37 protein-coding genes and 2 pseudogenes (1 of these 39 only partly in view) are annotated in these 40,769 nt (G+C 43.1%); 3 read left to right on the plus strand and 36 right to left on the minus strand.

Going from position 1 to position 40,769, the window contains the following annotated elements:
* Nucleotides 1–484, minus strand: the 5' portion of a protein-coding gene (locus UQ64_RS14630) for an NAD-dependent epimerase/dehydratase family protein (protein ID WP_245237993.1). It extends 455 nt beyond the left edge of the window; only the first 484 of its 939 coding nucleotides appear in the window; it begins with the start codon at nt 482–484; its stop codon lies beyond the left edge, outside the window.
* Between the two features lie 201 nt (nt 485–685).
* Between UQ64_RS14630 and UQ64_RS14635 the strand changes: the two genes are divergently transcribed.
* Nucleotides 686–2,332, plus strand: coding sequence for a glycosyl hydrolase family 28-related protein (locus tag UQ64_RS14635; RefSeq protein ID WP_060624199.1), 1,647 nt, complete (start codon nt 686–688; stop codon nt 2,330–2,332).
* A 4-nt stretch (nt 2,333–2,336) separates the two neighbouring features.
* On the opposite strand, the gene UQ64_RS14640 is transcribed toward UQ64_RS14635, so the two are convergent.
* From UQ64_RS14640 to UQ64_RS14710, 16 genes and pseudogenes are all read right to left on the minus strand, one after another.
* A complete protein-coding gene (locus UQ64_RS14640; RefSeq protein ID WP_060624200.1) occupies nt 2,337–3,503 on the minus strand; it encodes an aminotransferase class I/II-fold pyridoxal phosphate-dependent enzyme in 1,167 nt (388 codons plus the stop codon).
* A 59-nt stretch (nt 3,504–3,562) separates the two neighbouring features.
* Nucleotides 3,563–4,672 carry a GNAT family N-acetyltransferase gene (locus tag UQ64_RS14645; protein WP_060624201.1) on the minus strand — a complete coding sequence of 370 codons (1,110 nt, stop codon included), beginning with the start codon at nt 4,670–4,672 and terminating at the stop codon, nt 3,563–3,565.
* A 78-nt stretch (nt 4,673–4,750) separates the two neighbouring features.
* Nucleotides 4,751–5,560: a GNAT family N-acetyltransferase gene (locus UQ64_RS14650; RefSeq protein WP_060624202.1), complete on the minus strand. Its 810-nt coding sequence runs from the start codon at nt 5,558–5,560 to the stop codon at nt 4,751–4,753.
* A complete protein-coding gene (locus tag UQ64_RS14655) occupies nt 5,557–6,183 on the minus strand; it encodes a sugar transferase (protein WP_156417560.1) in 627 nt (208 codons plus the stop codon). Before UQ64_RS14655 ends, UQ64_RS14650 begins: the two co-directional genes overlap by 4 nt.
* A 24-nt stretch (nt 6,184–6,207) precedes the next feature.
* Nucleotides 6,208–7,242: an LCP family protein gene (locus UQ64_RS14660; protein ID WP_167348485.1), complete on the minus strand. Its 1,035-nt coding sequence runs from the start codon at nt 7,240–7,242 to the stop codon at nt 6,208–6,210.
* Between the two features lie 87 nt (nt 7,243–7,329).
* Nucleotides 7,330–9,240, minus strand: a complete 1,911-nt coding sequence (locus UQ64_RS14665; RefSeq protein ID WP_060624204.1) for a polysaccharide biosynthesis protein — start codon at nt 9,238–9,240, stop codon at nt 7,330–7,332.
* A gap of 35 nt (nt 9,241–9,275) precedes the next feature.
* On the minus strand, nt 9,276–10,574 hold the full coding sequence (locus tag UQ64_RS14670; RefSeq protein WP_060624205.1) for a glycosyltransferase family 4 protein: 1,299 nt from the start codon (nt 10,572–10,574) through the stop codon (nt 9,276–9,278).
* On the minus strand, nt 10,522–11,784 hold the full coding sequence (locus UQ64_RS14675; protein ID WP_060624206.1) for an O-antigen ligase family protein: 1,263 nt from the start codon (nt 11,782–11,784) through the stop codon (nt 10,522–10,524). Before UQ64_RS14675 ends, UQ64_RS14670 begins: the two co-directional genes overlap by 53 nt.
* Nucleotides 11,785–11,816: 32 nt before the next feature.
* Nucleotides 11,817–13,052, minus strand: a complete 1,236-nt coding sequence (locus UQ64_RS14680; RefSeq protein ID WP_156417561.1) for an oligosaccharide flippase family protein — start codon at nt 13,050–13,052, stop codon at nt 11,817–11,819.
* Nucleotides 13,053–13,057: 5 nt separating this feature from the next.
* Nucleotides 13,058–13,765: a CpsD/CapB family tyrosine-protein kinase gene (locus tag UQ64_RS14685; protein ID WP_060624208.1), complete on the minus strand. Its 708-nt coding sequence runs from the start codon at nt 13,763–13,765 to the stop codon at nt 13,058–13,060.
* Nucleotides 13,713–14,474: a YveK family protein gene (locus UQ64_RS14690; RefSeq protein ID WP_082651144.1), complete on the minus strand. Its 762-nt coding sequence runs from the start codon at nt 14,472–14,474 to the stop codon at nt 13,713–13,715. Before UQ64_RS14690 ends, UQ64_RS14685 begins: the two co-directional genes overlap by 53 nt.
* A 260-nt stretch (nt 14,475–14,734) precedes the next feature.
* Nucleotides 14,735–15,706: a permease prefix domain 1-containing protein gene (locus UQ64_RS14695; RefSeq protein ID WP_060624210.1), complete on the minus strand. Its 972-nt coding sequence runs from the start codon at nt 15,704–15,706 to the stop codon at nt 14,735–14,737.
* Nucleotides 15,707–15,712: 6 nt separating this feature from the next.
* Nucleotides 15,713–16,039, minus strand: a complete 327-nt coding sequence (locus UQ64_RS14700; RefSeq protein WP_060624211.1) for a PadR family transcriptional regulator — start codon at nt 16,037–16,039, stop codon at nt 15,713–15,715.
* Nucleotides 16,040–16,256: 217 nt separating this feature from the next.
* The gene (locus UQ64_RS14705) at nt 16,257–16,976 is read right to left on the minus strand and encodes an SDR family NAD(P)-dependent oxidoreductase (RefSeq protein WP_060624212.1); all 720 of its coding nucleotides are present in this window, start codon (nt 16,974–16,976) and stop codon (nt 16,257–16,259) included.
* A 153-nt stretch (nt 16,977–17,129) separates the two neighbouring features.
* A pseudogene (locus UQ64_RS32135) lies at nt 17,130–17,306 on the minus strand (ABC transporter permease); the annotation flags it as partial.
* Nucleotides 17,307–17,309: 3 nt separating this feature from the next.
* Nucleotides 17,310–18,095, minus strand: coding sequence for an SDR family NAD(P)-dependent oxidoreductase (locus UQ64_RS14710; protein ID WP_060624213.1), 786 nt, complete (start codon nt 18,093–18,095; stop codon nt 17,310–17,312).
* 198 nt (nt 18,096–18,293) lie between these two features.
* Here UQ64_RS14710 and UQ64_RS14715 point away from each other — a divergent pair, with 198 nt between their 5' ends.
* Nucleotides 18,294–18,947 (plus strand): TetR/AcrR family transcriptional regulator, encoded by a 654-nt coding sequence (locus tag UQ64_RS14715; RefSeq protein ID WP_060624214.1) that lies wholly within the window; start codon nt 18,294–18,296, stop codon nt 18,945–18,947.
* A gap of 65 nt (nt 18,948–19,012) precedes the next feature.
* On the opposite strand, the gene UQ64_RS14720 is transcribed toward UQ64_RS14715, so the two are convergent.
* From UQ64_RS14720 to UQ64_RS14785, 14 genes are all read right to left on the minus strand, one after another.
* On the minus strand, nt 19,013–19,834 hold the full coding sequence (locus tag UQ64_RS14720) for an ABC transporter permease (RefSeq protein WP_060624215.1): 822 nt from the start codon (nt 19,832–19,834) through the stop codon (nt 19,013–19,015).
* The gene (locus UQ64_RS14725; protein WP_060624216.1) at nt 19,831–20,865 is read right to left on the minus strand and encodes an ATP-binding cassette domain-containing protein; all 1,035 of its coding nucleotides are present in this window, start codon (nt 20,863–20,865) and stop codon (nt 19,831–19,833) included. The genes UQ64_RS14720 and UQ64_RS14725 overlap by 4 nt, the downstream gene beginning before the upstream one ends.
* 670 nt (nt 20,866–21,535) lie before the next feature.
* Nucleotides 21,536–21,868, minus strand: coding sequence for an ArsR/SmtB family transcription factor (locus UQ64_RS14730; RefSeq protein WP_060624217.1), 333 nt, complete (start codon nt 21,866–21,868; stop codon nt 21,536–21,538).
* Between the two features lies 1 nt (nt 21,869).
* Nucleotides 21,870–22,292: an SRPBCC family protein gene (locus tag UQ64_RS14735; protein WP_060624218.1), complete on the minus strand. Its 423-nt coding sequence runs from the start codon at nt 22,290–22,292 to the stop codon at nt 21,870–21,872.
* A gap of 184 nt (nt 22,293–22,476) precedes the next feature.
* On the minus strand, nt 22,477–22,842 hold the full coding sequence (locus UQ64_RS14740) for a cupin domain-containing protein (protein ID WP_060624277.1): 366 nt from the start codon (nt 22,840–22,842) through the stop codon (nt 22,477–22,479).
* Nucleotides 22,843–22,871: 29 nt separating this feature from the next.
* Nucleotides 22,872–23,855, minus strand: a complete 984-nt coding sequence (locus tag UQ64_RS14745; protein ID WP_060624219.1) for an ABC transporter substrate-binding protein — start codon at nt 23,853–23,855, stop codon at nt 22,872–22,874.
* Nucleotides 23,856–23,941: 86 nt separating this feature from the next.
* Complete coding sequence (locus UQ64_RS14750; RefSeq protein WP_060624220.1) at nt 23,942–24,769, minus strand: AraC family transcriptional regulator; 828 nt, start codon at nt 24,767–24,769, stop codon at nt 23,942–23,944.
* A gap of 711 nt (nt 24,770–25,480) precedes the next feature.
* Complete coding sequence (locus tag UQ64_RS14755; protein ID WP_060624221.1) at nt 25,481–26,389, minus strand: NAD(P)-dependent alcohol dehydrogenase; 909 nt, start codon at nt 26,387–26,389, stop codon at nt 25,481–25,483.
* An 80-nt stretch (nt 26,390–26,469) separates the two neighbouring features.
* Nucleotides 26,470–29,160, minus strand: coding sequence for a winged helix-turn-helix domain-containing protein (locus tag UQ64_RS14760; RefSeq protein ID WP_060624222.1), 2,691 nt, complete (start codon nt 29,158–29,160; stop codon nt 26,470–26,472).
* A 234-nt stretch (nt 29,161–29,394) separates the two neighbouring features.
* The gene (locus UQ64_RS14765) at nt 29,395–30,015 is read right to left on the minus strand and encodes a glycerol-3-phosphate acyltransferase (RefSeq protein WP_060624223.1); all 621 of its coding nucleotides are present in this window, start codon (nt 30,013–30,015) and stop codon (nt 29,395–29,397) included.
* Nucleotides 30,015–31,106 carry a glycosyltransferase family 2 protein gene (locus UQ64_RS14770; RefSeq protein WP_060624224.1) on the minus strand — a complete coding sequence of 364 codons (1,092 nt, stop codon included), beginning with the start codon at nt 31,104–31,106 and terminating at the stop codon, nt 30,015–30,017. The genes UQ64_RS14765 and UQ64_RS14770 overlap by 1 nt, the downstream gene beginning before the upstream one ends.
* Before the next feature lie 67 nt (nt 31,107–31,173).
* Nucleotides 31,174–32,376, minus strand: coding sequence for an MFS transporter (locus UQ64_RS14775; protein WP_060624225.1), 1,203 nt, complete (start codon nt 32,374–32,376; stop codon nt 31,174–31,176).
* Nucleotides 32,377–32,395: 19 nt separating this feature from the next.
* Entirely contained in the window at nt 32,396–33,424 is a 1,029-nt protein-coding gene (locus tag UQ64_RS14780) for an ROK family transcriptional regulator (protein WP_060624226.1), read from the minus strand.
* Nucleotides 33,425–33,645: 221 nt separating this feature from the next.
* Nucleotides 33,646–35,757 (minus strand): glycoside hydrolase family 52 protein, encoded by a 2,112-nt coding sequence (locus UQ64_RS14785; protein ID WP_060624278.1) that lies wholly within the window; start codon nt 35,755–35,757, stop codon nt 33,646–33,648.
* Nucleotides 35,758–35,930: 173 nt separating this feature from the next.
* On the opposite strand from UQ64_RS14785, the gene UQ64_RS14790 reads away from it, so the two are divergent.
* Complete coding sequence (locus UQ64_RS14790) at nt 35,931–36,845, plus strand: AraC family transcriptional regulator (RefSeq protein ID WP_060624227.1); 915 nt, start codon at nt 35,931–35,933, stop codon at nt 36,843–36,845.
* Nucleotides 36,846–36,944: 99 nt separating this feature from the next.
* Here UQ64_RS14790 and UQ64_RS14795 read toward each other — a convergent pair.
* From UQ64_RS14795 to UQ64_RS14815, 5 genes and pseudogenes are all read right to left on the minus strand, one after another.
* Nucleotides 36,945–37,178 (minus strand): annotated as a pseudogene (locus UQ64_RS14795) (carbohydrate ABC transporter permease); the annotation flags it as partial.
* Complete coding sequence (locus tag UQ64_RS14800) at nt 37,150–37,686, minus strand: response regulator (protein ID WP_060624229.1); 537 nt, start codon at nt 37,684–37,686, stop codon at nt 37,150–37,152. The pseudogene UQ64_RS14795 and the gene UQ64_RS14800, both read right to left, overlap by 29 nt.
* A gap of 350 nt (nt 37,687–38,036) precedes the next feature.
* Entirely contained in the window at nt 38,037–38,474 is a 438-nt protein-coding gene (locus tag UQ64_RS14805; RefSeq protein WP_156417562.1) for a contact-dependent growth inhibition system immunity protein, read from the minus strand.
* 160 nt (nt 38,475–38,634) lie between these two features.
* Entirely contained in the window at nt 38,635–38,940 is a 306-nt protein-coding gene (locus UQ64_RS14810) for a DUF3889 domain-containing protein (protein WP_060624230.1), read from the minus strand.
* 237 nt (nt 38,941–39,177) lie between these two features.
* Nucleotides 39,178–40,317 carry a YARHG domain-containing protein gene (locus UQ64_RS14815; protein WP_245237982.1) on the minus strand — a complete coding sequence of 380 codons (1,140 nt, stop codon included), beginning with the start codon at nt 40,315–40,317 and terminating at the stop codon, nt 39,178–39,180.
* Between the last annotated feature and the right edge of the window lie 452 nt (nt 40,318–40,769).

The following is a 40,769-nucleotide window of genomic DNA, read 5'->3' on the forward strand; positions in this document are numbered from 1 at the left end:
TGTACTTCAGCCCGTGCATGCTGGCAAACATACGAATATAGGACTCAGGAACGCTTTTGGATACCCCATAACAAGATTCAGGATTTAGGGGATGTTTCTCGTCAATGCTCAAATATTCAGGATTACCATATACGGCGGCCGATGAGGCGTACACGATCTTGTTAACCTGATGAGCCTCACACATCCGCAGGACATTTAGTGTGCCAACAATATTCACATTCGCATCAAACAATGGATTCCGCTGTGATTCTCTTACGTCGATCTGTGCAGCCAGATGAATGACCACATCCGGTTTCTCTCGGATAAAGACCTCACTGAGTGTCTCATCCCGAATATCGTACGGATATAGAAGAGCGGAAGGATTTCTATAGATTGAGCCGGAAGCGCCCGATAAATTATCTACAATTACAGTTTCAATCCCTTCTCTTATAAGCTGATCGACAACATGTGACCCAATAAAACCAAGTCCCCCAGTTACTAACACCTTCAAATAAAAAACTCCTTTCGCCCTTTAAGAGTGCTCTTTGTACCGTGCATCTGTAGAAAAGTTCACATAAAATACTTAAGAAGAAACGATGTTGCCATCCTTTATGGACAACAACCGTTACTCGTAGAAATATAGGGACGATATATAACCTGAAACTTAGCCTTATATTTCAAATCAAATAATAAAGGAGTGAAGTATATGGCAACTGCACCTATTCCAGATAATTCTGTAACAACGTCCGTTATTGTGGACGGCGCGGTCACTTCTATTAAATTAGACCCTGAAACTAACGGTTACGTGAATGTTCGATCCTATGGAGCTACAGGGAATGGTACTAAAGATGACACCGTCTCGATTCAGAATGCAATCAATGCCGGAAATGCCAAACGCAAGGTTGTTATTTTCCCGCCTGGTGTATATAAAGTATCTTCAGGTCGCATGCGTAATCCTTCCAGCCTTGAATGGTGGTGTCTTCGCATTCCAACCGGAACTAGCCTAAGCTTTGAATCAGGGTCTAAGCTGTTATTGGCTTCGAACCCACCATCAGATACTAGAGTACTTGTCATCTTAAATGCTTCTAATATCACGATAACGGGCGCTCTCGAAATTGATGGAAGTGCTTCGACTGTGAAATCAAACGTCAACGATCAGCTTCACGGCTTGTTCATTTCTTCTTCGCAAAATATATCCATCGAATCGGTGTACTCCCATGATTGCTACGGTGATAATATTTTTATTGGAGGTACGGAAGAAATTCCATCCGTTAATGTGCAGATCGGGTATGCGCGCTGTGAAACGGCTGGGCGTAAGAACTTCGTCATCCATTTTGTAGATCAACTTCATGTCAACAGAGCCGTCTTAAACAACAGTCGTGGTGGAGCGCCTAGCTTCACTGGAGCTAACTCTTTAGATTTGGAACCCGATGAGTTCAAAGGAACACGCAGCTTTTATCAACGCTTCGACTCCTTGACTACCACTGGTTTCGGTAATGATCTGTCGGCAGGACTTACAGATGAAATCGCTAGACTTTGGACGCTCGACATCGGTTCACTTGATATGCGTGTTGCTGGATCCGTAAGTCCAGCATTACTGTCTTATGGACTGACTATGAAAGTAAGTCATTTGTCTATTCGTTCCACAGATCATAAAGCCAGTTACGGTTTGCAGACGATATATTCGCAACTTATTGACATCGCTAGCGCAAAGTTCGATGGCATCGGCGGCCCTGCCATTTATGCTGCGTTTAATGCTGCTGGAGGTAAACCAAGATTGCATATCGGATCGTTAGGAGTATACGGCTCAGGCTCCACCTTAGCTAGCGGAGTCCGAATCGACGGAGGAGATCTTTATGTGGGGACAATGGATGTACAGGATCTAGTAGGGAGTACTTTATTCTTGTTCGCTACGCAATCAGACACGATGGTTACTGTTGACAATATGATCGTTCGTAACAGCGGGACTAATCAGGTAGTACTAGTCTCTTCTTATGGCTCATCTAAACCATTCTTGCATTTGAACAATGTAGCGGTGTTTGATACCCGTTCAGTAAAGGTAAAACGCATTCTAGAATTTGAAACGTTGGTTGCCATGCAAGGTACTTCCCTTGGCACCATGTATAATCCGTATGCTTTAACGGAATGGTTCTCTACCTACGGCAACTTTAAAAGGGCCGTCCGACTCGTTGGTGGAACATTACTTCCTGCAGTATTCATCGTGGAAGATTCGCCCGAGGGAACTATAACCGCTCCGATTGGCAGTCTGGCTATGCGAACAGATGGTGTAGCTAAAGCCACTTTTTATGTGAAAGAAAGCGGAAACGGTGCTAACGGTTGGGTTGCCAAGTAATCTTTCAGCGGTTCTGTATGCATGACTCTATCGCATCCATTACACGTGCTAGATCATCATCCGATAAGGAGCTTCCAGAGGGTAGACATACACCTTTTGTGAACAATTGATCAGATACACTATGACCCTCCATGTATGGATAATAGAAGGCGTTCTCGAACAGAGGTTGCAAATGTAGTGGTTTCCATACAGGTCTAGCTTCAATATTGTTAAAATCCAGGCACTTTAAGAGTTGATTAGCGGAGAATCCAGCAATCTCATCATCAATTGTTAGCGCACTTAACCAGCGTGTACTTCGACAATTAGGCGCTTCCGGCATAAAATGAAGACCAGGAATGGATCCCAGTCGCTCTGAGTACACTCGGGAAATATGTCTACGTCGCTTGACTCTTTCCTCTAGTAGCTCCAGTTGCCCCCGGCCTATAGCTGCCAACAGGTTACTGAGACGGTAGTTATAACCCATTTCGGAATGCTGATAATGTGGTGCAGTATCACGTGCTTGCGTAGACCAAAAACGGGCTTGTTCTAATGCATCGGTATCATCCGACACAAGCATACCTCCACCTGAGGTTGTAATAATTTTATTTCCGTTGAAAGAATAGATTCCGAAGCGCCCCCAAGTCCCACTTGCCTTTCCGTGATAAAAAGCACCTAGTGATTCAGCAGCATCCTCTATCAAAGTTATACCGTAACGATTCGCGATTTCTACAATGGGCTCCATGTCTGCGCTCTGCCCGTACAAATTGACAACAACGGCTGCTTTAGGGAGTAGCCCTCTGTCATTTAAATCCTGGCAGGCCCGCTGAAAGGCTAGTGGACACATATTCCATGTCTCTGGTTCTGAGTCTACAAATACAGGTGTAGCCCCCAAATATAGAATAGGATTGGCACTAGCTACGAACGTGAGCGTCGAACAAATCACGTAATCTCCTTGAGAAACGCCGGCTAGACGTAGTGCAAGATGAATTGCCGCGGTTCCAGAGCTTAACGCAAGTGCACCCTTTGAACCTGTATAGTCGGCCATCTCCCGCTCGAAAGCATCGACTTGTGGTCCAATGGGAGCGATCCAGCCAGAGTGAATCGCATCCTCCAAATAAGCCTGTTCACGTCCACTTACATGGGGTGGAGATAACAAGATTCGTGGTAGAATGCTTGGTTGAATAATACTCATGCCTTGCTCCTTTCTCCATTTGGATGCTTTAATCCAGATGGATTACATATCTTATTGACTTACTTCAGAGCGTGGTCCATGATATTTTGATTCAAAAAAAAGGGATGCCGGTAGAGTGGAAAGTAATTCCCCGCAATCTCAGTGTCACAGAGCGATATTATACGTTCATACACCTCAGGGAAAAATATTCGCTTACCTAAGTAATAGTCCAGTGGCTCTAGTTGAGTAGCGAATCTTAGTTTGAAGTGAAACAGTTCGTCATTACCCTTATATCCGCCACCGAGATGGAATTTTTCGTATCCATTCTCCATTCCCCACACGGCTGCTGAATGGATAAGAAATTTGGTGGGTGACCACTGCAGATAAGCACGATCCCAACCACATAAGTGATAGTGCATCCATGGTCGATCAAGGAGAACAATACTGGCCGCTACAGCCTTCTCCCCATCCATCGCCTCGAACAGCGCTACCCGTCCGTCTAGCAAAAGGCTTGTATCTTCTATAAATTTTTGAGGAAAATAATAAAAGGGATCTGCTTGTAAATCATGTAACGTACCGTAATATAATTCGGTGAAAGGCTCGATTCGATCCTTAAGATCCGACTTTCGAATAGTGAATGGCGCTGACTTTAACTTACGAATATTTCTTCTATGATTGCTGCCATAGTTCTGAATTAGCGCTGACTCTGAGCCAACTGTCAAATCCATATAAACTGTATTCCGATTCAACTCCGTAGTAAGCCCGTCTTGGAATTCGGTGGCATTGCCTATGAAAGGATGAAATCTTACAAACTCGGTCATTATCCTTTTCTCTCTGCAGTAATCTGTGAACGTCTCACTGAATTGTCTGTACAGCTCCGTTCGTTCCGCACCAACAGGCACATTAGATATCGGTCCCCCGTAGCCATAAGGTGTGCTAATGTCGTACCATTCTCCTTCAAGTCCCAGTTGAATGACTGCGGGAAGATGGCTTATGGAGCGAAGTAAGTAAGGATAAATGATGAGCTTCTCACCCTGCTTAAAAACAAACAACTCTGCCTGTTGATGATCATCATCCTCGAACAGCCGAAAAAAATCTGCTGCGAAATAGATATCCTTCTTATCCATCTGATTCAAATAAGTATCCCATTCTTCAGAATGCGAGCTATTAAGCACAATGAAATTACTCATACGTCGCCTCCTAAAAGTTATGTTAACGTATGCTTCCTTGAGGTACTTCGACAAAACTTACTTCGGAAGCATTCGCCGCTAATCCAATACCTTGATCATACGTATACTTTCAGTGCTTAAGCTTAGCGCCGGGTCTCTCTCACGTAAGAAAGCATCGGATGAAAGCAATAACAGCTTTCTCCCCCGGTCTAGATCGAATAACACATCGGTTAGTGGATACCCAACGTCCCACTCCCCACTCTGCAGTTGGATGCGGAAATACTGCTCGCCGAGCCGACCCACAACTGAAGTCTTCTGCTTTGTTCTAATTCTAAAAGAAGAAAATCCATACTTTAGATGATGTGCCTCTGCCATCGGGTAATCATCAATAATGTAAGCCACTTCTTCATAATCTATATCCGCTCCAGCAGCAATAACATCTGCACTAGTCGCGGATGAACGATCCAAATCCCTCACATACCAATAAGTACGTCCTTCTTCTGCAAAGCCAAGACGAAGATACCAAGCATGAGCCTGTTCATTCCATGAGAACACATCCAATACCAACTTCTTAATGTCGTCCCTCTTGGCTAATTTCTCTCCGTAGGCCATCAGCATTCCGCCAATGCCATCCTTGCGATACGTCGCATCCACGTTTAGATTATTCAGAACCAACATTTGTTCCATTCTTCGCCATTCCGCGAATCCAATGAGCACTTCTCCAATATAGGCTCCAATCAACAATGTGGCTGAATGGCCTCCACACTTACAAGCCGCCTGTAGATATGCTGGATAACCAGCACAAGCAAATATCGTTTGATTGTAAACATGCTCCGGTAAGTTGCTCTTCAAGAGCCGGCATGCATGATGTATATCGTCTTCATGCAGCGGTCTAAACTGCACACTCATGCCTGGCCCTCCTTTTTATTCAGCCTATACTCATCCAGAGGAAGGCTATGCCGACCTGGATTGGCTACAACATCATCTTGGCGAATCACCTTCAAGACGGTCTTACATAATATCAGCGCATCAAGTCTGAAACTTAAATTCTCGACATAGGTGACATCATACGAGAGTCGGTCTTTCCATGACGAAGTATTGCGTCCTGACACCTGTGCTAATCCCGTAATTCCTGGTCTTACTGAGAAACGCAGCCTCTCCTGTTCGGAGTAGTACGGGCTGTAACGCATGAGCAAGGGTCTTGGACCAATCAGGCTCATTTCTCCCTTCACAACGTTCACCAATTGCGGCAGCTCATCCAGACTTAACTTCCGGATGATTCCGCCAAACTTGATATATCGTCGCTCATCCGATAACGGCTGCCCCTGTGTGTCATACAGTTCAGCCATGGTCCGAAATTTGTAGATGAAGAAAGGTTTCTCTCCCCTTCCTGGTCGCTGCTGCTTGAACAAGATTGGGCTTCCAAGCTTGATTCGAATCAACAACGCTACCACAGCCATAACTGGACTAAATACACATAACATCACGATCGCTCCCACAAGATCGAAGCCTCGTTTCATATGGCGATACATGTTAGTACTCCTCCCGCCTTTCTCTTAATCCGTAAAAAGACGTTCCTTAAGTGAGTTCACCTGTTTTAAATCAGCACTCCAGTAGTACACCTTAGTTCCGACTAGCGGATCAACACCAGAACTGTTATTTCCTGGAATCTGTTCGTATTGAAAGTCCTCGGAAGCGATCCCCTTGAATAACCAAGCTAAGCTGAGCAAATCACTGTCACTGAAGCTTGTATCGATAATGTCCTTCTTTTCATGGAGTAATAATCCCGCCAAATCCGGAAGATGCTCAGGGCTCAAGAGCTTATTCGCCACAGCTCTAACGATATTGAATTGCTCCTCTTGACGACTAAAGTCACCGTTCGGAGTAGAATACCGTGCCCTTGCAAGGTAGAGTGCATGCACACCATCCAGATGCTGTTCGCCTTTTTTGATGGTAATCTCAGGGGTTATACTCACGTCCTGATTGATTACCATATCGATCCCACCGATCGAATCGATGAAATCACGAACACCGGAGAAGTTCGTCTTAATGTAATGATGAATGGGGATATTCATAAAGTCGCTCACCGCTTGAATAAGCGTCAGCGTTCCTTGCTCATTCCCACCTTTGGACTCCCCAACAATATGAGCATGATTAATTTTGGTATATCCAACATTTTGTACATAAACCTTTGTATCACGCGGTACAGAGACGATGTTCACCTTACGCTGTTCTGGTATCACATGCACAACCATGATCGTGTCAGCACGCGAGATTTCCCCACCCCAGGTGTCTGTTCCAATGAGTACAACATTAAAGGATGAAGTTTTTTTATCGGATGCAGATGGCGATGCTGTTGATTCAGTCGATGGAAGTACCGCGCCATCCGAATTTACTGGGCCATTCGAAGTCCCATCCGACTGCGTTTTCCCCACAGGTACCACAGAAACTTTAGAGCCAGGTATCGTCAATGGATTAAGGACTGCCTTTTGAAAGCGCTTCTCAGGGTTTAACACCCCTCTAATCCAGATCCCACCAACGATAATCACAATCAGAAAACCAATCAGGGCGAATCCTCCAATTCGCCTCATGACTATTTGCTTTCTTGTGAAACTCCTGTCACTCTTCCCCTGCAAACGCAATGTCTTTTTCCATTTACCCATAAACGGCTTCATCATTTAGATCCCCGCATGGACTTCGGATTTAATCCGTTCAAGCTCATGAGTAGCCAGCTGTGGTTCTTCCTGAAAGCCCGAATAGCTCGGAATAAGCTGCTTTAATAATTTCTTAATCTGATAACTGCTTGGTACAAATTCATACCGTTTGCACAAATTCTCCAGAACTCCAAGGACCAAATTCAGTTCGGATCTGGATACACTTTGAGGACGACTGATCATGATGCGATAGTTATTCGTAACCATCAATCCTTCCTCTTCCGTCAGGAGTTCCTCAAATAATTTTTCTCCAGGACGAATGCCCGTGACCACAATAGGGATATCTTTATCGGGTTCTAAACCCGACAGGCGTATTAAATCTCTCGCTAGATCGTATATCCGAACCGGCTTACCCATATCAAGCACGAACACCTCGCCACCTTGTGCCAGTACGCTCGCCTGGATAACCAATTGCACTGCTTCAGGGATCGTCATGAAATACCGCACCATATCCATATGGGTAACCGTAACCGGGCCGCCGCTCTCGATCTGTCTTTTGAATAACGGAATAACACTTCCCCGACTACCGAGTACATTACCGAAACGGACAGCGGCAAAAACCGTCTTGCTGGATGAATTCTGATCATTAATTATCATTTCTGCCGCTCGCTTCGTAGCTCCCATGACACTTGTTGGATTAACCGCTTTGTCCGAAGAGATCAGAATGAACCGCTTAGCACCATATTTGGCACTCGCTTCCGCCACATTCCTTGTTCCGATAACGTTGTTCTTTACCGCCTCCACCGGATTCATCTCCATAAGGGGAACATGTTTATGCGCGGCGGCGTGATACACGATCGTAGGTCGAAAATTCTGAAAAACACTATCGATCCGCGACACATCCTGAATATCAGCTATGATGGGTTGAATCTTCTGATCGGGATATAGCTGGCGTAGCTCTTGTTCAATCAGGTAAATGCTGTTCTCACCATGACCAAGCAGCAACATTTCCTTCGGACGATATGCAGCTAGCTGACGACACAGTTCTGAGCCAATGGAGCCTCCTGCACCCGTGATGAGGATACACTCACTCCCTAAATTCTCGCGAATCTCCTCAGTGTTAATCTCAACAGGTGTCCTACCCAACAAATCATTTACGGACACTTCGCGGATTCGATTGACTGCCATTTTCCCGTCCAAAATTTCAGTCATACTAGGCATTAGCTTAATCTGCGCTTTTGTTGATTTACAGATCTCGATGATCTCCATTAAGTCGTTATGTGGCGCTGTCGGAAGGGCAATAATAATGAATGCAATATCTAGCTGTTTCACGGCTTCGGGAATGAATTTTCGGTTACCCACAATGGGTAGCCCCATAACTTCCAGCTTTTGTTTGGATGTATCATCATCAATGAAGGCGACCGGATGCATAAATTTGAACCTTGAATGCTTGATATCTTTTGTAACGAGGATTCCTGCCTTACCAGCCCCTACGATTAGAAGATTTCCTTCGAAGGTATCCTTCGCACCCGTTGTCTCAAACCCATCATTTAGAAGACGTTTAATCATTCGTAACCCAACAATGCCGAGGAATACATAACCCGCTGCAAAATAAATGGAAATCGGCAGTCGATAGGAAGGAACCACTGCATGCATGGATAAGTTGACAACAATCACACCAACGAGTGTTAATGCACTCACTTTTAGCAGCTGTAGTAACTCTCTCATTCCCGTGTATCGCCAGATATTGTTATACACTTTGAATCCAAATGAGAAGGCCGCATACACCGCAATGTGAATCAATATTGCCCACGGAAGCATCCACACGTACATCTCAGGGATTTGAAAATCAAACCGAAGTAAAAACACAAGCCACACTGAAGCCGTAATAATCCCCGCATCCAACATGACCAAACGGACGATCCGCATTCTCATCACTTCTTTCTCCCTAATTAACTAAAAGTTCATGATCAATCTTCCGACAGGCTCGCATGCATTTCAGACGGAACCCGCTTTCTTTCCTCCTTATCCAATGCTTCTATATAGATCGAGTCCATTTCACGGAGTACCGCTGGCAATCCGTAGCGAATGATCCTCTCCTTGTTTGTATCTCCCATTGCCATGGTTAATGCTGAATCATCTCGTAGTTGAATAAATGCCTTAGCGGTAGCGGTAATATCATCCACGGGAACCAACATACCTGTTGACTCATGTTCGATCAAATCATGAATCCCCCGAATATGCGTACCGATAACAGGTTTCCCTACTGCCATCGCCTCCATTATCGCCCGAGGTAGTCCCTCCCGATAGGATACAAGTGCAGCAATATCACACGCTCTAAGTAGATCCGGAATATCTCTACGGTACCCAAGCATATGCACTCGATCGCTGACTCCTAGCCGTTTAGCAAGTTCCAATAATGTCTGCTCAAGCGGTCCGGTACCCGCAAAAGCCAGATGGATATTGCCTGCTTGAGCCCCCAACTGACCCAGCGCTTTAACCAACTGCTTCTGATTCTTGTTGGCGTTTAGTTCAGCAACGCATAGGATGACGAAGGGAGGTTCATCCTGATCACTCATCGGCAGATCAAATAGTTGGCGTCGCCTATCTACCTTCACCGTCTCAGCTTCAGGATGATCCTGTTCGCTACCGTAAACCTGGAGATCAAGCCCTACACCACTCACATAGGTCACTTTTTTCCGGACAGAAAATTTCTGGGCACGTTTGTAATCTTCACTGTTTATGGTGATCAGCACATCTGTCCAGCGAGCCATTAATCTCTCGAGCGGATAATAAAGCATCCAGTTCAGGAGAGGAGCTCCCTTAAAAAAATGAAAGCCGTGAGCTGTATACAATGTGCAAGGCACACCTGCTCTATGGGCCGCAATCCGTCCGAGAATCGAAGCGACTGGCGTATGTACATGGACGAACTGGAACCCCTCCTTCTTGAAGCTTTCCGTTAGTATCCCTAGTGCCGCCCAGTTCTGTATCTGTAAAGGGCTACGCTGGATGGGCACATCATGGCAGACGATCCCCTTCTCTTCTAACCGTAATCTCGCTTCCCCAGGCTGCGCGTAAGCATGCACTTCACAACCCTTTTGCTGCAATAACTCCATGTAAGGTAGATGGAAACTTTCAAAATGTCCAAAAATGGAGGCTACAAAAGCAACTCTTACCAGCCCACAGTCTTCAGCAGGTATGCTCCCGAACCCCTTGTTATTGCGCTTGTTCTGTTTCTTGTCGTAGCTTACGACCGGCAGATCTTTCAATGCCCTTGGTTCGATACCGCATCACCCCTTTCCACCCCGTATTCGTTAATCGGATGCAAGCTGCGTTCATAGCCATCATGAACCACCAGTAACGCTGGAATAAGGCTTCAATACCCATCGAAAGTCCAATCATCGCTGCGTGTGACAGCAGTAATGCCATAATGATCGGTCTATTCTCCTTATCTGCTGCGCGATAAGAACGGAGCCCGACGATGAAGAACCAGATCATAAACCCGCCATACACGATTAAGCCCAGTAAGCCAAATTCCGTCATAAACCAGATCGGAGTATTATGGATAATAATCCGCAGTTCATAGTTATAGCTACCGAGTCCAATCCCTAATAATGGACTTTGAGCGATCCACTCCACAGCCTTCCCAATGATGTCAAGGCGTGACTGAATCTGCGAAGGTCTACTGGCCATATTCCCAAGCACATCCAGATAAGCTGTACCTTTATAGAGCAGCAGTGCTCCAAACGCGACACTAAACCCCATGCCGATCTTGATTAGTCGAGAAGGATTCGTCAGCAGAAGTGTAAGTAGGACTAGGAACAAGCCAATCCATGACGACCGCGAAAAAGTCATTATTATGCCACCGGCTAGGGTTATCGTCGCTATCGTACTCACCCATCCCCTAAGTAGCTTCACCCCGTTCCCGCTCGTCATGATATGAATAGCAAAAGCTGTTACTAGTAATCCGCCGTATGCATTCGGATCAATTAACATCCCGGACAGGCGACCGTCTTGAACCATAAATGGAACCTTGACTCCGCTAAAAAAATCGAACAAAGCAACGCTATTGAAGATCAGCACACTGATCAGAAAAGCTCGTAGCATTTTATATAACCGATCCCAGCTGTCTACAGCCTGAACGAGCATAATATAAGTCAGCAGCAGGAGTATAAACCCAAAATCTTTTTGCAATAGAGCGTATTGTGTAATGAATCCATTGCGCCAAATGGATACAAATGAAGCGAGGACGAAAATAAACAACATCCCCCAATGCCATGAACTGAACTGCCTAGGGTCCAATTTGAGGTGAAAACCTGCTGCAAATAAACCGAGCATTAAGAAAAGGTCAGAGGGTGCAATTCGAAAGGCACCACCGAAGTCAATTTGTGCCGGAAGGCAGATGATGTAACCCATAACCGCAAACAGAAATAAATTACGCATGGTGTAGGGTTTCCCTACAACGGATACAGATGTCATACAAGCCCCTACTTTCCTATGAGAAATTGCCTCTATGCGGCCAATTCCTGTTGTACCTGTTTCCTTGCCTGACGGATTACCAAGAAAAGCACGATTACACTGCCAATCATCTGAATGAGTAAAGCCAAACTAGCCCCCATCGCAGCACCTATCACCCCGAAAATAGGTACGAATATTAAACAGGAAAGTCCATTAGTGAGCACTGAACACAGAAACAATGGAATCTGCGCTTTGTATTTCCCGGTGGCTGTTATGGCATACCACAGGTAGGACGACACAAATACCAACAAAGTAGAAACGAGCAACCAATGAAATAAGCCTATCTCCTCAGCCACATCTGCACTAAATAATAGGGTTAGTAGCTGATGCCCAAACATCCACCCGATCAAACAAGCAACCGCACTAATTCCAAGGCCCATTACAATCATCCGACTGAGTAAAGTGATAAACTCCTTATGTCGTCCAGCAGCGTGCCAACGGGCAAGACGTGGGGTTATCGCTTCACCGAGTGCAGTAACAACAACATTGCAGGCAACGATCATGTATGAGAGCGTAGCGTATACACCTAAGTCATGTTCCCCTCTAAAATAAGAGATCGCGTATAGTGGAATATTTGTATTTAGCGACATCAACGCGAGCACAATACCTAGAGGTGAACTAATGAACAGCAAGCCCCATAAACGTCTCTTGTTAAAAAGTGGCTTGAGCGACGTATACACTCTCGCTTTGCGGGCATCGTATGCAATCGTTATCGCTAACCATCCGGCGATCATGACTAATAACGCTAGAATGAGACTCTGAGTAGGGATAAATACGAGGGCGAACACAAGTATGGAGAACAATCCTTTAGCAGTTCTTGAGAAAGAAATTTGATCTAACCTCTCCTGCTTCTGAACGATACCCAACAAAATATCACTGACCGACTCAACAATTCTATACAATCCGATGAAAAATATGACTAAAGCTGTATTCCAATCAAAACCACTTACGATGCAACAACCGGCTGTAATTATGAACGCAGCAGCGGTTGTCACGATTCGAAGGCCAAAAAAATCTCCAAAAAGATATTTCCCCGAGGTATCAACAATCAAGATCGAACGCAGATGTAGATGCGACAACATAAAGATAGGAGCAGTCACCGCAAGCCCTAACGAATATTGCCCAACAATTTCAGATGATCCAAATTTATTAAGTAGAATTACAATCACGAATTGAGCACCCGCATAAGTGATATTCCCGAATAAATAACGAAGAGAAGCAAATGTCATAAACGTTAGACCATTCCGGAAGATGACGCCCAATCGGCAAAATCTTCACTGCGAATCTTGTAGCGCTTGCTACTCTTTCGATAATTCAAAACTGCTCCCACAATATGCGCCCCTTGCTGCTCAAGCATCTGTTTTGCAGAGTTCGTATGCTTCAAGAGCACTTTCCCGGATTTAACCACTAACAGTACCCCCTCAGTCATCTTTGCTAAGATAAGAGCATCCGAGAAGGGCATTAACACAGAAGAAGAATCGATGACAATCGTATCAAATCGCTCGCTGAGCTCTGCGAATAACCTCTTCATTCCTGTTGATCCTAGTAAGTCAGCCGGATTTGGGGAGATTGGACCAGAGGTCAGTACAGAAAGCCCCTCTGAATCCTCAATAGAAAAAATACAATCCTCCACACGGGTTTGATCCACTAGAATGCTACTTAATCCGACCCAATTAGGCAGATCAAAAGCCTTATGCACAGTTGGCGTGCGCAAATCTCCATCGATCAGAAGCACCGTTCTACCCGTCTCCGCCATGGCTATGGCCAAGTTCATTGCTACTGTCGACTTGCCTTCATTTGGAAGAGAGCTTGTAACTAATAAAGAACGGATTTCTCCACCTACTCGGGTATAGCGAATATTGGAACGTATCGTACGGAATTGATCTCCATTAGATGACTTCGGTTGTTCCAGGCAATACAATTTTGGCGTTTTCTTCTTCATGTTTGCTGACTCCTTCTACTGAATTGGATTTCGACTTCGCCCGCCGTTTCCGTGGCTTCAATTTCCCTACCGTTCCCAGAAGAGGAAGCTGTAAATCCAACTGAATGTTTTTGGCGCTTCTCACAGGTTTCTCTGCCAATTCCCGTAGAATGGAAAACGCGATCCCAGCAATCAATGCAAGTCCGAAAGCAACAACCATATTAAAAACAGGCTTGGGTGAGATCGCCTCAAAAGGAACCTTAGCTCGGTCGAGAAATACAACATTTTCTACCCCCATAATTGCTTGAATGTTCTCGTTGAATGCCTCCCCAAAGCCATTTGCGATATCCGTTGCCCGCTGAGCACTAGAATCCGTCACAATTACCGTCGTTACAAGTGACTCACTACTTGTTCTTGTCTTAACTTTTTCTAATAGTTTTTCAGGGGTCACGTTTAATTGCAGCCTTCTAACTACCTCATCAGCGATTCTGCTGCTTCGGATAATTTCCCCGTAAGTGGTCACTAGTTTTTGCCCAGCCATAATGTCATTGATTGCTTTCTGCTGCCTGTCCCCTTGAATAAGAATAGAAGCTGTCGCCTCGTATTTTGGCTTCAAAACGTAATAGCTTACGAAGCTAGCGAGACCGACCGCAACGATACATAACACAATGATGAACAGCAGCCTACGTTTCACTAGTTTCAAAATGCTGCCCAGTTCAAATTCCATCATTCATTTCTCCTAACAGTTGATGTATTTTCGTCTTCTTCAACAAGAAGTATTATTGTATATTCATATTCTCGTCCGCCCAATATATGTCCAATATAAGCTGAAAATTTATAAGTCTTCTTTTTAATAGATCCACTTGAGCTCTCTATTAAATCCCAACACAAATAGGCAGCCTTCCCAGCAAAATCATGCTGGTAGACTGCCTTAATTATTCAATGCATTGCTCTCTCAAATTTATTTAAACGATGAATTCTGAGAAACTCTTACGAGACATTTTTGCGTTTCAGAATATGATAGACATTGCTGAACATGCCCGACAGAATACCGGCAATCGGGAATACGGCCCAATTGACATCCCAACGCTGATAAACAAAACCTGTGAACAAGAAGATCACTGTTGCCAAAGGCCACAACACTGCCCCCATTGCTCCAATAAATCGGTCCTCTTCCTTCTTCTGTGCAGTGACTTTCGGCTCCTCCAGCAGCTTCGTATACGCGCCTTGAATGTTTCCATAATAGATAAACAGGAACACTGCCACTGCAGCGATCACTAAAAAGGCTACGACTCCATAAGGAGTAAAGTCATCGTTGACATATGAAGTTGCGAAGATAAAAACTGGTGATAACACGCACAGACAAACTCCAGTAATTAACGAAAGGCGGTAAGTCGGAGCGTAAAGGGCTTGGCTGCGCAGTAGTGATGCTTTGAGCGCATAAGGTAACTGAAAGCCTTGCTCCAAATTTTTGAAGCGCTCAAGCTTCATTCCGCTATAGATGAACATGCCCACCGCAACAGCTACAAGCATGAACATTCCGACAAGTCCTAACATCGAACCTTTATCAGCCACAATAGTATTTTTATTTTCAAACAGTGTATCAAGACCAATCAGAAGCGCCACCCCACATGCGCAGAGAAAAACTCCGATACCGGTCCATAACCCCCAGCTACGTCTGGCAGCCACATAAGTGTAAGCCTCTTCTTCTGTCAGAACAGGTACTTTTACAACCTGCTCCGATTCGACAGGATGGATACCGAGCTCAGCGGTCAACTCCTCAATATTACCGAATTCCGAAATGACGATGCCGATCGCTTCATTCTCCGACTTGCCATCACGCTTCAATTCGTGATACTTCTCCTCCATCCCAAACAGCAGCTCTTGCTTCAAATGCTCAAGTTCTGGTTTTTTTGGCAGACTAGCGAACATATTATCCAGATATACTACAATCGTCTCCATGCCCTATCACCACTCCCTGATAAATTGGTTAACAACTTCCTGTGTAACCTTCCATTCCTCACATTTCTCCTTGTAATAGGCGAGACCTAGCCGAGTAATCCGGTAATACGTGCGCCGCTTGCCGAGACTCTCATCCTGAAAAAAGGATTCAATGTAACCGTTCTTCTCTAACCGGGTAAAGGCGGAATACAATGTTGTCTCCTTCATAATGTACTTCTCCTGCGTCAGCTGCCTGATGTTTTTGGAAATTTCATACCCATAGGATTCTCCATCCAGCAGCATGTATAGGATCAGTGTATCATTGTAGCCACGTATAACATCACTGCTGATCAAAAATGGGATACCTCCTCGGTTACTTCATCTGTCGTAGTAGTTGCAGTATATCATAATTACTACGACAGATGAAGTAGTTTAGAGAAAAATAGGAAAAAAAATCCTAATCAGTGTTAGGATACGGATGACGGCTTTATTCCATAGCAAAAAGACGCTATCATCGGATAATCCATAAATAGCGTCTTTTTAAATTTATTTGCAGGACATATAAGTTTTATTATGCATTCAAATCCGTCATTGCTGGAATATGAATTTCTTTGACACAGGAAGCTCTAGAGAGGTTAACCACACATTTCACAATGGAGACAATGTCCTGAACAGGAATTCTTGTCCCGTTATATTCTGCAATTGCTTTTTCCACGCCATCCTCATAAGGAATTTCTGCTGCCAGCTCACCCGGATTCACACATGTAACTGCAATCCCATCCTTACGAACATGCTCTCGTAATGCATGAGTAATGCCACGCAGACCGAACTTGGAAGCTACAAAGGATACCTGGTCATTATTGGTATGGTCCAGACCTGCTGTGGAGCCAATTAGAATAATTTTCCCTGCTTCCGACTGTCGAAGATTGGGTAGTACAGCCTGTATGCAAGTAATTGTTGAAGTTATATTCACATTTATAATGTTAGCAATGTCACTGGCCTCATCTTTGTCAAACGTATAATGAGCCTCAAAGCCTTCTTTCTCCCAAATGCCTACGTTATAAACTAGAACATCAATCTTCTCCGATTGAACGCCCTTTGATAAGACTTGCGCGGCATCTGGCTGCGATAGATCTACTGCAATCCAGATTCGTTTAATGCCATCGTTAATATCCAGACTGCCCGGCTTGCTTCTGGAAACGATCCAGACTTGATCGCCAGGCTCAGGTAACCCTTTCACAAATGCATCTCCCAGACCTTTACTTGCTCCCAAAATTAGATAGTTTCTCATACTGTCGCCCTTTCCGTGTGCATTATTCTATTTTTTATATCATATTACCATCGAAGCACCTGAAGAAGTAGGATTAGAAGTCGAAATTAGGCAATTAACATTTAACAAAAGCCACTATCATGGATTAATCCATAGATAGTGGCTTTTGTTAAATTATATCCGGCGCAGATAAGCACGAACCGTGATTGGTGCAAAGATTGCGACGATGATCGCTGCTCCGATCAGAGAAATTACAGAGTCCTAACCTACGGTTCCATAGTTAGTAAGCTGTCGTACAGCAGAAAGGAAATGTGAGATTGGATTGACTTTGACAAACCATTGTAACCAGTTCTATTAATGTCGCGGACGGAGCATACGTCCAACAATATAAAGCATTTGTTTACGTGTAAAAAAACGTGACATTTGAGCAGAAATATAGTTTGTAAATCCTGGGACAGCAAATACCTTTTTAGCCTGAAGCGATCGAAGCGCCACTTGAACCACATTTTCTGGAGTATCCCGTTTCCCGACAGAAGCTTCATCGGCTCCAACAACATTAAAAAATTCCGTTTCCGTAGCCCCCGGACATAGCGCAAGAAATTGTACGCCTCGTTTTCTATTTTCCTCCCATAGAGCCTGTGTAAATGATAATACAAAAGCTTTTGTCGCTCCATATACAGCCATATTAGGAAGAGGTTGAAATCCTGCTGTTGAAGCAACGTTAATAATCACTCCGCTTTTTCTTTTTAACATATCTGGTAAAAATAAATGAGTAAGATCTAGAACCGCCAAAACATTGAGCATCACCTCTTCATGCTGTCTTGAGCCAGATAATTGTTCAAAAAGCCCATGGGTAGCAAATCCTGCATTATTAATAAGTATATCAACATTCAAACCACGTTCCATACATTGTTGATAGAGCTTGTTAGGAGAACCTTCTTGAGATAAATCAGCAACTAGAACCTCCGCTCGAATACGATGTACTTTTTGTAATTTTTCCGCTAAAGCAATCAATTTATCCTCTGAACGAGCGACTAATATCAAGTGACTTCCTTTGGCTGCAAATTCATGAGCAAACGCTTCACCTATTCCTGAAGAAGCACCTGTAATTAATGTCCATTTATTTTGAATCGGTATCATTGCTATCATCTCTCCCTTTAATGAGCATTCAGAAACACTGTTTCGATATGAATCATTGTATCTGAATGGAGTTATGATGTCAAATAAAGCAATCCATTTAAATATTGGCTATTTCTCTTCTATATCAGTAAAATAAGGATTAGAAATGATGGCTATTTGAAAAAAAGCTAAAGTAAAGTTCTAAGGGTGTGAAACTACATGCACAAATCGTCCAATTTATCTTCCATAGATGCTCATTCAGTTACAACCTACCCAAAAGCCAAACTTCAGCATGCTGAAATATTAAGACTGAACATTATTGAAGCTGCTGCAACCATTATGCAGGAATATGGTCCCGAAGCCGTAACCATTCGCAAGGTTGCTGAAAAAATGGAATGTCCCACAAAGATCATTTATAACTTGTTTGGAAACAAGGAAGGGTTAGCGAAAGAGCTTTTTCTGGAAGGATGTAAATTGTTAGCTACTGCATTTCAAGCGGTCCCACAACAAGACGATCAAAATTCATATCTTCGTGATCTTGGTCAAGCCTATTGGGAATTCTCTCGGAATTATACCAGCTACTATATGGTTATGTTTGGAGGAGCTTTTAGTGAATTCAAACCGGAAGAGGAAAGCTTAAATGCTATCTTTACCGCTTTACAACAAGTGATAGCCGTTATTACAAAAGCCATCGAGCAAGGGTTTATTGTTGAGAAAGACCCCCTCCTTGTTGTGAATCTGGTATGGGCATCGTTGCATGGTGTCATTCATCTGCATTTGGGCGGACATATTCAAAATGAGGAAACCGCGAAAACATTGTATGACAGATCGGTATCCAATTTAATTCAGACGTTCTTTAGAAACGATAATTAAATAAAGAAGCTTTTTTGCGGCTAATACAAAAAAACGGCATTTCTGCCGTTTTTTTTCATTTCATATTATGTCCTGCGCATATAAGCACGAACTGTAATTGGTGCAAAAATTGCAACGATGACCGCTGCTCCGATCAGAGAGATTACGAAATCCCAGCCTACGGTTCCATAGTTAGTAAGCTGCCGGACGGCGGACACCAAATGTGAGATCGGATTGATTTTAACAAACCATTGAAGCCAGCTAGGCATTGTATCCACGGGTACGAATGCGTTAGATAGAAACGTAAGCGGGAACAGCACAATCATCGAGATCCCTTGTACACTTGAGGCTGTTCTTGCAATGACACCAAAGAAGGCAAAGATCCAGCTAATCGACCAAGCACAGACAATAACAAGAAGTGCCGCGATAGCAACATTCCCCAGCCCTCCCTCAGGCCGTAATCCCATAATATAGCCCATGGTAAAAGTGAGCACAGTCGCTATGGTATACCGGATCGTATCTGCTAATAGAGCACCTGCTAACGGAGCTATCCTTGCAATTGGCAGTGATTTAAATCGGTCAAATACACCTTTATCCATATCCTCACGTAATTGAACTCCAGTAACGATCGAAGTAGTAATTACGGTCTGAACGAGAATACCGGGAATGATAACAGGCAAATAGCTAGCAATGTCACCAGAGATGGCTCCTCCAAAGATATAGGTGAACATTAGAGTAAAAATAATAGGCTGAAGCGTAACATCGAACAATTGCTCAGGTGTACGCCGTATTTTTAGTATACCTCTATACGCCATTGTCAATGAATTTCGTATACTCTGTCTGAGGCTCGTATGGTTTTTCAATTGTCTTGTAGTTCCTGAGTTTATTACAGAAGTTCTCGTACTCATACTCTTACTGCCTCCTTCTTGTTTGTCTGGCCAGACGCATTTGAAGCGTCATCTGTAGCACCTTGACCCGTGATTGTTAAGAATACTTCATCAAGTGTTGGTTTCTGCACACTCACCTCTGCGAGTGGAATGCCTGCTTCGCGAAGAGCAATAAGTAGGTCAGTCACTAGATCCGCGTTCGCCATCGGTGCAGAAATCTGCCCTTCCTCCAAGGAAGACACATTGGATTGGGCATGCAGAACATGTTCTACAAGCTGACGAGCTTGCTTGAAATCCTTTAGCTCTCGGACCTTCAATAGTAAGGATGTGGTACCCACGGATGATTTCAGCTCATCCACAGTGCCCTCGGCGACGACTTGCCCACGGTCAATAACTGCCACCCGGTCTGCTAGTTGATCTGCTTCTTCAAGGTACTGCGTCGTTAAAAGAACTGTTGACCCTGTATTCACCAATCGGCGAATCGTATCCCACATTTGTGAGCGTGTACGCGGGTCAAGCCCTGTAGTTGGTTCATCCAAGAAGATCAACGGGGGTTGAGCAATGAGGCTTGCTGCCAGGTCCAGACGACGACGCATACCACCAGAGAAATTTCTTAGTGGACGCTTAGCCGCCTCTGTCAACCCAAACTCTTCAAGCAGTTCAGCAGCTTTTTGTCGAGCCTCCGCGCGGCCTAGTCCTAACAAACGCGAGAAGATGACCAAATTTTCCGTAGCACTTAGTGACTCATCGACGGAGGCGTATTGTCCTGTCACACCAATTAATTGCCGGACAATCTGCGATTCCTTCACTACATCATGTCCGAAGATTCGCGCTGAACCTACATCAGGGCGAAGTAAGGTCGCCAGCATCCGAATGACGGTAGTTTTTCCGGCTCCGTTTGGACCAAGAACTCCATAGATCGTACCTGCTTTTACGTTTAAATTCACACCATCCACCGCGCGATTGTCACCAAATGTTTTGACCAATCCGTTTGCTTCGACTGCCCATTCATCTTGACCTGGTGAGATTATTTTTTTCTGCTCAAGTACCATTGTATTTCCTCCAACGTTTCAGTTTGTATTGTGATAGTAAACCCCATTTATAAACTGAATTTAAACGAAGGTTTAAACTGAGTTTATAAATGAGATAAGCTTTCCGTTGAAAGCAATCCTGTAAATGCAGAAATAACGGTGTTGCTCAATGCTACGTGTTATTTCTTTTAAAAGTGCTTCAAACACATAATATTGCCCCTGATTATGATGATTAACGTCTCTCGAGTCTGCGACTCGCCCCAAAAGCCTCAAAATGAGCAAATAGCTGCATCTGAGTCCGTTACACATGAGCTAGTGGTTCATATTTTTATGTTCTGGTAGGGTCGCTGTATTTTGTGCAACAGAATTTTCAAAAATCGTGCTGAATTGCAGTTCTGTTGTATTTTGTACAATCAATCTATGAAAAACCCCCTCTGATAGCACGTTTCCTGAAGTTTGATTGCACATAGTGCAATAGATGTTATTTTAAGAACGAAAAGGGCGCTATCTATTGTACAATCTGCAATGAAACGAAATGATCCGCCTCCAGATCAATGGTTTGCTTGGTCCGTACAATCCGAATTCGTACCTTTCTAATCCAATGGATTAGAATTTGTCCATCCACATCGTTCCACTTTTATACGACATAGCATAAAAAACCGAGAAGCGTGATCTCACGCCTCCCGGTTTATCATTCATTCTTATGATCTGCTTCAACATATTCTTTAAGCGCAAACAGTTTATTAGCCCAGTATTGTTCAAAAAAGGTAAGCCAATCTTGAAGCTCCAGTAGAGGCTCTGGCTGAAGCTTGTACCGAGTTTCCCGACCGACTTTCTGACTGCTAACAAGCTGCGCATCGGACAATACTTGTAAATGCTTGTTAACAGCGGTTCGGCTGATCGGATAGCATTCCGAGATGGATGCTATGGACATTTCCTTATTAGCAAGCAGCTTTAGCAGACTGCGGCGGGTAGGATCTGCTATCGCTTGAAATACATCATGTCCAGATTCAGCGACTGGCATCTTAAGCCTCGATATAAGCAGGAAGTTTTTCTTGGACGATTTTCTCCCAGCCGCCGTTCATAAAGCCACGAACGATAGGATGCGGTTGACCAAATTCAGTAACCTTTTCAGGGTCCCATCCAGAGTGGATCACGGTGAACTCCGTTTTTCCATCAATTTCTTTTAGTTCAAAAGCAAGATGCCAATCCTTCCCCCAATTAAAACCGACACGGTTAGGCTCATCAATCTCTGTAACTTTACAAGGGGAATCACCGAATTGTCCAGCATGTAGAATGAACTCATGACCTACCACTGGCTCGAATGTACTTGGCATCCACCAAGCAGCTATTCCTTCAGCAGTAGAAACAGCTTTCCATACTTTTTCAATTGGCGCATTGAGTGTAATCGTTTGACGAATGTCTTGTAGTGGTCCTCGAGTTTGCATAAATGGCCTCCAAAATTCATTTTAATGTAACACCTTTTGGTTTCGTTTTTTATTATAACACCATTTGGTGTTATGTCAATTTGAGAAACGTTAAGGGAATAGTGGAGGAAAGCCTTACATTTATAAATACAGTAGAACCTCGATATTGGGAAGTCGTTTGTTGATAGAGTACTAGTAACAAACACTAGATCCAAGTATCATTGGCTGCTGTTAATTCGGCCTCAGTACCGCCAGTGTTTACTACGCTTCTAGGTTCCAACAACATGATATGGCATTCCTTTTCGGCGGAAGGCTTCATCTCGATTCCCTTCGGGAGAATAAAAATCTCACCCTTGGGGATTTTAACCTGACCATCACGGAAATCAATGATCATCTCCCCTTCGAGCGTGAAAAATACCTTATCGGTATCTTGATGACTGTGCCATTCAAAATCCCCAGTGATCTTAAGAAGTTTAAATTGATAGTCATTCATTTCGCCAATGACTTTCGGAGACCAAAGGTCGTTAAATTTAGATAACTTATCTTTCAGATTAATAGCTTGATAATGGATAGTAATCACTCCTTATTTTCCTCAACTTATTAGAGCTTAAGCAAGGCGGATAATATATTTTGTAAAGCGTATTCAATAGCTAATGGTCCACCAGTAATGGCGGAATTATCCATTAAATAAACATTGCCTTTCTTTACGGCATTCATAGCATTCCATACATTACTTTGTTTTAAGTTATTCATTAATTCCTCCTTTTTTGTAATGTCACCTATAAGGAAAATATGGTCTGCTTGAACAGTTGATATTCCTTCAAACGAAGTAAATTCATTATTATTACCTGTATATGTATCATCCGGTGTAAGCCCCAATCCCTTTTCTTTTTCAAACGCAAGTTTATAGACCGGATTTCCTTCACCTAGAACATTAAAAGTTTTTCCATCCCAAGACAATATAAGCGCTACTGTCTCTCTTTCCATCGACTTTAATGCTTCACGCCCAGTTGTAATATCATTCATCATTTTATCAATTACTTTTTCCGCTTCGTCTTCTTTTCCAATAATCTTGGCTACTGTACGGAGTCCATATTGCCAATCTTCATAGATGTCCATGTATTTTAACGTAATAACTGGTGCAATTTTATCTAGTGAATCATACACTGCTTCATGATGCTCTGTTGCTAGAATATAATCAGGATTAATAGATAGAATTTTCTCAATGCTAGGAGACACTTTATCTCCTAATTCTTCAGCTGAATCCAGCTTTCCTTTTAAATAAGATAAAGAAGATAGATACTCTTTTTCAGTAGATGCAGCAGGTGGCTCACCTAATGCAACTAATATTTCTGGATAAAAATACCATAATGAGGCTATTTTTTCTGGTTTTTTCTCGATAACAATTTCTTTACCTAAGGCATCCTTAAATGTTCTTGGCCAATCAGTTGCATCTACATTAACTCCTGTTGAAGATGCGCCTTCTTTAGTTGATTCTTTATTTTCAGCAGGTGTTTCAGTACAACCCGCTAGTATACCTGTTAATAATAGTATTGCGACTAGCAGTCCTCTAATCTTTTGCATACGAAATTCCTCCAACTTAATGGTTTCTTTGCTTAACCATTATTATAGTAAAGTAATTTTTAGATTAGAATGGATGCAGGTTGAATTTACCATGGATTATTGATGAACTTCTCTCGATATTCGGTAGGAGAAATGCCACATTGTTTTTTGAACACTCTACTAAAATAAAAGGGGTCAGCCATTCCAACCGTTTGCGCAATTTGTTGTACAGGCGCATCACTTGTAAATAGCATTTCTTGCGCTATATTTATACGATATTTTAATAAATATTCTGCTGGTCCCATACCGGCATGTGTTCTAAATACGTAAGAAAGTCGATTTCGATTAACGTTATTTTGTTCTGCAAGCGAAGCTATTGTAAGACTTTGATCATAGTTTTGATGAATATAGTTAGATACCCGCTCGAATAAAGTATGTGATTCACAGCTATCTTCCCTATTAATAACACATAATAAGGTCTCATTCAGCACTTCGCGAAACAGCATTTCAGTCTGAAACATCGAAATGCCTCCACGCTGATTATATACATGCCAAAGGCGCATAATTAATTCAATAAGACGAGGAGATTGACCTGTTAATAATTCAAAATGCTGATGAGAAAAGCTTGACTCTTTTAGTTCTGAGTTACATATCCGATATTGAACAAGAATATATTCCCAATTGGTTCTACCAAACATTTTTTGATCTAGTTTCATTTTCGCACCCCCATGCACAACTTTTCCTGGCGAAAAAATATAAGGCGTGCCATTAAATTTAAATTTAATCTTTCCTGTAAGTGGAAACACAAATCCAGGAAAAGAATCTGTATAGTCAGCGTAAGGCACACCTGGATTTTCAGCATATCGATATACTCCTTCTACTTGGAAAGGAGTGTGTGCAAAATGCTCTGCTAACTGATGACCGTCTATCTTCACAATGCATACCTCATTTCAATAATAGTTTGTTCGGTAATTCTGAGATCAATCGTTGTACATACGATTCAATAAACAGCTGTTCCAGATGTCCGGTGAGGAGCACTTTCACATTGTCCGGCAGCTCCCCGTCCTTCTATGTATAAGCGCCAACAAAATTCAATCATAGCTCCCGTATACCATCTACTTAACCACCATAGTCCAGTTTTTCTCTTTTAACTGGGCTGTGTAACCTCGGAATCAATTAAAAATCTGCCGCTGGAATAAGGAAAGGTGGGCATAAGGATTCACGCCTGTTTACACATTAATAATAATGATTATCATTGTCAACCAATATAGACAATAAAAAGTCGCTCCTGGCTAATGTTCAAACCATCGGGTATCGGCATTAGAAATAGCGATCTAGTCCTCTATGTTTTGCCTAACGTCCATAAAGAAACCACGATATAATTTACAAAAAAACATAATAAATGCCTACTGTGGACAGACACGTGACCACAAACATCCTTCTGAATTTCTTTAATTGCCATAAAAAATACGCTTGGAATCCCAAGCGTGTCAGTTTGAAAGCCAATTTAAAAGTCAATCTAATGCTCTGAACTTCAAAAGGTAACCCGTAAAAAAATTATGTGGGCCTGCTTTTATGCATAAAATTGACCATTTAAGAATGTCATACTTTGAACAATCGTTCCTTTAAGAATAACCACTGTTTTTTCATAACGTTATAACTAAACTCCCCTTCTTCCTCCCTGTTTCTGCATATCGATGAGCCTCAGGAATTTGTTCCAGCGGATAACGTCTATCGATGACTGATTTTAACTTTCCTGCAGCCATAAGTTCTTGGAGAAAGAGAATATCCTCGTTACGTATCTTCGCGATCCCTTGACCATCAACTGTCACGTAGGCCCCCTTTGTAGTTAGAGCTTTCTTGCATTTTGATTTCGAGACTTTTCCAACGGCATCAAAGATAATATCATATCGTTCATTTCTAGTTGTAAAATCCTCTTTCGTGTAATCAATGACCTGATCGGCACCCAATGATTTCACTAATTCAAAATTGCCGGCGCTGCATATGGCTGTGACCTCAGCACCAAAGTACTTGGCAAGCTGTATCGCTATAGTCCCTACAGTTCCAGAAGCTCCGTAGATCAGAACCTTGTGTCCACTCTGGATATTTGCTTTTCTTAGAAAATAAAGTACGGTTGTTCCTCCGTAAAGTACGGAGGCAGCCTCTTCATAAGTCACGTTATCGGGTTTGATGGCCATCAAACCATCCTCAGGCAGTGCCACATATTCGGCATGAGCTCCGAAATTCATACCGGTTAAAGCAAAAACCTGATCCCCCTTCTTAAATCTTGTTACATCCTTCCCTATCGTTTCAATCTCCCCGGCTAATTCCACACCAAGGATTGGTTTTCTAGGTTTGGTAAGGCCTAATACTAATCGCATTGGAATCCACAATAAGAAAGGACTATTGAAAGCTCGAACCCGAAGATCCCCGGCAGTTACGGTTGTCGCGTGAACCTTTACTAATACTTCATTGCTCTTCGGCATAGATTTCTCCACTTCTTGAAGCTGAAGAACATCTGGTGATCCATATTTTGTACATACCATCGCTTTCATGGGCTTCCTCCTAACCTCATTATGCAAAAAGTATAGCTTCAGTACGGTATCAATGGATAGATACTTAAGTATTGTTTTATTTACAACAGCCCCAGCTTACGAGCAAGAGCAACGGCTTCCGTACGTCTTGAAACCTGTAATTTATCAAAAATTACCCGGTTATGCCCTTTAACTGTGCTGAGCGCAAGAAACAGCCGCTCGCTAATCTCACGATTCGAGAGTCCTTGGGCTATGAGTTTCAGCACTTCCAATTCTCTGACACTCAGTGGCTCAATTTGGGATTTAATCGACGGAGTCAGATGGTGGTGATCGGATTTAACTCCCCTTTTTAATTTCTCAGCTTCAAATCCATCTAGCAACTTAGCTAAATAACCCGGCATAAATTCATTGATTGCAGCTTCACTGAGTAACTTATAGATTGGAGCACCCTCGTCAACAAAAATTCGGATGAAACCGCCAGGCTCAGCCAATATAAGTACATCTTTTAAATGTTGTAACGCCTTCGCCTTTTCGCCATTCGCTTGCAGCGCGACAGCTTGGAGGATCATCACCTTAAGACACTCATCCTTCCAGCCCTTTAACTCCGCCTCTCTTCGTTGCGGCTCTAATACCGCTAGTGCTGCAGAAGGATTTCCTTGCGCTAGAATTACCCGAGCTCCACTAATAGGAAGCTCGTATTTCTGCGCTTCGAGTGCTGCAGCTTCCAGATCTCCCAATCGAAGCAACGAGTGCACATGTGCAGCTGCAAGATCAGGTAACTGAACTAAGAATTGATGTTGGTGGGCGAAATGCTCAGTCTTTGCCAAACAAATAGCCGTACAGTCTTCCTCACCCTGCTGCGTTAGCATCAGTCTTGCGAGAAGAATCTCACAAGCAACTACTCTATCTGTGTGATCAAACTGCTTCGCCAGTTGGAGGGCTCGTTCTGCATGTCGCTTAGCCGCTTCCAAGTCATTCCATTCATAATATATACGAGCTAAGCCGAGATACGCCTCGCACGCAATTGGCATGGGAGGATCCCCAGTCAGATTCAGAACATTTTGATAGGTTTCAGCCGCTTCATAAAGCTTGTTATCTGCTTCCCGTAAGTTTCCTAATCCGAGGGTAGCCATAATCGTGATCACGCCATGCCCAATCCTTCGGCTGATTGATAAAGCTTTGGTATAGGCTTCATTAGCCAAAATACGATTCCGCTGTAACTGGTAAGCATATCCCAAGGCCCAAGTAGTAGCCGTGCGAACGGGTAAGTTACCTGGGTCCAGATTTTCGAGAGCACGCCGCGATTCAGCAAGAATGGTTTCGGACTGGTGTTTGCTGACAGCTAACGTAGCGCGAATGGCCGCTATATGTCCGACAATATCTCTAGTCTCATCATCTTCCAGAGCCTCTTGGATGGATTGTTCAGCCGCTTGCAACTTCTCTTCCACTTCACTCATTTGACCCGTCATTAGAAGTCCAGAGGCAAACATCACCCACAGCGAGGGTCTTGTATTCATTTCTCCCCTCGGCAATGAATTCAGCCATTTTAGTACTGGCTTCACTGCACCAGCCCCTCGAAAAAGCAAGGGCATCTCCTTTCCTTCTATTAGGAGAGCAGCCCGGTCGATATCCTTAGCCGCTACAGCATGTTGAAAAGCTTCTAATTCCATCCTATTATCTTCATACCATCGACTCGCACTTACATGTAATTCATCTACGTCCCACTTGTCATGAGCTATGTTTGAGTTGTTGTTGTTCTGCTGTAGCCGCTTCCGTAATAAATCTACAAAAAGATGGTGATAGCGATACCACTTTCTCTCGTGATCTAGTGGAACGATGAATAGATTGGTGCGTTCAAGATATTCCAAGATCTCTTGCCCAGTAGAATCAGGGATAAGATTAGCTTCAGTTCCACTATTAAGAACTGCATCACATAGAGGGCCGTACATCCGGTCGAGGATCGATGTTCTCAACAGAAAGGTCTGAATCGTTGCAGATTGCTGTTGCAACACTTCTTCAAGCAAATAGTCAAGTATGTAGCGGTGGCTTCCGCTGAAAGACCTAATAAAGCTAGCCTTATCCGTATGGCCTAACATAGAAAGCGCCGCTAACTGTAATCCGGCAACCCAGCCTTCTGTACGGGATTCAAGAAGACCGATTTCTTCCCGTGTTAAGTTTAAGCTCATTACTTGATTAAGAAATTCAGCTGATTCTGAAAAAGTAAACCTTAAGTCTTTGACGCGTACTTCAGTCACTAGGTCCCGAGCACGTAAACGGGCTATAGGTAGATTTGGATCTTCGCGTGAGGCAATAACTAAATGCATTTGTGGCGGCATACGTTCGATAAGTATAGAGATTGCCTGATCAATCGTACTGGCCTTAATCACGTGATAATCATCGAGGACGAGAATAAAAGGATTCGGGATGGCAGAGATTTCATTAAGTAGCGGAATTAGAAGCGACTTGATCGGCAGCGATTGCGGGGATTGAAGCAGACCTAAGACACCTTCCCCGATATTCGTCTGCATTGTCTGCAAAGAAGCTACGAGATACGTCAAAAAACAGGCAGGGTCATTATCTCCTTCATCTATGGATAGCCAAGCAACGGGTCGATCACAAGTGGCAAGCCACTCACTAACCACCGTCGTTTTACCAAAACCAGCAGAGGCGGAGACGAGTGTCAGTTTGCGATGTAACCCCTCATTCATCTTCTCAATCAGTCGAGTACGATTAACAACATTCGGTCTAGGTAGGGGGATGTATAATTTAGTTGAAACGATTGGAATCATCATAGATGAATTATAAAGATCGGAGTCGACCATCGTCAATAAAGAGTGGAACTGTGAGTGATCAAGTTGAGATTATTGCATGGTTCATTTAGATTTGGATCGCAATTTGAATGACATACTTATCCTCAATCTTAGAACACTAATGTTAGATAGACGAAGCTACTGTTTCACCAAATAAGGGTGTCTCAACAGCTGTGCGATAGCTGCTGGGACACCCTCGTTTATACCAAGCCTATATTATGTTCCTTTTCGTTCCCTTGATGAATGCTTCCTCATCCATACAATCCATTCTAACCTGTGCGTATACACAAGGATCACAAAGCTCCCAAGCCATACCCACAAGATAGGTGCAGACCATTTACTGATGCACAAATAGACGAAAAGGAGCAGCATTCCGCTGACCACTTGCATACCATCCGATACAGGAGTTTTGCCTCTGCTTTTGTACCAACTACTGAGCACTTTCAACACTGCCAGAATGACGGCTAACGCTAAAGAGGCTTTGAATCCTGTTAATGCACTCCATACCCCAAAGGTTACGGCAATTGCCTTCCCTCCTTTTCCTTTAAGAAAGGGAGAGAAGGCATGACCCGCAATGGGAGCTAAGGCTAACGGAACAATGAAATACCCCTGACTATAATGACTTCCCATGACCCATAGAAGTGGCAGATACCCTTTTATAAAATCTAATAAAATCCCTAAAATGCCGAATTTATAACCTGACGATTTCCAAAGATTCAAAGCCCCCGGATTACCGTCACCTATGTCTTTCAAATTCTTTTTACGCGCTAGCCCAAGCCAATAGGAAAACATAAGAGATCCCGACAAAAATAAAACCGCGACCCACAATATGATCATTAGTCCCTATGGCCTCCCACCTGGATATGCCTTCCTTTCCAGCTTACATGCCTCAGAAAAACAACCTGATATATCGAATACAGCATGATCAAGATAAAGAAAAGGGTAGCCGTCACGTGAAATACAGGAATAACGATGCCAAATACGCCTACATATTTTATAAAATAAAAGAGCTGGAACATATAAAGGAGATAACCGATCAATAAAGGCATAAACCATGAAGTATTCGCAAAAATAAACACGGTTTCTGAGATGATGAGTCCGATCACCCAAAGTGCGATTGGAATAATTGTCTTCGGACTTATCGTTGAAGTGCTTAAGACAGCCCCTTTACTGAACCCTTCAATTTCACTTTTGATTCCCTTCGGATACATGCGAAACGACACTAAGCCATACCCGATATAATTGGTGATCGGAACACCTGCCGCAATAAACTTCTCTCCTAAAGACAAATCATCCAGCACTTCAGATCTTATGCTTTGATGACCATTAACTTTTTCATAATCCTGCCTCAAAGCCAAGATACATGAACCATACAGCCCTTTTTTGGCGTTATTCCTTTCAAAAACCGAGGTGAACGTGAATATCCCCAGCATATTCATAATTAAGGCCAGCTTCTCAAACAGCTTTTCTGTATGATGAAAAGGAACTACCGAAATGACACCTTTCGATAGCTCCCTTGCTCTTAATAATGAAGCCAAGGCGTTAGGCTTTAATCGGATATCCGCATCCAGAAAAGCAAAAATATCGCCCGAGGCCTGTAAATATCCATTCCATACTGCCCAGCTCTTACCCGTCCATCCTTCAGGGAGACTGCTGTTCGCAATAACCTTAACTCCATAGCTTTCAGCAATTTCTTTGGTCCGATCCTCCGAGAAGTCATCTACAACAATAATTTCATAGGGTGTAATGGTCTGAGACTGAAGTGAATCGAGCAAAAAGCGTAAATTATATTCTTCATTCCTTGCGGGAATGATGATGGACAATTTCTCCGGTCCTTGAATAGGCTCGTGATCAGTGGTCAAAGTATTCTTTCTGAACAAAATAAAACCGGAGAGACATCCAATGCCTATAACCATTAACAACCACATTACGGTTCCCCCCCTTCTACATCTTTATATATATGAAGGGTTAGTCCGTAATATATTCAATTCAAATTTAACCTACATTTACTTTAGCTGAGTATTTATTAAGCTTTTCTGTACATATGAGCATGACGATAGCGAAAAAAACGATCATCGCAGGGAAAATACCCAGTGTAAAATTCGATGCAAGTAAGCCGATAAAAGGCGGTATCAGCGTAGTACCGGTATAAGCCGTCGCCATCTGAAAGCCCATAATCGACTGGGCATGCTTCTTCCCGAAGCGTACAGGAGTTTCATGTAGCATACATGGGAAAATAGGGGCTAACCCCAAACCTATGATCATAAATCCTACCAGTGAAACTATAGTGGGAAGAGGTAATACTAATAGCACTGTACCGATTAAAGCAATGAGTTGGCCATATCGAATTAGCTGTTTATTACTCATTCTAAAAGTAATGAAACCCGTCACCATTCTGCCGAAGGTAATCCCTAGATAAAACACCGACACCCATGTCGCTGCAGTGGATGCAGGGATGTCTTTGATATTTACTAGAAAGCTGCTCCCCCATAACCCCATACTCGTTTCGATGGCAGAATAAAATAAGAAGGTTAACATCGCAAGTTTAACCCCTCTTAGCTTCCAAGGTTTTGTGTTCTCTACAGCTTGCTCTAGCTCCGGATGATTGAACTCTTGATCACTTTCAGCACTCGGGTTGCTATTGTTCCCAGCCACTCTATCCCATAAAGGCAGCGTAACGAATAGAATAACAACTAAGCTCAATTGAATGTAAGCAACTGTAAGATAACCTTCTCGCCATAGACCTTCACCAGAGATAAAAGATCCCATAATAATAGGCCCCAGCGTTGCGCCTACTCCCCAGAAACAATGTAACCAACTCATATGATGCGCTTTATAGTGCGTAGCAACATAACTATTTAATCCGGCATCTACAGATCCCGCACCTAAACCGAGTGGAATCGCAGCAACAATTAGCCATACTAACGAAGGTGACCATGCAAAACCAAGTAAAGCTACAGCAGTCATGATACAGCTTACAAGGGTCACTTTCCCTGTACCAAAACGTTTAAGGATTACACCACTCATCAAACTGGATACAATCGTACCTACTGCAATAACCATCGAAAGGATTCCAGCAGTACCTAGTGAAGCATTTAAGTCCATTCTCATCACCGGCCATGCGGATCCAAGCAATGAATCTGGCAGTCCTAAACTAATAAATGCTAAATAAATAATAATAAGAAAAAAAGTTGCCATCGTTATCTCCTTAATGATTCTAATCTATTTGTTGTGAAACTAATAAACCTAATCCAAGACTTTGTAATCCAATCAGATAATCACACTTTAAGTCACTTACCGCTAACTCTGGAAGATGTTCTTTCGGAACGTATGTAGCACTACACTCAGCGATTTGATTAAGCAAAGCTGGAGCTAATTCATCCTCACAAAAAATAATATAATGCGGATTCAAAATAGAGGTAATTGTAGCCACTAAGCGACTAATCGCATCCACTTTATAATCCGACTGCATGCTTGATCCACCATGATCTCCAGTTAATGCTTCTATGAAATTTCTATTATCATACTGGGGTATAAATTGAACTTCCCCTGAAAAAAACGTCTTTCCTCGAACAATTTCACCATTAACCGCTATCCCAGCTCCCGGTCCGTTTTTCCCTAAGTACAAATACATTAGAGAAATATTCTCTTTCAAATTTTTTTGCGTCATATAGCCGATTACAGCAGCATTCATATCATTTTCTACGATTGTCGGAATAGAAAGCTGATCTTCTATACATCTTTTCAAATTTAGATTCTGATATTTCTCATAACCTGGGATCAGAAAAATCTTCCCATGTTTCACCGCGCCTGGAACACCAATGGCCACAGATTGAATCTTTGGATTGGTCTTTTTTTCATCCTCAATTAGCGAGACAAGTGTACTAACGTCTTCCTCAAGAATACTAGGCAAATTCCCTTCTTTGATTACCTCACCAATGCAATTATAGATGGTATAGTTTGTTTCATTTTTTTCCAAAAAAATAGCCATCCCTAATCGATAATTCGGATTATAGGCGTATCTTATTGCCCTTCTTCCCCCACTCGACTCATCCAGACCGCTGATCGTTACTTCCCCTGCCTCTTCCATCTGCATTAGAAATTTACTTATCGTTGGGAAGCTGTATTGTAATCTTTGACATAACTCCGCCTTCGTAGCTCTTCCTAATTCTAATAATGCTGTTCGAATACTTCGTATAATTTCAGATTTGAGTTGCTGTGAAGGAAGTCTTTTATCACTTGCCATGGCTTTCCCACCTATAGTCATACTGACTTATTAAACGCGTTTAATAAGTCAGTATGACTATAGCAGCAATTAGACCTACCGACAAGTTAATTCTTGAATGAAGACCCCTCAGTAGGTACCAGTATGAATCAAGGAGGGTACGTCGAAACAGCAAAAAGGAGGGGTAGCCCCCTCTTAGTATTTTTGCATATTACGTTAATTCCTATTGGAACTATCTATTCTTATTTCTCATCCAACCACAATATCGCTGTTACTCCACGGGGATAATATTTACTGCCCGTAATCTCCCCGGAAATAATTTGGTCGCTCCAGCTGAAGATCGATAATTCTGGATGGGTAAGCCAAGCCACGTGAGCGCGATCTGCTGCCGCTCCGCGTTCATCCCATTCCAATCCCAGAATGTTGCGGGCGATGAACTGTGAGAGATAGATTTTGCTAAGCCAGCTGTTGTTGCTAGTAGAGGAGATTTTCCAGCCCCCATCTTCAAATAAGCAAATGCCCGGCTTCAACACCGCCTGTAGATGCTTATCCAGTGCACCGATATAAGCGGCGAACCGTCCATTGCGATCAAGAGCTTCCTCACAACCCGTATAGTAAGGAAATACAAGGCCCTCAATAGCTGGAATGATCTTGGAATCATTTCCCTCTCCAATGACAGCCGGAATATACCCGTCTGCTGTAACGCTTGCCACCATCGTTTCGGCGCATTTCTCTGCTTGAATCCCAGCTGTTCTGGACAGCTCTGCACGCCCATACTCTACAAATATTTTCTCCATGGCCAAGTAAGCCGCCCAGCATTTTCCTGCCAAATAAATATTGTTGCGAGCTTGACCTAAGGAGACATCCAGACTGTCATACGTTGTAATCTCTGCTTCACCCATTGTACGAGAACTATCAAGCCCCATGACGCCATTTCTTTGCTCTGGATCTGGATGATCCCGATTTAACATACTATCCAGGCACTTCTCCAAGATACTCAGATTACGTTCCATCCAGCTCCGGTCACCCGTATGCTCCAGATAAGTTGCCGCACTCAGCACCCAGTTTATCAATTGTTCATGTGTCATATGTGAGAAACAACCATCAATACCATATAACTCATAAGCGGAATAGCCGGGACGTGATACTACGTTGGCCACACCCATATCATGTGTGAAGCTGATTCCACCCGGATACTCTGTATCATCCCCAGGGAAACGCACCGTATCTTCATAGCTGAATCTTTCCACGAACATATCCAGCTCATTACGTACTGTCCAAGGATTCAGACGCAGCTCATAGAATAACTGATCGACGGTAAGATCAAAGGTATTCATCATCCGGTATTCGCCTTCGTTAACGATCCAAAATGGCTTATTCTTATATTCCAGCAATTGCGTGGAACCATAATAACTACGAATCGCATGTGCTAGCATAAAGGTTTGATCTTCCGATAGGTCTGCATGAGCAAACATTTCATTAGCTTTTTGCGCTTCTTGTTTAAGATCATCGAACTTAGCTAGTGCATATTCGGCCACGGCCTCCAAATTACTGAAATAATGATTATAGTAATAGGAAGCATCCATACCAGAGGTAACATAACCCGATCGGTGAAAACAAATAGCAAACCGGTACGTTTCTTTCACTCCGGCTGGAACATCCATGATCAAAGCACCCACGCGGCCCAGTCCAAAGGTCCAATTCTCCTGAAGCTCCTCAGTTAGAATATCCTCCATCGTGAAATGCAGTGCGGACTTCGCAGTTCCTTTTTCAGCAGCAATTGTAATAAATCTACCTTGTCCAACGCCTGTAATCTCAGATGACACATCATCCAGCCTTCTCATTCCGCTATACACATCTGTTCCCTGAAAACCAAAGAACGCACGACGTGAGGTTGCTGATGAGGTGTTATCCACTTCGAGCTCAACCAGTACTGCTGGCAGCAGCACTTCCTTCATTTCTTCCACGGACGCAGTTTCAGGATCTGGTACTGATCGAACTGGCGAGAGAATTCGAAAGGTCAGATCCCCCGCACTCCAACTGTCTGTAGCTACAAGGAAATCCCTGGAAATCTCACGCTCTTGAAAAGGGAACAGAATATTCTCCTTATCTGGATTGGGGTCTGGATTCTCGATATCATAACGTTTACTCTCGTCATCGCCGCCAATCTCGTGAAACGGCAGTGTGTCATACCCCTTACCATCAGTTCGTTCTAATCCTATGAATATATTCTGTCTAGGGGGTTTAGCCATCTCCAGATCGAAACCTCCACTAGCTCCTTTAAATCCTAAAGTGAAACTCGCAAATGCACCGATCGGTGAATGATGAGCATTAAAAAATTTATTTTGCGACATAAATAAATGCACTCCCTCCAGCATGGTCCCGGATACCTCCGGGCTATATCTCCATGTTATCGATATTTCTGGGAGTCCAACAGGGTTAAAGCCTTCTATTATTTGGGCAAATCAAACATCGATAACAACCTATGATATAATTAAGCCAAATTTTATTGTAAAAGAGGATTGAAATGATCTCGAATGATCCCGCCTTCCATAATTCTATTGACGGTCAGATGTCTCCAGACATTCAAGCAGCCTTCCATATCTTCGCCGCGCATTGGAGAAAAGTGAATCCGGATTGGCAATATCCTGTACACACTCATCCGATGTTCGAGATTAATGTTGTCCTTCAAGGGGAGCAGCAGATGACGGTCGGCAATAAGTCTTTTATACAGAAAAGCGGCGATATTTTGTTCATTCGTCCCGGTGTTGAGCATAGCAGTTTGGGTTCAAATGCTGACTGTGACATGACCTATTACTGCCTGCATTTTGATATCGATGATCTGATTTTGCGGCGTGCCTTACTTACAGCTGATGCTGTTAGTCTGAGCGGGAACACCCCTGAACTGCTAGCTATCCGTTCGGCTCTAGACGTAATCATTAATTCTTCCATCTTGTCAGAGTCAAAGGACACACATAGAAATCGCCTGATAACTCTGCATGCCTCGTTGCAGCTATTGACTGCGCTCAGTGGTTGGGTGCTTTCGGAAATGCCTCTCCCAGCAGATACAGAAGCTACAGAAAATATTGTTGCCCTAGCTAACGCCATCGAAGGACTGCTGCAAGAATCAGTCATTACGGCGGCGGTCACAGGCGAACGAGGTGGTGGTATTGAGGATATTGCTGCCAAGCTCGGATATAGCACTACTCACTGTAATCGTGCTTTTCACCAAATCTATGGCATGTCACCAAGGCAATATTTATCGCGCTTGATCATTCGACACGCCAAACTACTGCTGATGGATAATAATCTGTCTGTCGAATCGGTCGCCCACCGACTAGGATACCGGGACGTATCCCACTTCAGCAAGCAGTTCAAGCGCTGGACAGGTCTGCCTCCGATGGGTTACCGCCGTTTAACAGCGAATCCGTGTACGGTTTAATGGCTCATTATGCATAAAAAAAGGATGTATCCCGGAACCCACGAATGGGTACAGGATATATCCTTTTTAAACGGACTCCATTCCTACCTCCACACAGCATTAACCTTTTGTCGCTCCTGATGCAATCCCTTTCACAAAATACTTCTGCAAGGCGATAAACACAATCAACACAGGCACAACCGACATCGCTGTTCCCGCAAAAATCATATCCCAACGTGAAGAAAATTCTCCGATATAACGGTAAATTTCCACGACCATAGTCTTAGCCTGTCCAGAAGGTAATACCAGCATCGGCATCAAGAAATCATTCCAGATCCCAAGTCCGTTCAGAACGCATACTAGTATCCGCTGTACCCATGTTACCGTCCGTCAGCTTGTCGAGTAATTCTTCGATGGTTAATCTGTGATTTCTCTGTTCGTAATGGTTCAGCTTCTCTTTGTTTCGTTCTCCTTCAGTCTCTTGACGAATAAGAGAAACAGCTTTACTTACCACCTGCTCCAGCTGGTTCTTATTCACTGGCTTCACCAAGTAATCCAGCGCGCCATATTGCAGTGCCTGACGGGCATATGTAAACTCCTGATAAGCACTAATAAAAATAACCTTTACCGACCTGCCAGCTTGATGAATCTCGCGGATAATATCTATTCCTGTATAGCCAGGCATGCTTATATCACTAATGATCAAGTCAGGATTATGTTCTTCGATCTGTTGTTTCAATTCAAGACCGTCACTGGCTTCTCCAACGATAGTAGTTCCAAGCTTCTCCCACGAAATCAGTTTTTTTAAGCCACGTATTATCACCGGTTCATCATCGGCGAGCAGTACCCGAATTTCCTTCATTCTACATTCCCTCCTACCTTAGAAAAATCATCTCACAGTAGTCCAATAAACCTATTCTAATGATAACAGACAAACAATCTTTGGTGCATTGTGTGGGAATGAACTTTTTTAAGGAGAAAGTGCAGTTATTTAAGAATCTTATTTACAGAAAATATTATACGGTGGGGTCGTAACTGCGGGGAATGATTGGACTCCCGGCCGCTGTTGTCGTAAGAATTTCTTCTACTTTTAACCGCTGATCACGGTTGAAATCTGAAGACAGCTAATGCTTACGATGCGAGCTTTCCTACGGAAAGCTTTCGGGCGGTCGCATACGCTCCTACAGTTCCGAACTTCCCCTCCGTTACTGCTCACCTGTCATTCTTTTTAATCTTTGAAGTTAATAAAGTCTTACCTGCCCCAATATAAAACCAGCGGCAGTTTCGGACAGGAAAATCAAGTCCGAGACTGCCGCTGGTTATAATTGAATCCATTTCAACATACGTTTCGGGGTTTAAGTCCCAAAATGTCTGTTCGATGTTTATTACACATACCAACAAGTCTCCTTTATAAAAATCTCCTCTGACAAATGGGTTGTCTGCCAAGTACCTAAGAGCAATTGGAACAAGATATTTCAAACTGAAACCTTGTCCAATCATTATTCTTAAATCTTCGACTGAGAAATCTATTAACGGTTTTCTTCGTAATTCATGACACCTAACAACAAGGTTTGAGCCATACTGTGGCTTACCCCAAGTCTCCCCTTCAAGTTCTTTTAATGTTTTATCCAAATAATTATTTAACATCATCCGACCACCTTAAATGCTTTATTAAAAAGTATATCAGATGTGGCGATTTGTTAAACTGCCCCTTAGCTTAATAAAAACAAGGAACACTGCCCAGGCAAACTGTTCCTTGTTTCGCTTAACTATTGTTCTCCGTTAGCGTAAATAGCAAGATTTATTAAATCTAACGATTAGTTTCAGAAAACTGAATCGAATGGATCATTTCAGTTGACGGGTCAAATTGGATTGATACAAAAACCCCAAACTCGTTACCTGCTTTGCTTCTAATCCATAGTTTGAATTTCTCTTCAGACTTTTTTGGTGTTAGTTCAGTCCGACCGATGTGCTTATAATCAATTATGTCTGCATTGTATCGTTTTTGTGTTTCCTCTACTGCAATTTTACCCCATTTTTCGTATTCAGGCATAGCCTCTACTGAAACAGTGGAATAAATAAGTATAGCCAAAAAAGATATCAGTAATTTTTTCATAATAACCGCCCATCTGGAGATTTTTTTCAGTAATATCTCTACTTTATCCAAATGTATTCTTAAACAAACCTGCCCGTTAGTTGAACAGAGGGCTACCTCTCGGCAGCCCTCTCATTATTGAACTATTGTTTCCCGTTAGAGCTTAACGGTTGATTACTCGTCAATCCGCTCACCAGTGAGATTAAATAAATGTCCATATCTACTTTTAGCAACGGGTCCCATACCGGCATCCTCCGTCTAATCATATAAAATCAGCCCGTCAAAAAAACTACTATAGTCGACATACTCATCGCCTATGGTGTACCAGACTTCCTTACCATTGCTAGTCTGAAGCTTGATATGGCCGAGTTTGTCGTCACCCAGGAATTTTACGTTGTCTCCAGGTTCCAGCGAAAAGGCTTCGTCCGTGCCATCTTTATGAAACTGCACGGCAATTTCCTTTTTGATCGTTAAAGGTGTCGGTGGTTCCATCGGATAAAAATCCTGTTGCTCTTCATGGAGGGAATGTTCGGCATCCAGACGGAATACCGAATCTCGGAACCAGGTTTGAAAGTTGTTACTTTCTTTTGCGCTGACCACTCTCCCATGGCCGTCATACATCGAACTGTGTGCCGAGAAATCGGGAAGCTCACCTATTTGCTTGAGAGTTTCGCCGTCATAAGCATAGAAAGATGTTGATCGTAAAAAGTCCATCTGCGAATCCATTTGAAGTGCAATCTCGAAATATGGATCGTCAATATCCAGATAAGGAAGTAGCTCACTGCCCACCTCCATTGTGATGTTATTCACCTTCAGGTTGAAGGCTCCTAATTCCGTTACCGGCGGTATTAACTGAATCTCTTCTTCACGACCATCTCCGTTCAGATCCACGTTCATCTTCTTCTGTTTAAAGCCCGAATCGCCTGTATAACCCCGTAAATGGACATCATCTGTATGAGAAGGTTCGAGCTTATAATCAGCGTATTTGGCTTCGTAGTCACGAAGTAGCGCCACGTTCTGTTTCTCCGTCGGGCTAAGATGCTCCTTGTAGGCAGAGTCAGCATGATACCAAGGCTTGGCGGCAAAGTAGTTTTGCAAATCCTTCTGTTTAAATACATACCCATGCCTTGCAAATATCTCGTTGCGCGCAAGCTTCAGAATACGGTCGTCCAGACTGCCGATCTTTTCCGGGGAAAGCACCGTATTCGAGCTGTCTTTCAAAATATACTCCCGTATTGCAGCTGCAAAAGTAGAAGGAGCAGCAGTTGTCTCACTTGCCGCAACTAGATTACCGACCGCTCCTTCAGCGGCTTTCTCTTTTTCCGCATAAGTACAGCCGGAAACGATTAATGACAGGGCAATTCCCCCATATATAAGCCGAAACTTCCGAAAATCCATTTTGTTGACACCTACTTCGTCATATGAATTCGATTTGATAATCGTGTATAAATATACCATAAAGTGGAATCTAGCGTATAGAAAAAACGAGCCTTCCACTTCTGAAGGATCCGCTACAGTTTGTATCTCCTTTTGATTTGAATGTTCGCTAACCTGCCCGTTCGTATTATAGGTTCAACCAGATCTTTCTGGTTGAACCTTTTTTCATTTGCTTAGAGGATTAAGGTAGCCGAGTCGAACGCACCTGCCCGTGGGACTTGATCCCGAGCGCTATAATGTTCACCCCTACTTGTCATGACCATGATTGAGGCTGGTTGGGACTTAAGATCCCGTATAACAAGCGACGCTATGGAGCGACAAGAATAAATCATTAGGGCTCTCGGTAAATCTACAAAAAGGGAGAGATTGAATGTATCCAGTTATCGGTTTAGATATATCTAAAGAAGAAAGCT

The sequence above is a fragment of the Paenibacillus etheri genome, from assembly GCF_001012825.1.
In the GTDB taxonomy this organism is placed as follows: Bacteria; Bacillota; Bacilli; order Paenibacillales; family Paenibacillaceae; genus Paenibacillus_AQ; species Paenibacillus_AQ etheri.

Excerpts from the sequence above, each read along its gene's own strand:
- UQ64_RS14635 (WP_060624199.1), top strand. The coding sequence starts at position 686 with ATGGCAACTGCACCTATTCCAGATAATTCTGTAACAACGTCCGTTATT.
- UQ64_RS14640 (WP_060624200.1), bottom strand. The coding sequence starts at position 3,503 with ATGAGTATTATTCAACCAAGCATTCTACCACGAATCTTGTTATCTCCA.
- UQ64_RS14645 (WP_060624201.1), bottom strand. The coding sequence starts at position 4,672 with ATGAGTAATTTCATTGTGCTTAATAGCTCGCATTCTGAAGAATGGGAT.
- UQ64_RS14650 (WP_060624202.1), bottom strand. The coding sequence starts at position 5,560 with ATGAGTGTGCAGTTTAGACCGCTGCATGAAGACGATATACATCATGCA.
- UQ64_RS14655 (WP_156417560.1), bottom strand. The coding sequence starts at position 6,183 with ATGTATCGCCATATGAAACGAGGCTTCGATCTTGTGGGAGCGATCGTG.
- UQ64_RS14660 (WP_167348485.1), bottom strand. The coding sequence starts at position 7,242 with ATGAGGCGAATTGGAGGATTCGCCCTGATTGGTTTTCTGATTGTGATT.
- UQ64_RS14665 (WP_060624204.1), bottom strand. The coding sequence starts at position 9,240 with ATGAGAATGCGGATCGTCCGTTTGGTCATGTTGGATGCGGGGATTATT.
- UQ64_RS14675 (WP_060624206.1), bottom strand. The coding sequence starts at position 11,784 with ATGACATCTGTATCCGTTGTAGGGAAACCCTACACCATGCGTAATTTA.
- UQ64_RS14680 (WP_156417561.1), bottom strand. The coding sequence starts at position 13,052 with ATGACATTTGCTTCTCTTCGTTATTTATTCGGGAATATCACTTATGCG.
- UQ64_RS14685 (WP_060624208.1), bottom strand. The coding sequence starts at position 13,765 with ATGAAGAAGAAAACGCCAAAATTGTATTGCCTGGAACAACCGAAGTCA.
- UQ64_RS14690 (WP_082651144.1), bottom strand. The coding sequence starts at position 14,474 with ATGATGGAATTTGAACTGGGCAGCATTTTGAAACTAGTGAAACGTAGG.
- UQ64_RS14695 (WP_060624210.1), bottom strand. The coding sequence starts at position 15,706 with ATGGAGACGATTGTAGTATATCTGGATAATATGTTCGCTAGTCTGCCA.
- UQ64_RS14705 (WP_060624212.1), bottom strand. The coding sequence starts at position 16,976 with ATGAGAAACTATCTAATTTTGGGAGCAAGTAAAGGTCTGGGAGATGCA.
- UQ64_RS14710 (WP_060624213.1), bottom strand. The coding sequence starts at position 18,095 with ATGATACCGATTCAAAATAAATGGACATTAATTACAGGTGCTTCTTCA.
- UQ64_RS14715 (WP_060624214.1), top strand. The coding sequence starts at position 18,294 with ATGCACAAATCGTCCAATTTATCTTCCATAGATGCTCATTCAGTTACA.
- UQ64_RS14720 (WP_060624215.1), bottom strand. The coding sequence starts at position 19,834 with ATGAGTACGAGAACTTCTGTAATAAACTCAGGAACTACAAGACAATTG.
- UQ64_RS14725 (WP_060624216.1), bottom strand. The coding sequence starts at position 20,865 with ATGGTACTTGAGCAGAAAAAAATAATCTCACCAGGTCAAGATGAATGG.
- UQ64_RS14730 (WP_060624217.1), bottom strand. The coding sequence starts at position 21,868 with ATGCCAGTCGCTGAATCTGGACATGATGTATTTCAAGCGATAGCAGAT.
- UQ64_RS14735 (WP_060624218.1), bottom strand. The coding sequence starts at position 22,292 with ATGCAAACTCGAGGACCACTACAAGACATTCGTCAAACGATTACACTC.
- UQ64_RS14745 (WP_060624219.1), bottom strand. The coding sequence starts at position 23,855 with ATGCAAAAGATTAGAGGACTGCTAGTCGCAATACTATTATTAACAGGT.
- UQ64_RS14755 (WP_060624221.1), bottom strand. The coding sequence starts at position 26,389 with ATGAAAGCGATGGTATGTACAAAATATGGATCACCAGATGTTCTTCAG.
- UQ64_RS14760 (WP_060624222.1), bottom strand. The coding sequence starts at position 29,160 with ATGATGATTCCAATCGTTTCAACTAAATTATACATCCCCCTACCTAGA.
- UQ64_RS14765 (WP_060624223.1), bottom strand. The coding sequence starts at position 30,015 with ATGATCATATTGTGGGTCGCGGTTTTATTTTTGTCGGGATCTCTTATG.
- UQ64_RS14770 (WP_060624224.1), bottom strand. The coding sequence starts at position 31,106 with ATGTGGTTGTTAATGGTTATAGGCATTGGATGTCTCTCCGGTTTTATT.
- UQ64_RS14775 (WP_060624225.1), bottom strand. The coding sequence starts at position 32,376 with ATGGCAACTTTTTTTCTTATTATTATTTATTTAGCATTTATTAGTTTA.
- UQ64_RS14780 (WP_060624226.1), bottom strand. The coding sequence starts at position 33,424 with ATGGCAAGTGATAAAAGACTTCCTTCACAGCAACTCAAATCTGAAATT.
- UQ64_RS14785 (WP_060624278.1), bottom strand. The coding sequence starts at position 35,757 with ATGTCGCAAAATAAATTTTTTAATGCTCATCATTCACCGATCGGTGCA.
- UQ64_RS14790 (WP_060624227.1), top strand. The coding sequence starts at position 35,931 with ATGATCTCGAATGATCCCGCCTTCCATAATTCTATTGACGGTCAGATG.
- UQ64_RS14800 (WP_060624229.1), bottom strand. The coding sequence starts at position 37,686 with ATGAAGGAAATTCGGGTACTGCTCGCCGATGATGAACCGGTGATAATA.
- UQ64_RS14805 (WP_156417562.1), bottom strand. The coding sequence starts at position 38,474 with ATGATGTTAAATAATTATTTGGATAAAACATTAAAAGAACTTGAAGGG.
- UQ64_RS14810 (WP_060624230.1), bottom strand. The coding sequence starts at position 38,940 with ATGAAAAAATTACTGATATCTTTTTTGGCTATACTTATTTATTCCACT.
- UQ64_RS14815 (WP_245237982.1), bottom strand. The coding sequence starts at position 40,317 with ATGGATTTTCGGAAGTTTCGGCTTATATATGGGGGAATTGCCCTGTCA.